Raw genomic sequence first — 57,671 nt, 5'->3', positions numbered from 1 at the left:
GACGAGCGTGCCGACGTCGAGGTGGACCCGGAGCACGGACCGCCGTGGCATCTCGGAGTCCAGCCGCTGGTCGGCGGCGGTTCCATCGTTTCGCTCGTGGTGTCGCACACCGTGGCCGACGCCGGCGCGCTGATCGAGTCGATCACCCACGCCGTCGCAGGCACCGGCCGCGACCTGCGCTATCCCGCGGCACGGTCCCGCACTCGCAAGCAGGCGCTGAGGCAGGACCTGCGCATCTTGGCGCGCGCCATCGCGGAGATACCGGCTGCCGTCGTCGGCGCGGCCCAGCTCGCGCGTGCAGAGTCGGCGGACCTCGCCGCATCGGCCAAGGCAGCGCCGGTGTCGCTCGGTGTTCGGTCCGAGCTGCCGGTGCATCTGCCGACGGTCGCTGCGCGCGTCGACCAAGGGGAATGGGACGACCGGGCCCGCGCACTTGGCGGGAGCAGCAACGTCTTGCTTGCCGGGATCGCGAGCCGCATCGGCGCCCACCTCGGCCGTGTCGACACCGACGGCAAGGTGCTGTTGTCGATCCCGGTCAGTGAGCGGGTGGAAGGTGACACCCGCGGCAACGCGCTGAATGCCATCACCGTGACCGTCGATCCGGAGCACGTGGCGGCCGACCTCGGTGGACTCCGGGGTGATGTGAAGGTCGCGTTCGCCGAGATGACCGCGAAGCGGGACCTGCTGATGGCGCCGCTGCCGCTGACGCCGTACACCCCAAAATTCCTGGTTCGCCGCCTGGAAAAGATGGTCATGCGGATCGGCAAGCCGATCGGCTCGTCCAACGTCGGTGTGCTCCCGGAAGCGATCAACTGCCCGGACGGCACACCCGCGGACTACTTCATGTCGCGCTCGCCCGAGCCCGGGGTCACCGGCTCCGACCTGGACCGCATGGACGGGCGTCTGATGCTGGCCGCCGGCACGATGGCAGGCGCGGTGTGGATATCGGTGGCGTCCTGGGAGGTCGGCTCGGAGAACACCCGCGACCAACTCATGCAAGCGGTCAAGGAAGCGTTCTGTGACTTCGACCTCGCGGTGGAGCTCACGTAGCTCCTCCATCCTGCGACCCGCCAGTTGTTGTGGTGGGATCGGCTATGGCAATAAAGGTGGCGCTGGAGCATCGCACCAGCTACACGTTCGACAGGCTGGTCAAGGTGTACCCGCACGTGGTGCGGTTGCGCCCGGCCCCGCACTCGCGCACCCCGATCGAGGCGTACTCGCTGCAGGTCGAACCCGCCGATCACTTCATCAACTGGCAACAGGATGCCTTCGGTAACTTCGTGGGGCGCTTGGTCTTTCCGAACCGCGCCACCAGCCTGAGCATCACCGTCGGACTGATCGCCGACCTCAAGGTCATCAACCCCTTCGACTTCTTCATCGAGGAATGGGCCGAAACCGTCCCGTTCACCTATCCGGACAACCTGCTCGAGGATCTCAAGCCCTACCTGCGCCCGGTCGACGACGCCGACGAGTTGACGGCGGCCTGGGTCCGCGACTTCGAGGTGGTGCCGGGGACGGGCACCATCGACTTCCTGGTAGCGCTCAACCGGGCGGTCAATGCCGACGTCGGCTACAGCGTCCGGCTCGAACCTGGCGTCCAGGCACCGGATTTCACCCTGCGCACCGGCATCGGGTCCTGTCGGGATTCCGCCTGGCTCCTGGTGGCGATCCTGCGGCGGATGGGCTTCGCGGCCCGCTTCGTGTCCGGCTATCTGGTGCAGCTGAGCGCCGACATCGAGGCGCTGGACGGGCCGTCGGGACCGGTCGCCGACTTCACCGACCTACACGCCTGGACCGAGGTGTACATCCCGGGTGCCGGCTGGGTCGGCCTGGATCCGACGTCGGGCCTGCTGGCCGGCGAGGGCCACATTCCGCTGTCGGCCACCCCGCATCCGGAGTCGGCCGCGCCGATCACCGGTGCTGTCGAACCGTGCCAAACCACCTTGGACTTCGTCAATGTCGTGACCAGGGTGCACGAGGACCCGCGGGTGACCCTGCCGTACACCGCGTCGGCCTGGGAATCGATCCGGGCCCTCGGCGCGGTCATCGACAAACGGATGGCCGAGCGCGACGTGCGGCTGACCGTCGGCGGCGAACCCACCTTCGTCTCGATCGACAACCAGACCGACGCGGAATGGACCACGGCCGCCGACGGACCGCACAAGCGCACGCTCGCCTCCGCGCTCACCGCACAGCTCAAGGACGCGTGGGCCCCGGACGGGCTGGTGCACCGGAGCCAAGGCAAGTGGTATCCGGGAGAACCGTTGCCGCGCTGGCAGATCGGTCTGATGTGGCGCTCCGACGGGACACCGCTGTGGACCGATCCGGCGTTGCTGTCCGACCCGTGGTCCGGTGAAGCCCACACGGCGGCGCCGGATGTGGACCGCCGGCTGCTCACCGAGATCGCTGCCGGGCTCGGGTTGCCGGACAGCCAGGTGCGTCCGGCGTACGAGGATGCGCTCGCCCGGCTGGCCGATGCCGTGCGCCGGCCGGATGGCGATCCGGTCACCGAGGATCTGACCGACGACGCTGCGTCGCAGCGGAAAGCCTTGGTGGACAAGCTCGATGCCGCGGTGACCGAACCTGCCGCCCACGTCCTGCCGCTGCATCGCCGAGACGACGACACCGGCTGGGTGTCCGCCGACTGGCAACTGCGCCGCGGTCGCCTGGTGCTGACCGCGGGCGATTCGCCGGCCGGGCTGCGGTTGCCGCTGAGCTCGATCAGCTGGCATCCGCCGCAGCCGGTCCCGGACGCCGACCCGCTGGCGGGGGAGAGCGCCACGGTCCCGACCCGGCCCGCCGCGGTGGTCAGCGCCGACGGCGCACCACCCACCGCGCTGGTGGCCGAGGTGCGCGACGGTCTGCTGTACGTATTCCTGCCGCCCACAACGACATTCGACGACTTCACCGACCTGATCGGCCGCATCGAGCAGGCCGCCGCCCAGCTCGGCGTCCCCGTCGTGATCGAGGGATACGGGCCACCGTCCGACCCGCGACTGGAGCAGATGACCGTCACCCCCGACCCGGGTGTCATCGAGGTCAACGTGGCACCCACGGCCACCTTCGCCGAACAGGCCGCACAACTGGAGACCCTGTACGAGGCCGCCCGGCAGGCCCGCCTCGGCACCGAGGGCTTCGACGTCGACGGCACCCACGGCGGTACCGGCGGTGGCAACCACATCACCCTCGGCGGCATCACGCCCGCCGACTCACCGCTCCTGCGCCGGCCCGATCTGCTGGTGTCGATGCTGACGTACTGGCAACGCCACCCGGCGCTGTCCTACCTGTTCTCCGGCCGGTTCATCGGAACGACATCGCAAGCGCCGCGGGTCGACGAGGGTCGGATCGAGGCGCTGTACGAGCTGGAGATCGCGTTCGCCGAGATCGCGCGGGTTGCCGATGACGGCGAAAACCGCGCCTGGGTCACCGACCGCGCCCTCCGGCACCTGCTCACCGACATCACCGGCAACACGCACCGCGCCGAGTTCTGCATCGACAAGCTCTACAGCCCGGACAGTGCGCGCGGTCGCCTGGGCCTGCTGGAGCTGCGTGGTTTTGAGATGCCGCCGCATTTCCAGATGGCCATGGTGCAGTCGCTGCTGGTGCGGTCGCTGGTCGCCTGGTTCTGGGACGAGCCGCTGCGGGCCCCGTTGATCCGGCACGGCGAGAACCTGCACGGCCGATACCTGTTGCCGCACTTCATTGTTCAAGACATCGCCGAAGTGGCCGCCGACCTGCGGGCGCACGGCATCGCGTTCGACACCAGCTGGCTGGACCCGTTCACCGAATTCCGTTTTCCCCGGATCGGCAGCGTGATCGCGGGCGGCGTCGAGCTGGAGCTGCGCGGGGCCATCGAACCGTGGAACACGCTCGGTGAGGAATCCACCGGCACCGGGACCGCCCGCTACGTCGACTCCTCGGTGGAGCGGCTGCAGGTCCGGGTGATCGGCGCCGACCGGCACCGACACCTCGTCACGGTGAACGGCCACCCCGTCCCGCTGCTGGCCACCGACAACCCCGACGTCCAGGTCGGCGGGGTCCGGTACCGGGCCTGGCAGCCGCCGAGCGCCCTGCACCCCACGATCACCGTCGACGGCCCGCTGCGCTTCGAACTGGTCGACGGGTTCACCGGATTCTCGAAAGGCGGCTGCACCTACCACGTCTCGCACCCGGGCGGGCGTGCGTACGACACCCCGCCCGTCAATGCCGTCGAGGCCGAGTCCCGGCGCAGCCGGCGTTTCGAGGCCATCGGCTTCACCCCCGGCACGGTCGATCTGGCCGATCTTCGGGAGAAGCAGGCCCGCCAATCCACCGATGGCGGAGCGTCGGGCATCCTCGATCTGCGCCGGGTGCGTACCGTTCTGCGGTAATGGTTCTCCGTACACACAGTTCCCCAGGCCTGGCCGAGGATGCGGCGCCCGTCGGCGACCCCCTGGCCGGGTATCGGGCCGACCGCGCCCAGGAGCCCCTGTTCGACGTCCGTGACCTGGCCGCCAGTGCGGGCTACGACGAGCTGGTCGACGAGTCGGGCGCGATCCGGCCGGCCTGGCAGGAGCTGACCGACTGCGTTCGGGACCGCGGTCGGACCGGCCTCGATCAGCTGCGCGGGGTCGTGCGGGAACTCGTCGACAACGACGGCATCAGCTACGTGCAGGTCGACCGGGATGGCGCGGCCGTCATCGATGTCGACGGCACGCCGGTGGTGGACACCTGGCAGCTCGACGCCCTGCCCTTGGTGTTGTCCGCGGCGGACTGGTCCACCCTCGAATCCGGACTGGTGCAACGTTCCCGGCTGCTCGACGCGGTACTGACCGACCTGTACGGGGCCCGCCGCTCCATCACCTCCGGCGTGCTGCCGCCGGAGTTGTTGTACGGCCATCCCGGTTACGTGCGTGCGGCTCGCGGTATCGCGGTGCCGGGTCGGCACCAGCTGTTCCTGCATGGCTGCGACGTCAGCCGCCATCGCGACGGTGGCTTCGCGGTGAACGCCGACTGGACCCAGGCGCCTTCCGGGGCCGGGTACGCCCTGGCCGACCGTCGGGTCGTCGCGCACGCGGTGCCCGAGCTGTACGAGAAGGTGGCCCCGCGTCCGGCGTCGCCGTGGGCCCAGGCGCTGCGGCTGGCGCTGATCGATGCCGCGCCAGAGGCCGCGCGGGAACCCGTGGTGGTCGTGCTCAGCCCCGGCAGTCATTCTGAGACGGCGTTCGACCAGGCCTACCTGGCCAGCGTGTTGGGCTTCCCGTTGGTGGAGAGCGCCGACCTCGTGGTGCGCGACGGCAAGCTCTGGATGCGCTCGCTCGGCACCCTCAAGCGGGTCGACGTCGTACTGCGCCGCGTGGACGCCGAATATGCCGATCCGTTGGATCTGCGCCCGGACTCCCGCCTCGGCGTGGTGGGACTCGTCGAGGTACTGCGCCGCGGGGCGGTGACCGTGGTGAACACGCTGGGCAGTGGCATCCTCGAAAGCCCGGGCATCACCCGATTCCTGCCGGAACTGGCTGAGCTGCTCACCGGGGAGACCCCGGAACTGCCGAGCGCCCGATGTTTCTGGGGCGGCATCGACGCCGAGCGCTCGCATCTGTTGAGCAAGATGTCCACCCTGCTGATCCGGCCGGCGAACGGCGGCCCGGCGATCGTCGGCCCAGCGCTGACCGCGGCCAAGCGGTCCGAGCTGGCGGCCCGGATCGCCGCCGCCCCGTCGCAGTGGATGGGTCAGGAACTGCCCGAGTTCTCCACGGCGCCGATGGACCTGCTGCCCAGTGGATTGTCCGCGGGCAGCGTCGGGATGCGGCTGTTCACCGTCGCCCAGCGCGGCGGCTACGCGCCCATGATCGGCGGGCTGGGTTACGTGCTGGCGCGGGGACACGCCGCGTACGGCATGGAAACCATTGCGGCCAAGGATGTCTGGGTGCGATCGCCCGACCGGGCCGCGGTGGTGCAGGCACAGCCGGTCGACCTACCGGGCATGACTCCGAGCCCGACGCGCGCGGTGAGCTCGCCCCGGGTGCTCTCCGACCTGTTCTGGCTGGGCCGGTACGCCGAACGCGCCGAGTTCACGGCGCGACTGCTCACCGTCACCCGCGAGCGCTACCACGAATTCCGTTACCGGCGGGACCTCGCCGGCAGTGACTGCGTGCCGATACTGCTGACCGCACTCGGCCAGATCACCGGCACCGACACCGGAGCCGACGGAGACTACGCCGAACAGCTGGCCATCACGCCGACGACCTTGTGGGCGCTCACCGCCGACCGGCACCGCCCGGGTTCGCTGGCGCAATCCGTCGAACGGCTGGGCCTGGCCGCGCGCGCGGTCCGCGACCAGATGTCGAACGACACCTGGATGGTGCTCGCCGCCGTGGAACGTGCGGTGCTGCAGCCATCCGACCGAGCGCGGCAGCGCCAGGGCACGACACTGTCGCCCCCGAATTCGAAGACCAAGGGCGAGGCGTACCTGTCCACCGCGCCCAGCCAGACTCTGGCCGGGATGCTGGCCCTGTCCGGCGTGGCGGCCGAATCCATGGTCCGCGACGTGGGCTGGACCATGATGGACATCGGCAAGCGCATCGAGCGCGGCCTCGGCCTGACGGCGCTGCTGCGGGCCACCCTCACCACCGGCCACGGCGCCGAGACCGAACGGACCGTCAGCGAGTCCGTGCTCGTGGTGTGCGAATCGGCGGTGATGTACCGCAGGCGCATGCTGGGACAGGTGAGCGTGGCTGCCATCGCCGATCTGGTGTTGTTCGACGAGGAGAACCCGCGGTCGCTGGCGTTCCAGTTCGAGCGGCTGCGCGCCGACCTGCGGGCACTGCCGTCCTCGACCGGGTCCACCCGCCCGGAACGCATGATCGACGAGATCGCCGCCCGCCTGCGACGTCAGGATCCGGCCGACCTGGAGCACGTCACCGAGGAGGGGCGGCGCGCCGAACTGGCCGAGCTCCTCGACGGTATGCACGCCGATCTGCGGGAGTTGTCCGAGCTGATCCGGGCCGCGCACCTGGCCCTCCCGAGCGGCATGCAGCCGCTGTGGGGTCCTGACGAACGGCGGCAGATGCCATGACCCGCGAGTACCAGATCACCCATCGCACGCGGTACCGCTACTCCGACGTCGTCACGAGCTCGTACGGCCGCGGGTTTCTGACCCCACGCGACAGTGATCAGCAGCGTTGCCAGTCGTATCGGTTGAACATCGATCCCGAGCCGGCCGACCGCTCCACCAGTCGGGACGCCTACGGCAACATCAGCTCGTATTTTCATGTGACAGAACCACATCACGAACTCATCGTGACCGGGCGCAGCATCGTGGAGGTCGACCCGCCGCCGGTCGAGTGGTATGGGGCAGGGGCTGCCGTGGCGCCGTGGGAGCACGCCCGCCCGACCGGGCCCGACGGGGCGCTGGCGGCCGAGTTCGTGCTGGATCTGAAATCCGCCGAGATCACCGAGGCGGTAAAGGATTACGCCGCACCGAGTTTCGCTCCGGGGCGGCCGCTGATCGAGGTACTGCGCGACCTGAACTCGCGCATCTTCACCGACTTCACCTACCGGTCCGGGTCGACGACGGTGTCCACCCGGGTCTCGGAGGTGCTGGCTGCCCGCGAGGGGGTGTGCCAGGACTTCGCCCGCCTGGCCATCGCCTGCCTGCGCGCGAACGGCCTTGCCGCCAGCTATGTTTCGGGCTACCTGGCCACCGATCCGCCGCCCGGCAAGGAACGGATGGTGGGCATCGACGCCACCCATGCCTGGGCCTCGGTGTGGACACCGGGGAACCAGTGGCTGGGGCTGGATCCGACCAACGACCAGATGGTCGACGAGCGCTACATCGTGGTCGGGTTCGGCCGCGACTACGCCGACGTCCCGCCGCTCCGCGGCATCATCTACACCGACTCCGAGCGCAGCGTCATCGATGTCTCGGTGGACGTCGCACCGCTGGCCGGAGGCCCACTGCATGCGTGACTTCAACTGCCCCAACTGCGGTCAGCGGCTGGCGTTCGACAATTCGGTATGCCTGGGCTGCGGCAGCGCACTGGGCTTCTCGCTGGAGAACATGGCGCTGCTGGTGATCTCGCCCCCCGGCGGCACCGGCAACAGCGACCATGCCGGCTCGGTGGCCTCGACGGACTACCAGCTGTGCGCGAATCTGCATCTGGCCGAATGCAATTGGCTGGTTCGGGTCAGTCCGGTGCCGCAACTGTGCGTGTCGTGCGCACTGACCCGCACCCGTCCCGGTGACGATGACACCAAGGCCATGTCGGCGTTCGCCGATGCCGAGCAGGCCAAGCGCCGACTGATCGTGGAGCTGACCGAACTGGGCCTGTCGATGGACGGGCTCGGCTTCGACCTGTTGTCCAGCGAGCACCAAACGGTGCTCACCGGGCATCAGAACGGGATCATCACGCTGGACCTGGCCGAGGGTGATGACGTGCACCGCGAACAGCTGCGCGTCGCCATGGCCGAGCCGTACCGAACTCTGCTGGGCCACTTCCGTCATGAGATCGGGCACTACTACTTCTACCGGCTCGTGCAGCCGTCAGCAGAGGCGAGCGCACGCTTCACCGCGTTGTTCGGGGACCCCGACAGCGACTACCAGGCGGCGCTGGACCGGCACTACCGCGACGGCGCGCCCACCGGCTGGGAGCGGCAGTACGTGTCGTCCTACGCAACCATGCATCCGGCCGAGGACTGGGCCGAGACGTTCGCCCACTATCTGCACATCCGTGATGCCCTCGACACCGCGGCGGCCTTCGGTTTCGCGCCCGCCGGGGCCACCTTCGACCGGCGGGTGCTGGGGCCCAGCGGATTTGACACGCTGATCGAGCTCTGGCTACCGCTGGCCTGGGCGTTGAACATGGTCAACCGGTCGATGGGCAAGGATGACCTCTACCCGTTCGTGCTGCCGGCCGCGGTACTGGAGAAGATGCGGTTCATCCACGCGGCGGTGAACGAATCGGCCTGATCGCCGGCACAGTTCTGCGCGGCGCGTTGACGCGGCCCACAGCGATAGAGCACGATCGCGCCCATGATGTGCGTAAGGGTGGGGGCAGCGGTACTAATGGGTCTGGTGGCCCTCGCGCCGGCTGCATGTAGCTCGAAAACCACGGTCAAAGCGGACGACGCCGCCAAACAGGTGGTCAAACTGGTGTCCGACCAGAACAAGTTCACGCCCACCGACGTGAAGTGCCCGTCCGATGTGGTGGCCACCAAGGGCGGCCAGTTCGACTGCCACTTCACCGGACCGCGCAAGGTGCAGTACGTCGCGCACATGAAGATCGTGAAAGTCGACGGCGAGCGCATCACCTGCGACATCAAGGTCGAGAAGGCCCCGTAACCCGTCATTCGTAACCGGGCCGTGACGAAAACGCGGGTGGCGCAACCAGATCTGGCCCGCGCGGGTTTCTAGGATCGGTCCTGTGAGCGACCGATACGGATCCGATGTGCTGGCCCGCAACCCGAACGCCAAGAAGCGTTCGACCGAGCAGACCGCCGAGAAGGGGCTCGTGGTGGAGTGCGCCACGACCGGCTTCGTGGGCGCTGTGGTGCAGGTCGAGTACGGCCGGATGGTCCTCGAGGATTTCGACGGTTACCGCAAGCCGTTCCCGATCGGTCCGGGCTACCTGGTCGACGGCAACCCCGTCATCCTCACCGCGCCCAAGCGCACCGCACCCGCCGCCCCCACCCGCACCGCATCGGGTTCGGTTGCGGTGCAAGGACATCGAGCCCGCACCGCGCTGGCCAGCCGAATCTACGTGGAAGGCCGCCACGACGCCGAACTCGTCGAGCAGGTGTGGGGCCACGACCTGCGGGTCGAGGGCGTCGTGGTCGAGTACCTCGGCGGTGTCGACGATCTGGCCGCCATCGTGCGCGAATTCGAGCCAGGGCCGGGCCGCCGCCTCGGCGTGCTCGTCGACCACCTGGTGTCCGGGTCGAAGGAGGCGCGCATCGCCGAGCAGGTGCGGCGCGGCCCCGGCGGCGAGCACACGTTGGTGGTCGGCCACCCGTTCATCGATATCTGGCAGGCCGTGAAACCCGCCCGCATCGGGCGCGAGGCGTGGCCGGTGATCCCGCGCGGCATCGAGTGGAAGCATGGCGTCTGCGACGTGCTCGGCTGGCCGCACGCCGACCAGGCCGACATCGCCCAGGCGTGGCAGCGGATCCGCGGCCGGGTGCGGGACTGGAACGACCTGGAACCCCAGCTGATCGGACGGGTCGAGGAGCTGATCGACTTCGTCACCGCACCCGCCGATTGAGCCGGGCGCTCACTCCGACCGTGAGATCAGGATCGAGTTGGAGCTGACGGCCAGCATGGCGGCCCGGTCCAGCAGCGCCTCCTTCGTCATCCCGGCAGGGCGGTCGATGGCGATTCGCAGCGCGAGCTGGAGCATCATGCCCATTCCGAGATAGAGGATCTCGTCGACCGCGGTGTCGGGGAGATGCGGGTAATGGTGCAACAACGCCAGGCGCGCAATGTGATACAGGTGCTCCTCGATACCGGGCAGCACATTGCTCTGGCTGCCCAGCGGGAGGTCGTTGATCACGGCGCCCATCACGCCCCGGTGGTCTTCGAGGGCGTCGACCAGTGCCGAGAGCACATGGCGGGCGCCCGTCACCATGTCCAGCGACAGACCTTCGGCGAGCGCCGCGACCAAGCGGCGCATGATGTCGTCTTCGGTGCGCGCCCGCAGCGCGACGATGATCGCGTCCTTGTCGGCGAAGTACCGGTAGACGGTGCCGATGCTCACATGGGCGTTCTTCGCGATCTGGTTGGTGGACACAGCGTGATAACCATCTCGGTCCAAAAGCTGAGCTGTCGAATCAAGAATCTCGTTGATCGATTGCTGCGAGCGCTTCTGCACCGGCACACTGCGGCCTGAACTGGACATTTAGCGAACCTCTCAACCCATCCTGATGGATGAAAAAGTGAGTAGAAGACGAGTTCCGCTCGATTCTAGGCTGAATGTGATGGCGAACACAGCCACAGAGAGGTGGCCAGTCATGATGCTGCTCGACGACCTGATCCGCATGGTGGTGCCACTCGACGACGGGTCGGTGCCCGACCTGTCGCCGGTGTGGGCCGAACTGCGCAGGCGCCCGACAGCGCTGCTCAACCCCATGGATCTGTTCTTCGAGATCCAGCGGCCGGAGTACTTCAAGAAGGCGCGGTTCGACGGCCCGGCCGGCGACCCGGGGTGGTTCGGTCCGGACAGTGCCGCCTGGTACGTGCACACGCACACCCCGTCGGTGGTCGTCGGCATGGTCAACACCGCGATGATCGACATCCTGCATCAGGACATCCAGTACTCGGTGTATGACCACTCCAAGCTGGTCGGACGCCGTCCCGACGGCAGCGTGCGGTCCGGAACCTTTTCCAGCAGCGGGCTCATCGTCCGTGCCGGACATACCTTTTCGTTCTTCACCGGGGTCATCTACGGCTCCACCGACACCGCCGAGTCGCTGTGCCAGACCGTGAAGGCCATGCACCACCGGGTCAAAGGGACGCGGCCGGACGGCAAGGCGTACGACGCCGATGAACCGGAGTTCTTCCGGTGGACGTACGCCAGTGTGGTCGACGGCCTGGCCGGAGCGCACCGCCGATATCACCCGAAGCCGTTGCGCGGCAACGATCTGGACGACTTCTACCGCGACTACGCGCGGGTCGGGGAGGCCTTGGGCGGCACGGACCTGCCGCAGACCCGAGCCGAATGCCGCCGCGTGCTCACCGAATCCCCGTCGGCGGCCGAGGTGGGGCTCAACGCCGACAACATCAAATATCTTCAGCTGCTGAACCCGCCCGGCATCACGCCGCTGCGCCCGATCTACGACTTCGCGTACTGGGTGATCATGGACATGATGCCCGAACCGGTACAGCAGGCGGTCGGCTTCATGCAACCGAACCTGCTGGTGCGCAATGGATATCGGCAACTCGCTCGCACGCTGCTCAATGCCCCGCGGATGCTCGGTGAGATACGCGAGGTGGAAGCCGCGAACCGTCGGGTGCGATCCGTTCGCCCGGTCGAACGGATCGCGTCATGACCATCCCGGCGCAGCAGGACGTACACCCGTACGACTACTACTACCGGCCGGGTATGCCGATGCGGCCGGCGCCGCCGCGGCTGCGTCGCGACCCCGCCTGGGCGGACCGGCCCGTGTTCGACGAGTTCCGGCCGAGAACGCTGACCGACGCACAACGCGACCTGCTGGAGCTGTTCATCGACCACTACTGGCAGGGCGACCCGCTGATGGATGCCGTGGTGGAACGGTTCCGGGTGATCAGTGTCGCGCGCGGCCGCCGACTGCTGGAGCAGGCGCTCGATCACGGGATCGACAGCCTCGACGACCCGCCGAGTGAACTCGTGGATCTGTTTGCCAGCCTTGACAATCCACCGGACTGGCACGATCCGGTGGTGTGGGAGCGCGGTCGGCGGCTGTGGATCGACTGCTCGCTGGCCGGCAAGGTAGGGATGGGCATCCAGGACGCGATCGGTACCTTCGTCGGCGCCGAGGTGTTGTCGGCGACCGGCGCCACCAAACGCTTCGTCACCGCTCCGCTGGTGCGCAACCTGGAAACCGCCAAATGGTTCCACGACGCGACCAAACCGGGCTTCATCGACCGGTACAGCCCCGAGTTCAAGGAGACCGTGCGCGTCCGGCTCATGCATTCGCAGGTCCGCCTGGGGCTGCGCAGGTCCTGGGGCGACGACCATTTCGGCGTCCACGGCAACCCGATCTCGACCAGCACCACCATGGGTGCGGCGGTGACGTTCGGCTTGCTGCCGATGCTGACCGACCACAATCACGGCAGACGACGCTCGGTCGCCGAGTTCGATGCCGTCATGCGCTACTGGGCCTACATCGCGTACGTCTTCGGGGTCACCTCGGAGATCATCCCCACCACCGCGCAGGACGGAATCATGTTGGCGGACTACATGATCTCCACGGCCGGCGGTCCGACCGACTGGACCGCGCAGATGACGCAGGCGGCGGCCGACGGCATCGGCGGCATCGAGGGCCTGCCCGGCCTGCTGGCTCGCGCCGCCGTCGCGCCGGTGGTCGGGATGGTCGCCTACTACAGCGGTGATGCGTTGGCACGTGCGCTGGTGTCGGCGACGCCGTACCGGGATGTCGCCATCCAGCCGTGGAAAGCGCTGACCGGTGTGGCCGTGCACGCCGGCGTCAAGTCCCGCATGGTCCTGGACCGCGTTCCAGGTGCCGGGCTGCGGCGTGCGCTGCGGGCCCGCCACAGCGATCCGTGGTGGGCCGTCAATGTGCAGATCGCCACGATGCTGGCCCGGCGCGGCGGGATCACCGGCACGCCCTACCGGCACCACGACCGCACGCCCGACGTCCCGCGTGGTTGTCCGATGCACTGAACTCGCGACGTGGCACGCTGGACCCGTGTCTGACGGGCTGTTCGATGTAGGAGGCGATGCCGAGCCGGCGTCCGGTTCCGTCGTGGCCGCACCGCTGGCCGTGCGGATGCGGCCGGCCGGACTCGACGAGGTCGTCGGCCAGGATCACCTGCTCAAACCAGGGTCGCCGCTGCGCCGGCTGGTCGAAGGATCGGGCGCGGCCAGCGTCATCCTCTACGGGCCGCCCGGTACCGGCAAGACCACGCTGGCGTCCCTGATCTCCGGGGCCACGGGGCGTCGGTTCGAAGCGCTGTCGGCGCTGTCGGCGGGCGTCAAGGACGTCCGCGCCGTGATCGACGAGGCCCGGCGCGCCGCGATCCACGGCCGCCAGACCGTGCTGTTCATCGACGAGGTGCACCGCTTCTCCAAGACCCAGCAGGACGCGCTGCTGGCCGCGGTCGAGAACCGCGTGGTGCTACTGGTGGCGGCGACCACGGAGAACCCGTCGTTCTCGGTGGTGGCGCCGCTGCTGTCGCGGTCGCTGATCCTGCAACTGCAGCCGCTGACGGCCGACGCCGTGCGGGCCGTGGTGGAGCGGGCGATCGCCGACCCGCGCGGGTTGGGCGGCGCGGATGTCGACGACGACGCGGTGGAGCTGCTGGTCAAGCTCAGCGCCGGGGATGCCCGGCGGGCCCTGACGGCGCTGGAGGTCGCGGCGGAAACCGCGGGCGAAGAGCGCGTCACGGTCGAGGTGGTCGAGCAATCGCTGGATCAGGCCGCGGTGCGCTACGACCGCGACGGCGACCAGCACTACGACGTGGTCAGTGCGTTCATCAAGTCGGTGCGCGGCTCCGACGTCGACGCGGCACTGCATTACCTGGCGCGGATGCTGACCGCGGGGGAGGACCCGCGGTTCATCGCCCGCCGGCTGATGATCCTGGCCAGCGAGGACATCGGCATCGCCGATCCCACCGCGCTGCCGACGGCGGTGGCCGCCGCGCAGACCGTGCAGCTCATCGGGCTACCGGAGGCCCAGCTGACGCTGGCCCACGCGACGGTGCACCTGGCGACAGCGCCGAAATCCAACGCCGTGACCGTCGCCCTGGGCGCGGCGATGGCCGATATCAAGGCCGGCAAGGCCGGTCAGGTACCGACGCATCTGCGCGACGGGCACTACGCCGGAGCGGCCGCACTCGGCCACGCGCAGGGCTACAAATACGCACACGACCACCCGGGTGGTGTTGCGGCGCAACAGTATCCGCCCGATGAGCTGGTCGGCGTCGACTACTACCGGCCCACCCCGCACGGGGCGGAACGGGAGATCGGCGGCCGCCTGGAGAAGCTGCGCGCCATCATCCGGCGGCGTCGTTGATGGCTGCCCCGGGCCGGCGCTAGACGAGTTCGGGCACCCGCAGGTGCGCGATGGCCAGGTCGAACGCGCAGTCGGCGATCTCCGACGCGCCGGCGGCCTGCACCGATTCGATCTTCAGTGCCGTGGCCTGGTCCCAGTAGTCCTCCATCAATTCACGGGTGCGGAACGACGCCGACGACACCGCGCGGCCCGAGCCGCGGTCGACCAGCAGGCTGGCACTGCAGAACCCGGGCAAGTGCTCGATCTGCCGCAGCACGGTGTCGCGGAAGTAATCGATGCCGGCCTCCATCAGATCCGGCGGCACGGTGAGCCAGGTGGCCCGCACGCACGCGCCGTTGCCGCGTTCGCGGTGCAGGACGGCGATCTCCCATTCCTCGACCATCGGGGCGCCGGCGCCGAACCGTTCGGCGGCCAGGTTGCGGAGCCGTCGGCCCTCGCTGGCGCTGTAGTGCAGGGCGTCCTCGGACTCCCATGCGCTGGTGGCGATGCACCGGCCGGTTTCCCGGTCGAACATCAGAGACAGGCCGATGGAGCCGGGCAGTTCCTGCAGCACAGGCATGACCTCGTCGCGGATGTGGGCGATGCCGGCATCGATCTGGTCAGGGCGCGCCATCATCGTGGTAGAACGTGCGAACACGGTCCACCCCCTTGTTGTTCAGGGCGGCGCTCCGGTGGCGCCACCGGGATAAAGACAACTGTCCTCCCCGGCGGTACGACGCACAATGGATGTACGGGCTGGGGTCCAAGTAGTGAACCTGCAGACCGGTACTGTTATGCGGGCAACTACCCGGTCGATGAAGGACAGCAGCACGTGCAGACACACGAGATCAGGAAACGATTCCTCGATCATTTCGTGAAAGCGGGCCACACCGAGGTGCCGAGCGCATCGGTGATCCTGGACGATCCGAACCTGTTGTTCGTCAACGCCGGCATGGTGCAGTTCGTGCCCTATTTCCTGGGCGACCGCACCCCGCCCTACGACAAGGCGACCAGCGTGCAGAAGTGCATCCGCACGCCGGACATCGACGAGGTGGGCATCACCACCCGGCACAACACCTTCTTCCAGATGGCCGGCAACTTCTCGTTCGGCGACTACTTCAAGCGCGGCGCCATCGCGCTGGCCTGGGATCTGCTGACCAACTCGGTGTCCGAGGGCGGCTACGGCTTCGACCCCGAAAAGCTTTGGGCCACCGTCTATCTCGATGACGACGAGGCCATCGCGCTGTGGGAGGAGATCGCCGGACTGCCGCCGGAGCGCATCCAGCGCCGCGGCAAGGCCGACAACTACTGGTCCATGGGCATCCCCGGCCCGTGCGGCCCGTGTTCGGAGATCTACTACGACCGCGGCCCCGAGTACGGCATCGAAGGTGGCCCCGAGGCCAACGAGGACCGCTACATCGAAATCTGGAACCTCGTGTTCATGCAGAACGAGCGTGGCGAGGGCACCAGCAAGACCGACTTCGAAATCCTCGGCCCGCTGCCGCGGCAGAACATCGATACCGGCATGGGTGTCGAGCGCATCGCGTGCCTGCTGCAGGGCGTCGAAAACGTCTACGAGACCGACCTGGTCCGTCCGGTGATCGACATGGTCGCCTCGGTGGCGCCCCGGCACTATGGCGCCGGCAACCATGCCGACGACGTGCGCTACCGCGTCATCGCCGACCACAGCCGCACCGCCGCGATCATCATCGGCGACGGCGTCACCCCGGGTAACGAAGGCCGCGGCTACGTGCTGCGCCGCCTGCTGCGCCGCATCATCCGCGCCGCCAAGCTGCTCGGTGTCGAGCAGCCGATCATGTCCGAGCTGATGGCCACCGTGCGCGACACGATGGGTCCGTCGTACCCGGAGCTGGTCACGGACTTCGAGCGCATCAACCGCATCGCGGTCGCCGAGGAGGTCGCCTTCAACCGCACCCTCGCGGCGGGTTCGCGGCTGTTCGAGGATGCGGCCGCCGCCACCAGGGCCGCCGGCAAGACCGTCGTCTCCGGCAGTGACGCCTTCACGCTGCACGACACCTACGGCTTCCCGGTCGAGCTGACGCTCGAGATGGCGGCCGAAGCCGGCCTGTCCGTCGACGAAGAGGGCTTCCGCGGCCTGATGGCCGAGCAGCGGGCACGCGCCAAGGCCGACGCCGCCGCTCGCAAGCACGCGCACGCCGACCTGTCCGCCTTCCGTGACCTGGTCGACGCCGGCCCGACCGAGTTCACCGGCTTCGACGAATTGACTTCCGAGGCAAGGATTCTCGGCATCTTCGTGGACGGCAAGCGGGTGCCGGTGGTGACGCACGGCGGTGAAGAGGCGGTGGGGTCCGGCCGTATTGAACTCGTGCTGGATCGGACCCCGCTGTACGCCGAGTCGGGTGGCCAGATCGCCGACACCGGAACGATCACCGGCACTGGGTCTTCGGCCACGGCCAAGGCCGCGGTCACCGATGTGCAGAAGATCGCCAAGTCGCTATGGGTGCACACCATCAACGTCGAGTCCGGTGAGTTCGTCGAGGGCGACACCGTGACCGCCGCTGTCGACCCGACCTGGCGCCGCGGCGCCACCCAGGGTCACTCGGGCACGCACATGGTGCACGCGGCACTGCGACAGGTGTTGGGCCCCAACGCTGTTCAGGCCGGTTCGCTGAACCGTCCGGGTTACCTGCGGTTCGACTTCAACTACCAGGGCGCGTTGAGCGACGAGCAGCGCAGCCAGGTCGAGGAGGTCACCAACGAGGCGGTGCAGGCCGACTTCGAGGTGCACACCTTCAACGAGAAGCTGGACAAGGCCAAGGCGATGGGCGCCATGGCGATGTTCGGCGAGTCCTACCCGGACGAGGTCCGCGTGGTGGAGATCGGTGGACCGTTCTCCATGGAGCTGTGCGGTGGTACCCATGTCCAGCGTTCGGCGCAGATCGGCCCGGTGACCATCCTCGGCGAGTCTTCGGTGGGTTCGGGTGTGCGTCGCGTCGAGGCCTACGTCGGGCTGGACTCGTTCCGGCACCTGGCCAAGGAACGTGCGCTGATGGCAGGCCTGGCCTCGTCGCTGAAGGTGCCCTCGGAAGAGGTGCCCGCCCGCGTGGCCACCCTGGTCGAGAAGCTCAAGGCCGCCGAGAAGGAACTCGACAAGGTCCGGCTGGCCGGCGCCAAGGCCGCCGCCGCCAATGCTGCGGCAGGCGCCGAGGTCATCGGCAAGGTGCGCCTCGTCGCGCAGCGGATGGCCGGTGGCTTCTCCGGTGGTGACCTGCGCACCCTGGTCGGCGACATCAAGGGCAAGCTGGGCTCGGACCCGGCGGTGATCGCACTCATCGCCGATTCGGGCGACTCGGTGCCGTACGTGGTGGCCGTCAACGCCGCCGCGCAGGACCTGGGATTGAAGGCCAACGAACTGGTGCAGCAGCTGGGCACCGCAGTCGATGGTCGTGGTGGTGGAAAGGCCGATCTGGCACAGGGTTCCGGTAAGGGGGCAGCGGGTATCGACGCGGGTCTGGCCGCGCTACGCGCTGAACTGGGCCGGAGCTAGCTTTGGCCGATTCCGACCGCATGCCCGACCGCCCCGGGGCCGACGACCCAGGTCGCGGTCGCCGGCTCGGCATCGACGTCGGTACGGTGCGGATCGGCGTCGCGGTGTGCGACCCGGATGGCATCTTGGCGACGCCCTTGGAGACGGTGCGTCGCGACAAGACCGACAAGCACCTGGCTCGGTTGGTGAAACTGGCCGGTGAGCAGGACGCGGTGGAGATCGTGGTCGGACTGCCTCGCACACTCAAGGACAGGGCCAGCAGCTCGGCGCTGGATGCGATCGAGGTGGCCGACGCGCTGGCGCTCCGGGTTGCTCCGACCCCGGTGCGGATGGCCGACGAACGCTTGACGACGGTCACCGCGCAGCGCTCGCTGCGGGAGGCCGGTGTGCGCGCGAAGGGGCAACGTCAGATGATCGATCAGGTCGCAGCCGTCGGCATCCTGCAGAACTGGCTGGACATGCGCCGCACTGTGCTGGCCGCCGCGGCACGCAATGAGGCCGACGAATGAGCCCGGCCGAGGACATGATTCCCGACGCTCCCGATGACGACGACGAGTGGGGCAGCACCCGCATCAAGCCGGAATCGGTGGGCCGGCCCCGCCGCGGCATGAGCCGGGCCGAGCGGGCCCGCGCCGAGCGCAACCGCAAGCGCCGCCGTCGCCGCAGCATCGTGGCGCTGACGGTGTTCATCGTCGTCGTGGTCAGCGCGGTGTTCCTCGGATCCCGGCTGTGGCACGGCGTCTTCGGATCGGGCAACGACTACTCCGGTGACGGTGGCAGCGACCTCGTCATCGAGGTGCACAACGGCGACTCGACCACGGCCATCGCGCAGACCCTGCTCGATCACGGCGTCGTGGCGAACGTGAAGACGTTCGTCCAGGCTGCCGAGGGCAACAAGGCGATGACCGAGATTCAGCCCGGCTTCTACAAGATGCGGACCGAGATTTCGGCGGCCAACGCGGTGTCCCGGCTCACCGAGAAGAACAATCGGGTGGGCCGGCTGGTGATCCCGGAGGGCCGCCAGCTCGACGACACCACCGACGTCAAGACCAACAAGATCAACCAGGGCATCTTCAGCCTGATCTCGGCAGCCTCGTGCGTCGACCTCGACGGCAAGCACAAGTGCGTGCCCGCCGCGGAGCTGAAGAAGGCCGCCGGTGCCGCCGATGTCTCGGCATTGATGGTGCCGAGCTGGGCGGCCGGGCCGGTGAAGGCGTTGGGTGCCGACCACCGCAGGCTCGAGGGCCTCATCGCGCCGGGCACCTGGAACGTCGACCCGGCCGGCACGCCGGAGTCGATTCTGGCGGGCCTGATCAGCTCGAGCGGTCACCAGTACGAACAGGGCGGCCTGCTCGACGCCGGCGCGACCGCCAACATGACGCCGTACCAAATCCTGATCGTGGCGTCGCTGGTGCAGCGCGAGTCCAACCCGCAGGACTTCGCCAAGGTGGCCCGCGTCATCTACAACCGGCTGGCGACTCCTGACCATCGCAAGCTGCAGTTCGACTCGACGGTGAACTACCCGCTGGACCGGCAGGAGGTGGCCACCACCGATGCCGACCGCGAGCAGGCCACGCCGTGGAACACCTATGCGCGCGAAGGTCTTCCGGTCACGCCGATCTGTTCGCCCGGTCAGCCCGCCGTCGTCGCGGCGCAGGACCCGGCGCCGGGGGACTGGCTGTACTTCGTGACCATTGACCTGCAGGGCACGACGGTGTTCACCCGCGACTACCAGCAGCACCTCGCCAGCATCGAGCTCGCCAAGCGCAACGGCGTGCTCGACAGTGCCCGATGAGAGCTGCGGTACTGGGTTCGCCCATCGCACATTCGCGGTCCCCGCAGCTGCATCTGGCGGCCTACCGCGAGCTCGGTCTCACCGACTGGACCTACGACCGCATCGAGTGCACCGAGGCCCAATTGCCCGGCCTGGTAGGCGGTTTCGGCCCGGAATGGGTCGGTGTTTCGGTCACGATGCCCGGCAAGTTCGCGGCGCTGCGGTTCGCCACCGAACGCACCGGGCGGGCTGAGCTGGTCGGCTCGGCCAACACCCTGGTGCGCATCGACGGCGGCTGGCGGGCCGACAACACCGACGTCGACGGGGTCGTCGGCGCGCTGGGTGAGGTGTCGGGCGCCGCAGCAGTGTTGGGCTCCGGTGGCACGGCGCCCGCCGCGATGGTGGCCTTGGCTGCTCTGGGGATCGCCGAGATCGCCGTGGTGGCCCGCAATGCCGACAAGGCCGCGTCCCTGGTGGAACTGGGGGACAAGCTCGGGGTGCAGGCCCGGTGGGTGGCGCTGGGTGAACCGCTGAATTCCCTTGGCGTGGTGGTCAATACGTTGCCGGCCTCCGTGGCGGGCGAGTACTCGGGGACTGTCGCCGGCACCGCGGTGCTGCTGGATGCCATCTACGACCCGTGGCCGACGCCGCTGGCCGCCGCCGTTGCCGCGGCCGGTGGCCGCGTGGTCAGTGGCCTGCAGATGCTGCTGAACCAGGCCTTCGCCCAGGTGGAGCAGTTCACCGGGATGCCCGCGCCGCGCGAGGCCATGGCCGCGGCGCTCGCGGCGACGTGAGCGCCTCACCCCAAGGCATTTGATCCAGAGCTGTCACAAACCGTGACATTGTCATCATGTGCTGACAATGTCAGCCGAAGCTGACAGGTTCAGATCGCACATGTCCCAGGGAGAGCCGACACGCCCGGCGCCCTGTTTTGGTGTCGGGACGCCCCGCGTAACTCGCCTAGCCTCGAAAGATGGGGGCGGGCTTGATCGTTGGGGCCTGGATGGTCGCGCTGTGTGTCTACGACCTCCGGGAGCGACGCCTGCCCAATTGGCTGACGCTGCCCGGCGCCGCGCTGCTCGTCGGGGCTGGTGTGATCGCGGGCAAGGGGCCCGCCGCCGCTCTCGGCGCAGCGGCCCTGTTCGGCATCTACCTCCTGATCCATCTGTTGAGCCCCAAGGCCATGGGCGGCGGTGACGTCAAACTCGCGATCGGGCTGGGCGCGCTGACCGGGATGTTCGGCGCCGACGTGTGGGTGCTGGCGGCCATCGGGGCGCCGCTGCTCACCGCGGGCTATGCCGTGGTCGCTCTGGTGCGACGGGCGGGACGGACTGTGCCGCACGGCCCGTCGATGTGCCTGGCGAGTGCCACGGCCGTCGCGCTGGCGATTGGTTGAGTTAGCCTGTCCCGCATCATGAGTACCCGTGTTGCCACCACTGCTGACCTGTCTGCCATCGCCGACATCTACGCGCACTACGTAGTCAACAGCGTGGCGTCGTTCGAACTCGAAGCGCCGGCAGCTGATGAGTGGCAGACGCGGTTCGCGAAGGTCGCCGCCGCCGGCCTGCCCTTCCTCGTGGTCGAACGTGACGGCCGGGTCGCCGGGTACGCCTACTGCCTGCCCTGGAAAGCCCGGCCCGCCTATCAGGGCACGGTGGAGGACTCGATCTACCTGGCACCGTGGGCCACCGGACAGGGCGCGGGCTCGGAACTGCTGCGCGCGCTGCTGGAGGCGTCGCGCGCCGCGGGCGTGCGCGAGGTGATCGCCGTCATCGCCGACAGTGGCGATCCGTCGTCCATCGCGCTGCACAAGAAGCTCGGTTTCGACGATGCCGGCCGGCTGCGCAAGGTCGGCCACAAGCACGGCCGCGACATCGACACCGTGCTCCTGCAATGCAGCCTGCGCTGACGGATTTCAGCCGGTAAACCCCCTCATGGGACAATGGGACACGTGTTGCGATGGACCACAGCAGGTGAATCCCACGGCCGCGCCCTGGTGGCCATGCTCGAAGGCATGGTGGCCGGTCTTTCGGTGACCTCGGACGACATCGCCACGCAGTTGCAGCGGCGTCGTCTCGGCTACGGTCGCGGTGCCCGGATGAAGTTCGAAAAGGACGAAGTCACGCTGCTCGGCGGTGTTCGGCACGGCCAGACGCTGGGCGGCCCGATCGCCATCCAGATCGGCAACACCGAATGGCCCAAGTGGGAGACCGTGATGGCCTCCGACCCGGTCGACCCGGCCGCGCTGGCCAACACCGCGCGCAACGAGCCGCTGACCCGGCCCCGGCCCGGTCACGCCGACTACGCCGGCATGCTCAAGTACGGCTTCGACGACGCCCGCCCGGTCCTAGAGCGCGCCAGCGCCCGCGAGACCGCGGCCCGCGTCGCGGCCGGCACCATCGCCCGTGCGTTCCTCAAGCAGGCCCTCGGTGTGGACGTCGTCTCGCACGTCATCTCCATCGGCGCGTCCGAGCCCTACGACGGCCCGGTCCCGCAGCCGCAGGACCTCCAGACCATCGACGACAGCCCGGTGCGTGCCTTCGGCAAGGCCGCGGAAGAGTCCATGATCGCCGAGATCGAGGCCGCCAAGAAGGACGGCGACACTCTCGGTGGCGTGGTCGAGGTCGTGGTCAGCGGACTACCGATCGGCCTCGGCTCGTTCATCAGCGGCGACAACCGGCTGGATAGCCAACTGGCCGCGGCCGTGATGGGCATCCAGGCCATCAAGGGCGTCGAGATCGGTGACGGCTTCGAGACCGCGCGGCGCCGCGGCACCGTCGCCCATGACGAGATCTACCCGGGCCCCGACGGCATCACGCGCTCCACCAACCGCGCCGGCGGCCTGGAAGGCGGCATGACCAACGGCCAGCCGCTGCGGGTCCGCGCCGCGATGAAGCCGATCTCGACCGTGCCGCGCGCGCTGGCCACCGTCGACATGGCCACGGGCGAAGAGGCCGTCGCCATCCACCAGCGATCCGATGTGTGCGCCGTGCCCGCGGCCGGTGTGGTCGTCGAGGCCATGGTGGCGCTGGTCGTGGCCCGGGCCGCACTGGAGAAATTCGGTGGCGACTCGCTGACCGAGACCCGCGCCAACGTCGAGAACTACCTCCGTGCGGTGCATGAGCGCGAACCGCAGATGTCCGGATAAATCTATGACTCCCAAGGCTGTACTGGTCGGCATGCCCGGTTCGGGCAAGTCGACGATCGGTCGGCGGTTGGCGAAGGCGCTGCAGGTGCCGATGCTCGACACCGACGCCAAGATCGTCGAGACCACCGGTCGCAGCATCGCCGACATCTTTGCCGAAGGTGAACCGGTGTTCCGCAAGATCGAAGCCGACGTCATCCGCGATGCGCTCGCCGAACACGACGGCGTCGTCTCGCTGGGCGGTGGCGCGGTGACCACCCCGGAGGTGCGCGAAGCGCTCGTCGGCCACACCGTCGTCTACCTGGAAATCAGTGCGGCAGAAGGTGTTCGGCGTACCGCGGGCGGCGGCCGTCCGCTGCTCGCCGGCGACGACCCGGGCACCAAGTACCGCGAGCTGATGGCGCAGCGCGTGCCGCTGTTCCGGCAGGTCGCTACGCTCCGCGTGAACACCAACCGACGCAATCCCGGTGCCGTGGTACGCCACATCGTGCACCGGCTCGAGCAGCCGCGCTGCGACGAGCACTCCCGGCGCCGCCGTCGTTCGGCGTGGCGCCGGCTGCCCACGGTCCTGAACCCCGGACCGACCACCGAGGCCCCGCCGAGCCCTGCGGCACTGGCCAAACGTTTGAAAGGCTCGCAATGACTGAACCCGTCGTCGTCGAGGTGAACGTCGACCGGCCCTATCCGGTGATCATCGGAACCGGGCTGCTCGGTGACCTCGGCCGGGTCCTGCAGGGACGGCACCGCGTCGCGATCCTGCACCAGCCGGTACTGACCCAGACCGCCGAAGCGATTCGTAGTTACCTGGCGGACAACGGAATCGACGCGCACCGCATCGAGATCCCGGACGCCGAGGCGGGCAAGGAACTGCCCGTCGTCGGCTTCATCTGGGAAGTGTTGGGGCGCATCGGAATCGACCGCAAGGACGCCGTCGTCAGCCTGGGCGGCGGCGCGGCCACCGACGTCGCCGGGTTCGCCGCGGCGACCTGGCTGCGGGGCGTGGACATCGTGCACGTGCCGACGACGCTGCTCGGCATGGTCGACGCCGCGGTCGGCGGCAAGACCGGTATCAACACCGACGCCGGCAAGAACCTCGTCGGCGCCTTCCACCAGCCACTGGCGGTGCTGGTCGACCTCGCGACGCTGGAATCGTTGCCGCGCAACGAGATCATCGCCGGCATGGCCGAGGTCGTGAAGGCCGGCTTCATCGCCGACCCGGTGATCCTGGACATGATCGAGGCCGATCCGGAGGCCGCTCTGGATCCGACCGGTACGGTGCTGCCCGAACTCATCCGCCGGGCCATCGCCGTCAAGGCCGAGGTGGTCGCCGCCGACGAGAAGGAATCGGCACTGCGCGAAATCCTCAACTACGGCCACACCCTGGCGCACGCCATCGAACGGCGCGAGCGCTACCAGTGGCGCCACGGCGCCGCGGTGTCGGTGGGCCTGGTGTTCGCCGCCGAGCTCGGCCGGCTCGCCGGTCGCCTCGACGACGACACCGCTGATCGCCACCGCCGGGTGCTCACCGCGCTGGGCCTGCCGGTCAGCTACGACGGCGACGCCTTCCCGCAGCTGCTCGAGTCGATGGCGGGGGACAAGAAGACCCGTTCGGGCGTCCTGCGTTTCGTGGTGCTCGACGGGCTGGCCAAGCCGGGCCGGCTCGAGGGGCCGGACCCGTCGCTGTTGGCGGCGGCCTATTCAGTGGTGGCGAAGGACTGATCTGGTTCCTGAACGCCAACTGGCATGGTGGTCGCGAGTTGTTCCGGACCACCATGCCGACGGCGTTCAGTAGACGGGATTGAAAAAGTCGGTACCGCCGACCGGGCATTCAACCTTGGCTTTCCACGTCGTGCCCGTCTGAACGCCCGGGAACCACAGGTCGTGGCTTTGATTTGCCTGGAGCTGGAACGGAACCTTGTACACCGGCAACGGCTTGACCACCTTCCAGCCGAACCACGGTTCGGCGGAGTAGAAGCACAGGCCTTCACTTCCGGTCGAGGTGATGTGGACCGTGACACCCGCTGCGTCACTTGCCGTATCGAGCACAGACAGGGCCTGCGCGGTTCCTGTGCCGAGGAACATCACTGCCGGGGCGGCCAGGGCGGCGGCTGCCGCGCCAAGGGTGGCGGTGACGGACTTCGTGCGATTGCTCTTGGTGTTCATGGTGTGCTCGTCTTTCCAGGTTTGCGGCTCTGGTTGAGCCGCTCTCACCGGTAAGAGGAGTTACGCCGCGCGAGTCTGACACTTTTCCGCGAAGGACTTGCCGCAGAGCAGACCAGCAAAAAAACGCGGCCAGTCGAGATGACCGGCCGCGATTATTGTGTGGGTGCCTAGGACTGCTCGTCGTTCTTGTCGGCGGCGACAGCGGCGAAGACGTCGGTGTCGGCGCGCTCACCCTCACCGGCGTGGTCGTGCTTCGGCGGCGGCGGGGCGTGGCGGTCGACCAAGTAGCGGCCGAGCGATACGCCGCAGACGCCACCCACGAAGACGATCAGCGCGGTGAACGCGGCGAACGTGGTGACCTCGGCGGCCAGCGCGTCGACGTAGATGTTGTCGTAGACCTGTCCGATGAGCCAGGCGACGAAGCCGCTCACGACGCCGGCGAACAGGCCGCCGACCAGCCATGCCATGGCCAGGTCCTCGCGGCGGTCGGGGTCGGGCTGCGCCTTCGCGTCGTTCTGTCCGTCGAACACGCCCCAGGCGAATGCGGCGATGACGTACAGCACGACCAGCGTGATGCTGATCATCAGAGACTGTTTTTCCCAGGCCCCGATCATCGCGCCTTGCAGCAATCGGACGATCACCATCAACGCCGCAAAGACGATTCCGCGCAGCAACCACTTACTCATGAGCAGACAGCGTAGCGAGTAGCGTCACATATCGTGACAATTTCCCACCGGCGCCACATTCTGCGTCGCCAGCTGGCGGCCGCCGAGCTGGATGCGATCCTGGTAACCGACCTGGTCAACGTGCGTTATCTGTCCGGATTCACCGGATCCAACGCAGCCCTGCTGATTCCCATTGACCAGGACAAAGACGGGGACACCTTTGTCCTCGCCACCGACGGGCGGTACCGGACGCAGGCCGCACAGCAGGCCCCCGACGCGCAGATCGTCATCGAGCGGGCGTGCGCACCGCAATTGGTGCGCGCCGCCGAAGCCGCCGGCGTGAAGCGGCTCGGCTTCGAAAGCCACGTCATGACGGTCGACGCCCATGCGGCACTGCAACGCGTCAGCGGGGACATCGAGCTGGTCCGCGCGCCCGGCATGGTCGAGTCACTGCGAGAGGTCAAGGACGCCGGCGAGATCGCGATTCTGCGGCTGGCCTGCGAGGCCGCCGACGCCGCGCTCAAGGACCTGATCGAATCCGGCGGGCTGCGGGCCGGCCGCACCGAGAAGGAGGTCGGCCGCGAGCTGGAAGCGCGGATGCTCGACCACGGTGCCGACGGGCCGTCGTTCGAGACCATCGTCGCGACGGGCGCCAACTCGGCGATCCCGCACCACCGCCCTACCGACGCGGTGCTGGCGGCCGGCGACTTCGTGAAGATCGACTTCGGCGCGCTGGTCGAGGGCTACCACTCGGACATGACCCGCACCTTCGTGCTGGCGCCCGTGGCGCAGTGGCAGCGCGACATCTACGACCTGGTCGCGACGTCGCAGCGCGCGGGCCGGGAGGCGCTGGTGCCAGGTACCACGTTGTCGGCCGTGGATCGGGCGTCGCGGCAGGTCATCACCGATGCCGGCTACGGCGAGCAGTTCTCCCACGGGCTCGGGCACGGGGTCGGGCTGCAGATTCACGAAGCGCCGGGAATCAACTCCGCCGCCGCCGGTACACTGCTTGCTGGCTCTGTGGTAACCGTGGAGCCCGGTGTCTACCTGCCCGGCCGGGGCGGCGTCCGGATCGAGGACACGCTGGTCGTGGGCAGCGATACGACACACACACCTGAGTTGCTTACCCGGTTCCCCAAGGAACTGGCCATCCTCTGACGACAGAGAGCTAGGAGCAGTACCGACCGTGGCATCTACCGCCGACTTCAAGAATGGTCTTGTCCTCAACATCGAGGGCCAGCTGTGGCAGATCACCGAGTTCCAGCACGTCAAGCCCGGCAAGGGCCCGGCCTTCGTGCGCACCAAGCTCAAGAATGTGCTGACGGGCAAGGTCGTCGACAAGACGTTCAACGCCGGCGTGAAGGTGGAGACCGCGACCGTCGACCGTCGTGACGCCACCTACCTGTACCGCGACGGCAGCGACTTCGTCTTCATGGATGCCGAGGACTTCGAGCAGCACCCGCTGTCGGAGGCCCTGGTGGGCAACGCCGCCGGCTTCCTGCTGGAGAACCTGCAGGTGCAGATCGCGTTCCACAACGGCGCACCGCTGTACCTGGAACTGCCCGTCAGCATCGACATCGTCGTCGCACACACCGAGCCGGGCCTGCAGGGCGACCGCTCGAACGCCGGCACCAAGCCGGCCACCCTGGAGACCGGCGCCGAGATCCAGGTCCCGCTGTTCATCAACATCGGCGACAAGCTGAAGGTGGACACCCGCGACAGCAGCTACATCAGTCGGGTCAATGCCTGACCGTCGTTCCGACAAGGGTCGGCACCAGGCGCGCAAGCGCGCCGTCGACCTGCTGTTCGAGGCCGAGGCCCGCGGGATCACCGCGGCCGAGGGTGCGAAGCTGCGCAACACCATCGCCGCGAGCGACCCCGAGGTCTCCGCGCTGAACCCGTACACGGTGACCGTTGCCGACGGTGTCACCGAGCACGCGGCGCACATCGACGACCTGATCTCCGCGCACCTGCAGGGCTGGACGCTCGAGCGGCTGCCCGCGGTGGACCGGGCGATCCTGCGCGTCGCGGTGTGGGAGCTGCTGCACGCGACGGACGTGCCCGAGCCGGTGGCCGTCGACGAGGCGGTCGAGCTGGCGAAGACGCTGTCCACCGATGAGTCACCCGGTTTCGTCAACGGTGTGCTCGGCCAGGTGATGCTGGTGACGCCGCAGATTCGGGCGGCGGCCGCGGCAGTGCGGGGCGAGTAGCAGTGGACGAACCGCAGGATTGGGCGCCGTACTCGAGTGTCGAGGACGCGGCGAAGGTCTACCTGCGGGATCCGGAGCTGGCGCTCGAACAGCTCCGCTCTGTGGTCGATTTCCGGTCGATCAAGTCCTTCATCATGTCGCGCGGCGCGTCCGAGGAGTCCTGGGGCGACGCCGTGTGGCAGGAGGTCGTCCTCACCGACGGTGAGCGGCTGATCATGTGGCGGGCCGACGACGACGCCAGCGGCGAGGACGAACACCTGCGCCGGACGTTGGACACCTCGGTGCGGACCATCCTGCTGTCCACCATCACCGACCACATCCTGACCACCCAGTTCGAAGTGCTGGCCGACGGCACGCGGCGACTGGCCGAGGTCCGGCTGCGGATGTACACGCAGCTGATCACCCGCAGCCGGGAGAAGTCCGCGATCGACACCGATTTCTTCTGCGAGTCGTTCCGGTACACGAAGTCCGTCGACGACGGCGGCCTGGCCCAGATGCAGCGGTTGCTGCAGTTCGGCCGGGAGCTTTCACACGCGCTCTAGCCCGGCCGGAAGTGGTCGCGTGCCTGTTGGGTCTGATCACTACTCATCGAGCGTGGGGGATGACGTGACAATTCTGCGAATTTTCCTCGTCAACCCACACGCTCGGCGTAGCAGTCGCTCTCCCGGACACTGGGACCATTCGTGACCTACGTCTCAGTAACACCGTTACAGTCGAAACATGGGAACCCGGCCGAGAGTGATCGCCGAAGTCGGCGAAGACGGACTGCACCTGCACGCCTGCTGCCTGTGTGAAGCCATGTGCGGCTTGGAGATTCAGGTGGCCGACGGCAAGGTCGCCGGCATTCGGCCGAACAAGGCCGACGAGTGGAGCGCGGGACATATCTGCCCCAAGGGCGCCTCCCTGGGTGCGCTGCACGAGGACCCGGACCGGATTCGCCGGCCGATGATCAAGGTCGACGGCCAGTGGCACGAAGTCGACTGGGACACCGCGTTCCGCCGCTGCACCGAACTGCTGGCGCCGGTCATCGAGAAGCACGGCATCGGCGCGGTCGCCGCGTACACGGGAAACCCACTGGCGCACTCGTTTTCGCTGTCGCGGTACGCCGCGATCCTGCTCGGCCTGTCCGGCATGCCGATCACCTATTCGCCCGGCACCATCGACCAGTGGCCGAAGAACCTGTCGTCGCACCTGATGTACGGCAGCTGGTGGGCCTTCCCGACCCCGGACCTGCAGCGCACCGACCTACTCGTGGTGATGGGCGCCAACCCCGCGGCCTCGCAGGGATCGCTGTTGGCCGCTCCCGACATCATGGGCATCATCGGCGGAATCCGGAAGCGCGGCAAGGTGATCGTCATCGACCCCGTCCGCACGCAGACCGCCGCCAAGGCCGACGAGTGGCTACCGATCACCCCGGGCACCGACGCGGCACTGCTGCTGGGCGTCATCCACGCGGTGTTCGACGAAGGGCTGGTGAACCTCGGCCAACTCGAGCAGCACCTCGACGGGGTACCCGAACTGCAGCGGGCCGTGGCCGACTGGTCGCCCGAAAGAGTCTCTGCCGCAACAGGTATCGAGGCAGCACGAATTCGGGAACTGGCACGCGAGCTGGCCGGCACGCCCCGCGCGGTCGTCTACGGCCGGATCGGCACCTGCAACCAGGAATTCGGCAGCCTCGCCAGCTGGCTGATCGACGTCGTCAACATCGTCACCGGACACTTCGACGTTCCCGGCGGCGCGATGTTCGCCACCCCGACCGCCTGGACCGTCACCAGCCAGACCATCCCGGGCCTGGAGGACGGGGCCGCCAACTTCGGCCGCTACCAGACCCGGGTCCGCGGCGCCAAGGAAGTGCTGGGCCAGGTACCGGTCTCGTGCATGCTCGAAGAGATCACCACACCGGGCGAGGGTCAGCTCAAGGCCCTGATCACGGTGGCGGGCAACCCCGTGCTGTCGACGCCGGGCGGCGACAAACTCGACGAGGCGCTGTCGCAGCTGGACGCGATGATCTCGGTGGACCTGTGGCTCAACGAGACCACCCGGCATGCCGACGTGATCCTGCCCGGCCCGTCGGCACTCGAGCAGGCGCACTCCGCGGACCTGCTGCTGGGCGCGGCCATCAACAGCTTCGCCCGGTACTCGCCGCCGGTGTTCCATCGCGAGGACCCCGATGCGCCGGAGGAGTGGGAGATTCTGATCCGGCTCACCGGGCTGTGCACCGGCACCCCGGCCGAAGACGTCGACATCGCCGCGCTGGACGACGGCTGGTTCGACTACCTGTGCTTCACCCAGGGGCTCGACGGCGCCGAGATCCGCAAGAAGTACGACCGCGGCGGCCCGGAGCGCATGCTCGACCTGACTCTGCGGACCGCCGCGTTCGGCGACCGGTACGGCGAGAACCCCGACGGGCTGACGCTCGAGAAGCTCAAGGCCCACCCGGACGGCATCAACTACGGCCCGATGGTGCCGCGGGTGCCCGAGGTGCTGGGTACCGCCGACCAGAAGATCCGGCTCGCGCCGCAGTATCTGCTCGACGACCTGCCGCGGCTGGCCGCGCGGCTCGAGCGTGCCGACGACGAGCTGGTCCTGGTGAGCCGGCGGCATCTGCGGTCCAACAACTCCTGGCTGCACAACGTCGGTGCGCTGATGAAGGGCCGCGACCGCTGCACGCTGCTGATGCACAGCCGCGACGCCGCCGAGCGGGGCATCGTCGACGGTGACGACGCCGAAGTCGCCTCTGGTGCCGGGAAGATCGTCGTGCCCGTCGAGGTGACCGACGCGATCAAGCCGGGTGTGGTGTCCATGCCGCACGGCTGGGGGCACGGACAGCCGGGCACTCGGCTGGGTATCGCCAACGCGTCGCCCGGCGTGAACACCAACATCCTGTCGCTGCCGGACTTCATCGACGAGCCGTCGGGTAACGGTGCGCTCAACGGGATTCCGGTGACGGTGAGCCGTACCTGATGTCCGCGAGATAGGCGAAATGCCGTCAATTGGTCAGGTCGACGCGGATCGTGAGCAGGTTCGTCCCGAACGTGCGCACCCCGGCGCTGTTGAACTGTGGCAGCTCGTGCAATCGGGCGCGAGGATCGTCGTCGGGCATCAGGTGCGCTGTCCCGCTGTGCCATCGGCCGCGCAGCCGCACCCGAACAGCAGGCAGCGCCTGGATGTTCTTGACGTATTGGGACTTTTCGCCGAACTCCGAGACAAACCAGAATTGATCGCCGATCAGGCTGCCGCCCAGGGGAGTACGGCGGGGCTGACCAGACTTGCGTCCGGTCGTCTCCAGCAGTGTTTGGCTCGGTAGGCGTTTCATTATCGGGTTCCCCACCCGTCGCTGAAATGACTTGGTGATGCGGTCACGTACGACGCTGGCCATCGATTTCCTTTCACGCTGAATGGGCGTTGTCACAAGCTCATTGAATTTTCCGATGACACGAGTTGCAGCCGTGCCAACGTTTTTCACGTGGAGAGGCCGGCCGCAGCCCTCCTGCTGCCCAGTCGTGCTGGCAGTCGGGTGAATCCGTGCAGATTGACCAGACCGCGCCGTTGCGGCGGTGCGGTTAGCTGCAGGTCTGGGAAGGCTTCGAATAGTGCGCGGAGGGCGGTCGCGCCTTCGATTCGTGCCAGCGCCGCGCCGAGGCAGGCATGTATGCCAGATGCGAACGCCAGGTGGTCGCGTGCGTTCGGGCGTGTGATGTCGAAGCTGTCGGGGTTCGGGAAGACGTTTGGGTCCCGGTTCGCGCCGCCGATGAGCAATGCGACCATGTCGCCGGCAGCAATATGCTGTCCACCGATTTCGACGTCGCAGTTGGCGGTGCGTGAGGTCATCTGGACGGGGCTGTCGATTCGAAGTATCTCCTCGACGGCGGAGGGCCAGAGGTCGGGGTTGTCGCGCAATAGTGCCAGCTGATCGGGGTGTTGGAGCAGCAAGACGATGCCGTTTCCGATCAGGTTGACCGTGGTTTCAAAACCTGCACCGATGATGAGCGCAGCGTTGGCGGTGAGCTCGCGATCGGTCAGAGAGCCGTCCGAGGCCAGTCGGCTGAACGGGTTGTTGCTCGGTTCATCGGCGCGCAGTTGGCGGAAGTGCTCACGAAGATAGGGCTCGACGTCGCGCAAGCCGTCGATGGCGCCCCGGTAGGTGTGCCATGCGATTCCGATATCCAAGAGCGGAGCGCCGCTGCGGCCCCAGCCCAACATGAGTGAATGGGTGTCGGAGGGCAGATCGAGGATCTCGGCGATGATCGCGACCGGCAGCTGCGCGGCGAAATCGGCGATGAGATCGGGGCAGGGGATGCCGGAGATCTGGTCTATCAGTTCTTGAGTCACCTCGCCGACCCGTGCGGAGAGCGTGTCGATCGCGCGGGGAGTGAAACTGTGGGTCACCAGCTGTCGATAGCGAGTGTGATCGGGTGGATCTACGATCACCATCGCCGGGGGTTCTACGGGATTGGCCACTCTGGGGTCGGTTCTGGAAAGCAGTGAGCGCAGTGGTCCCGGGAAGTCGACTTCGGTGGTTGCCGATACGCCGAACCGCCTGTCGCGCAGCGTTTCTCGGCACACAGCATGATCGGCACTCACCCACACGAATGGCGTGCGCACCAGCGGTCCCTGCGTCCTGATCGCTTCGATCAACGCATAGCGGCTGCCACCATCGCGATTGCCGAGCAAGCGGGCCAGGGGCTCGCCGCGGCGAGCCTGAACCGCGAAGAATGCCCGCGGCAAACCGTGCATCGCTACCCACCGCGCCCACAGACCGAAACCCATGAGAATCCCCTTCATCGAACGATAATTCCGCTAACATGAGGCGGCTGAGACAATGAGACGAAAATCGTCTCGCTAGTTTCGAGGGCAACGGTACGACGGCTGAGGCCGAGAGGCAAGGGAGATTTCAATGGCGCTGTCTCGGGCGGCGGAATTCATCCGGCGAATTGCGGCACCCGACCCGGCTACTGTGGCGCAGCTCGACAACCCGGACGAGATCACCACGCGCATCCTGCACGCCGGGCTTGAACAGGCAGAATTGGTCGGGTTGCGGCGCACCACCATGGACGACGTCGCCCGCCGTAGTGGTGTCGGCCGCGCAACCCTCTATCGGCGCTTCCCGACCAAAGCGGCCCTGACCGACGCCATAGTGCTGGCCGAAGCGCGGCGCTTCCTGGAGGGCAGCGCACTGGCCCGTTCGAACGCGAGCACGCTCGAAGACCACGTGGTCTACGGCACCCTGTTCACGGTGACATTCCTGCGCGAACATCGGCTACTCAGGCAGCTACTGCGCACTGAGCCCGAAACGCTTCTGGAGAGTCTGACCATCGACGCCGGCGCCATCATTGATTTCGCTGTCGAATACTCCATTGAGTGGATGCGGCCAGAACTCTACGGCGAGAAGAAGACGACGCCTGCACAGGAGCGCCACCTACGAACAGTCGCAGAGCTGCAGACACGCCTCACGTTGTCTTTCATGGTGACCCCCCACACCAGCATCGACCTCGCCACCGCCGACGACACGCGAACGTACGTACGCAACTACCTCCTGCCGATGATGACAGCGCCCAACTAGCTGGCTGACACTGCGGAATGCGAGTCACGGTGCGACCGGGTTTCGATTCATCGAGATTCGAACTGCCGCAGGTTTTCGAGGTGGCGCAATGGTCGTTGAGGCCCCGATTTGTGCAGGTCATGGGCGTACCGGGGCGGCGCAATGCGGGTACCGTCGAGCCACCCTATTCGCGGGGGCAGACCTGACACCTGCAGGTCCCTACGGTCAACCGCATGCCCACGTCGTCCCCGTCGCTTTGCTCGCCCCAGCCGACCGATCCGACCCCGCTGCGCCGGCGCGCCGACCGCGCCCGGCAGGTGGCCGACGTGCTGCGACATCAGGTGCGCGACGGGGTCTACTCGGACGGTCTGCCCGGCGAGGCCGAGCTGGTCGCCGAGTTCTCGGTATCCCGCAACACGGTGCGCGAAGCCCTGGCGATCCTCAAGGCCGAAGGGCTGATCGACCGGGGGCCGCGAGTCGGCACCCACGTGGCCCAGCGCAAGTACGATCACGGGCTGCACGCGCTGGTCGGTCTGAAGGAGACCTTCAAGGACTTCGGCGAGGTCCGCAACGAGGTCCGCGCCGCGACGCAGCTGCCGGCGCCCGCGGCGGTGGCGCGCCGGCTGCAGCTGGGTCCCGGTGAGCCCGTCGTCTTCATCGAGCGACTGCGCTACCTGGGCGACCTGCCGCTGAGCCTGGATCTGACATACCTGGCGCCCGACATCGGCGCCGCGGTGCTCGAGCACTCGCTGGAGACCAACGACGTGTTCGCGTTGATCGAGCAGGTCACCGCACAGCGGCTGGGCACGGCGGACATTGCGCTGGAAGCAGTTTCGGCCGATCCACACACCGCGGCCACCCTGGACATCCCGGCCGGGGGAGCGATTCTGATGCTCGAACGGCTCACCACGCTCGACGACGGGCGCCCCGTCGACCTCGAATACATCCGACTGCGTGGTGACCGAATCACCATGCGCGGCAACCTGTTACGGAGTGAATCATGACGCTGGTCAATAACCAACGAGTCGATGTCCCGGTGACGATCGACGAGTCGCTCTGCATCGAGGGCTGCACCCTGTGCGTCGACATCTGCCCGCTGGATTCGCTGGCCATCAACCCCGACAACGGTAAGGCCTACATGCACGTCGACGAGTGTTGGTACTGCGGGCCGTGCGCCGCACGCTGCCCAACCGGCGCTGTCTCCGTCAACATGCCCTACCTCATCCGCTAAGGACTCCAGCCCAATGACAAGCAAGCATCTCGCCCGGTTTTCCGCCCTGGCCGCCAGCGTCGTGCTGGCCGCCACCGGCTGCTCGGTCGATTCGGCCGGCAAGGACGACAACGTCGTCAATGTGGTCGTCGGCTACCAGTCCAAGACCATCAACACCGTCACCGCAGGGACATTGCTTCGTGCGCAAGGCTATTTGGAACATCGGCTCAGTGACATTTCTGCCAAGACCGGCAAGAAGTACCACGTCGAATGGCAGGACTACGACACCGGCGCACCGATCACCGCCCAGATGGTCGCCGAGAAGATCGACATCGGATCGATGGGCGACTACCCGATGCTGATCAACGGGTCCAAGACCCAGAGCAACGAACGCGCCAAGACCGAGCTGGTGTCGGTGACCGGGTCCAGCCCCACCGGATCGCTGAACATGGTTGTGGTGTCCCCGGATTCGCCGGTGCAGTCGCTGAATGAGCTGGCCGGCCAGAAGGTCTCGGCCAGCGTCGGCTCGGCCGGTCACGGCACGCTGGTCCGGGCGCTGTCGAAGATCGGCATCGACCCGAAGACCGGCGTCGAGGTGCTCAACCAGCAGCCGCAGATCGGCGCGTCGGCACTGGAATCCGGCCAGGTCAAGGCCCTTTCGCAGTTCGTCGCCTGGCCGGGACTGCTGGTCTTCCAGAACAAGGCGCGGCTGCTGTACGACGGGGCCGAGCTGAACTACCCGACCTGGCACGGCGTCGTGGTGCGACGGGCCTACGCCGGCGCGCATCCCGAGGTGCTCGACGCCTTCCTGCAGGCGCAGCTCGACGCCACCGACTTCCTCAACACCAAACCGCTCGAGGCCTCGCGCATCGTCGCGCAGGGCAGCGGCTTGCCACAGGAAGTCGTGTATCTGTACAACGGCCCCGGCGGCACCCGGTTCGACACCACGCTGAAGCCATCGCTCGTGGATGCGCTGAAAGGCGATGTGCCGTACCTGAAGTCGATCGGTGACTTCGCCGACCTGGACGTCGCCAAGTTCGTCGAGGACGGACCCTTGCGCAAGGCGCTGTCCGAGCGGGGCCGCGACTACAACGCCGAGGTCGCCCGCACCGCGAATCCGTCGGTGGTGCACGGTACCGACCCGGTGTGCAACATCGCGGCCGACAACCCGGCACTGGCCGGTGAGCTGTGGCTGGACGGTTCGGACACCACGCAGCCGGCGGCCAACCCGACCTGCTTGCTGAAGGCGATCCGTGCGGCCGAGGCCAAGGGCGCCAAGGTGCGTGCCGCCTACGTGCCGGACGCCGAATTCGGAACCCGTTGGCTGGCAGACAAACCCGTGTGGGTGCAGCAGGGTGCGGAGTTCGTCCCGTTCGACACCGCCGCCGGCGCGCACCGCTACCAGGCGGCCCATCCCGGTTCGTCGGTGGTGACGTACCAGCAGGCTCTGGTCGGTGCGGCATGACGGCGATAGCCGGCGGCGTCGAAGCGGCGGTGTCATTGCCTGCCCGCACTGCCGAGGCTGAGGTGGCGCGGCGGCGGGTTCCGGCCACCTGGCGCAGTTACGCCATCAAGGCGCTGTCGGTCGCTGTGGCCGTGGGCATCTGGCAGCTGCTCACCGCGGGCCACGTCCGGTTCTGGCTGCGGTTCGACAACCTGCCGACCGTGACTCAGATCGCCGCCAAGTTCGTCGCGTCCGTGGGCACCGGCCAGTACTGGCTGGACCTGACTCAGTCGGTGATCCGGATCGTCAGCGGCTTCGGACTGGCCGCGGTGGTCGGCGCCGGGGTCGGGATCGCGCTCGGCCGGTCTCGGCTGTTCGCCGACATCGTCGGACCATTGACCGAGCTGGCCCGGCCGATCCCGGCCATCGCGCTGGTCCCGGTGGCCATCCTGCTGTTCCCGACCGACGAGGCCGGCATCGTATTCATCACGTTCCTGGCGGCGTTCTTCCCGATCATGGTGAGCACCCGGCACGCGGTGCGAGCATTGCCGACGCTGTGGGAGGACTCGGTGCGCACCCTCGGCGGTTCGCGCTGGGATGTGTTGCGGCAGGTCGTGTTTCCGGGTGTGCTGCCCGGGCTGTTCGGCGGATTGTCGGTCGGTATGGGTGTGGCCTGGATCTGCGTGGTGTCCGCGGAGATGATCTCCGGCCGGCTCGGTGTCGGCTACCGCACCTGGCAGGCCTACACCGTGCTGGATTACCCGAGCGTCTTCGTCGGAATCATCACCATCGGAGCCCTGGGCTTCGGCACGTCGGCCGCGGTGGAACTGATCGGCCGGCGGCTGACGCGCTGGCTGCCGCGTGGTGAGGAGAACGCGCGATGACCGCCGTGGTGACCGAGCCCAGGATTGCGGGCCTGCGCCTCGAACTCGACCGAATCCGACTGTCCTACACCGGCGAGCCGGTCGTGGACGGGCTGAGCCTGACGGTGCAGCCGGGAGAGATCCTGGTGCTGACCGGGCCGTCGGGCTGCGGCAAGTCGACGGTGTTGCGGGCGCTGGCCGGGCTGCTGAAGCCCGATGCGGGGCGGGTCCTCGCGGACGGCGCGCTCGTGACCACCACGTCGCGGGACCGCGGCATGGTGTTCCAGGACAGTGCGTTGTTGCCTTGGCGCACAGTGCGATCCAACATCGAGCTGGCGCTGCAGCTGCGCGGTGTGCCGCGTACCGGCCGCCGCGAACGTGCCGAACGCTGGATCGACGAGGTCGGGCTCACCGGGTTCGCCGACTTCCTGCCGAAGAGCCTGTCCGGCGGCATGCGCCAGCGGGTCCAGCTGGCCCGTGGACTGGCCGGGGCGCCGCGAGCCGTCCTGATGGACGAGCCGTTCGGTGCGCTCGACGCCAAGACCCGGAATGCCATGCAGCACCTGCTGATCGACACCTGGCAGGCCCATCCGACCACCGTCGTATTCGTCACGCATGACGTCGATGAAGCCCTCGCCCTGGGTGACCGGGTGGCTGTCCTCGGCCGCGCCGGGCAGCCGCTGCGCGCGCTGCTCGACGTTCCCAGTCCCCGTGATGCCGATGTTGCCCGCACCGAGCTGCGGGCCGAAATCCTTGGAGCACTACACCAATGAGCACCCTCGAGGTCCCCGACCTCGCCACTCCCGTCCGCCTGGACTGTGACGTTCTGGTGATCGGCGGCGGCACCGCCGGCACCATGGCCGCGCTGACCGCCGCCGAGAACGGCGCCCAGGTGCTGCTGCTGGAGAAGGCCCACGTACGGCACTCCGGTGCACTGGCCATGGGCATGGACGGCGTCAACAACGCCGTCGTCCCGGGCAAGGCCACCCCGGAGGATTACGTCGCCGAGATCACCCGGGCCAACGACGGAATCGTCAACCAGCGCACCATCTATCAGACCGCGACCCGCGGCTTCGCCATGGTGCAGCGGCTGGAACGCTACGGCGTCAAGTTCGAGAAGGACGAGCACGGCGAGTACGCGGTGCGCCGGGTGCACCGCTCGGGTTCGTACGTGCTGCCGATGCCCGAGGGCAAGGACGTCAAGAAGGCGCTGTACCGCGTGCTGCGGCAGCGGTCGATGCGCGAGAAGATCCAGATCGAGAACCGGCTGATGCCGGTGCGCGTACTGGTGCAGGACGGCAGGGCGGTCGGGGCTGCTGCTCTCAACACGCGCACAGGCGAATTCGTGACGGTCGGGGCCAAGGCCGTCATCCTCGCGACCGGAGCCAGCGGCCGGTTGGGCCTGCCGGCCTCGGGATATCTGTACGGCACCTACGAAAACCCCTGCAACGCCGGTGACGGCTACTCGATGGCTTATCACGCCGGGGCGGAACTGTCGGGCATCGAGTGCTTCCAGGTGAACCCGCTGATCAAGGACTACAACGGACCCGCCTGCGCTTACGTCGCCAATCCTTTTGGCGGATACCAGGTGAACGCGCTGGGGGAGCGGTTCGTCGACTCCGACTACTGGTCGGGCCAGATGATGTCCGAGGTCAAGAGCGAGATCGAATCGGCCCGCGGTCCGATCTATCTCAAGGTCACCCACCTGCCGGACGAGACCATCACCGCGATGGAGAACATCCTGCACACCACCGAACGCCCGACGCGCGGCACGTTCCACGCCAACCGCGGCCACGACTACCGCACCCACGACATCGAGATGCACATCTCCGAGATCGGTTTGTGCAGTGGGCATTCGGCGTCCGGGGTGTGGGTCGACGAGCACGCCCGTACCACCGTGCCGGGGCTCTACGCGGCCGGTGACATGGCGTGCGTCCCGCACAATTACATGATCGGAGCGTTCGTCTACGGTGACCTGGCCGGGGAGCACGCCGCGTCCACGCTCGCGGACGTCGACGCACCCGTGGAGCTTCCGCAGGATCAGCTGGCCGAGGCGCATGAGCTGATCTACCGTCCGCTGCGGCATCCGGACGGCCCGCCGCAGCCGCAGGTCGAGTACAAGCTGCGCCGCTTCGTCAACGACTATGTGGCCCCGCCCAAGACGGCGACCAAGTTGTCCATCGCCGTGCGCACGTTCGAGCGGATGGCCGAGGAGATCGAGCAGATGGGCGCCCGCACCCCGCACGAGCTGATGCGGACGGTCGAGGTGTCGTTCATCCGGGACTGCGCCGAGATGGCGGCCCGGTCGTCGTTGACGCGCACCGAATCGCGGTGGGGTCTGTACCACGATCGCGCAGACATCCCCGAGCGCGACGACGAGCAGTGGCGTTATCACCTGAACCTGCGCAAGGACGCGAACGGGGAGATGGAGTTCCTGAAGCGGCCGGTGGCACCGTATTTCGTGCCGGTGCCCGATCTGGACCACCTGCCGTCGGACCACGCGGTGCAGCACGTGCACCAGCCGGACCTGGTCGGCGGCAAGGCGCCGGCGACCGCCGGATCGCGCCTGCGGCCCACTGAACCGGCGACGCCGCCGTCGCCGCGGATCGCACAGGTGATCGCGCTGGAGGAACCGGCGCTCGACGATCTGGCGGGGTTCCTGCAGGACACCGACGCGGGTGTTCGCCGAGCCGCTGTCGCGGTGCTGGTGGAAAACCTGCCGGACGGCTACCAGCCGCCGCTCGTCGCTGCCCTCGGCGACGACGACGGCGCGGTGCGGGCCACCGCGGCCGGTGCCTTGCGAGAACTGGTCGAGATGGTGCCCGACCCGGCGGCAATTGCCCCGTACCTGGCCTCCGCTGACCCGGTGGTGCGGGCGGTGACGCTGTACGTGCTGAGTTCGCGCCGCGCTGGTGCGGCCCCCGATTACCGTGCCGCCGTGACGGATTCGGACCATCGCGTGCGCATCGAAGCGGTGCGGGCGGTGGTCTCGGTCGATGACGTCGACGGAGTCGCCGCGGCTGCGGCCGACGACAACCGTGAGGTGCGGATCGCCGCGGGCAACGGGCTGGCGACGCTGCGGTCCGGCGCCGACACCGTGCGGGAGTTGCTGGCCGACCGGGACCCGCTGGTGCGTGCGGCAGCGCTCGCCGCCCTGGCCGCCGTCGGCTGCGCCGAGCAGGATGTGCCGGAAGTGCAACGCGCCCTGCGGGAATCAGCGTGGCAGATTCGTCAGGGCGCGGTGCGGGCACTGTCCGGCGCGGCGCCGGCGGTCGCGGTCGAACCGCTGTCGCAGGCGCTGCACGACCCACACTTGGACGTGCGCAAGGCCGCGGTGCTCAGCCTGACTCGGTGGGCCGACTCCGAGGAGGCTGCCCGGACCGCGCTCGGTATCGCGCTGGAAGACGGCGATGCCGACGTGCGGGCCTACGCCCGGCACGCGCTGGCGAGCTCCTGAATCCGGGCGAACGGCCGCTCGGCCTCCAGCAGGAAGGCCAGCTCGAGCAGGGTGCGCTCATCCCCGTAGGCGCCGGACAGCTGGACGCCGACGGGTAGGCCGTCGGGGGACCGGTGCAGCGGCAGCGAGATCGCCGGGGTGCCCGCGATGTTGTTGAGCGGGGTGTACGCGACATACCGGCGCAGTCGGTCGATGAGCTCGGGGAAGTCCACCGTCGGCGCGAGGTGGCCGATGCGGGGCGTGGTGTGCGAAAGCACCGGCGAGAGCACGACTTCGTGCCGCGCGAACATCCGCGCGTACTGGTCGGCGATGCCGCGCAGCCGCAGCAGCGCGCCCGGGGTGCGGTGCAGATTCCGGCGGTGATGCGCGCGCAGCCCCAGGCTCAGGCCGTCGGCCTTGGCAGCGTCGAAGGACCGGTCCAGGATCAACCGGCCGGTGCCGACCGCGAGATCGGCCAACAGTGCCCAGTATTGGACGAAGTCGTCGGCGAACTGGGCGGTGACGGGCAGCGAGATCGGCTCGACGACGTGGCCGGCGGCCTCCAGCAGCGCCGCGGTGTCTTCGACGGCTGCGCGGGTGGCGTCGTCGACCGATTCGCCGGTGACGCTGTCGAACAGCACGCCGACGCGAAGGGTGCGCTGTGCCGGTCCGCTCACCCGGCCGATCGGCGCCAGTTTCGGGTTGCGCCAATGGTTCTCGCAGGCGGCGAGGTACGCCGCGGTGTCGCGGACGCTGCGGGTCAGGACACCCTCGGAGATCATGTTGATCGGCAGGTGGCCGGCCTGCTCACCGTCGCGGTGCCGGCCCCGGCTCGGCTTGAGCCCGACCAGGCCCGCGCAGGCGGCGGGAATGCGGATGGAACCGCCGCCGTCATTGGCGTGCGCGATGGGCACGACGCCCGCGGCGACCAGGGCAGCCGAGCCGCCCGACGAGGCACCGACGGAGTATTCGGTGTGCCACGGGTTCCGGACGGGCTTCTCGGTCATGTATTCCGTGGTGGCGTTGAAACCGAATTCGGGCATTCGGGTCTTGCCCATCAGCGTCATGCCGGTGCTGAGCAACTGTGTCGTGTAGGCGCCGTCCTTCTTCGCGGGCCGGGCCGTGAACGCCTCCGAGCCGTGCGTGGTCGGCAGGCCGGCGACGTCGGTGTTGTCTTTGATGAACGTTGGGACACCGAAGAATTCGGCGTTCGGGTCGGTGCTGTGCCGCGGCGGCGTCTCGCACGCCACGGCCTGCAGTTCGGGGTTGACGAGCCGGGCGCGGGCCGTGGCGGCGGCGGCCAGTTCATCCGGGCTGACCTGCATGCCGCGAACCAACTGGGCCAGGGCGACGGCGTCGTGGTCGCCGAGCGCGTCATCACCGAAGGCGTGGATCGTTGTCATGGGTGGTCTCACTCTCCGAGTACTTGTTGTAGGTAGTCGTTGGCGAAAGTCCGGCTGGGATCGAGCTTTTCGCGGACCGCGAGGAAGTCGTCGAACCGGGGATAGCTGTCTCGCAGGTCCGCCGCGGTGCGGCCATGCATCTTGCCCCAGTGCGGTCGCCCGTCGTAGCGGCGCATGATCTGCTCGACGGCGGCGAAGTACTCGGTCGGGTCGTCACGTACGTAGCGGTGCACCGCGAGGTACGCACTGCGGCGCCCATACGCGGTGGACAACCAGTTCTCGTCGGCGGCGGCTGCCCGGACCTCGATGGGAAAGCCGATGCGCCAGCCCCGTTCGGCGATCAGGCTGCGCACCTCGTCGAACGCGGCGCCCACCGACTCATAGGGGACGGCGTACTCCATCTCGCGGAACCGCACCCGCCGCGGTGAGGTGAAGACGCGGTCGGAGCGCTGCGTGTGCTCACGGTCGGACAGGAACCGGGTGACGGTGCGGTTCAGCATGGGCACGGCGGCCGGCAGTGCGCTGCCCACCGCGCAGATCGCACCCAGCACACCGTTCTCCACCACTTCCTCCTCGATCCACTGCGAGACCCGGTTGGTGGGCTCGAGCTGGGTGTAGGCGGGCAGCCGGATGTTGGCCTTGGTGAACGCGACGTCGGTGTGCGGGAACCAGAAGAATTCGAAATGGTCTGTCTGCGTGCAGCGTTCATCGAACGCGGCGACGACGTCATCGACCGGTTCGACGCGTTCGATGGCGTGGATCGCAAAACCGGGGACGCACTGCAGCGTCACCTCGACGATGATCCCCAGCGCGCCCAGGCCGACCCGGGCGGCCGGCAGCAATTCGCTGCCCTGCTCCTGATCGATCCGGACCAGCTCGCCGGTGCCCGAGACCAGGGTCAGCCCCACCACCTGGGTTGCCAGGCCACCGAAGGTCAGACCGGTGCCGTGGGTGCCGGTCGAGATGGCTCCCGAGATGGTCTGGCGGTCGATATCGCCCATGTTCTCGAGTGCGAGTCCATGCGTCGCCAGCAGTTGCGTCAGCTGCCACAGCGGTGTCCCGCCGCCGACGGTGACCTGCTTGCGGTCCCGGTCGACGCCGATGACACCGGCCAGAGCGCCCAGGTCCATTTGAATATCGGGCGCGACGGCGATGCCGGTGAAGCTGTGCCCGGAGCCGACCACCTTGACCCGGCGGCCGGCCGCGCCGGCGCGGGTGACGGCGTCGCACACCTCCGTGGCGGTGGTGGGCCGCAGCACCTCCGTCGGCTGCGCGGTCTCGCACCGACCCCAGTTCGTCCACTGCTGCCCGCTCATAGGAACGTCTGCCCTTCGCCTCGGTAGGTGAGCGCCGCGCCGACGGTTTCTCCGTTGTCGACCAACAAGAATCGGTCGACGTGCTCGCTGAGCTCACCGGCCTTGCAGTGCCGGAACCACACGCGGTCGCCGACTTTCAGTGCGGCGGCGGCCTTTCCGGTGACCGGCGTCTGCACCTCCCCGGCCATCTCGGCCGGCAGCAGACTCAGCCCGCGCGGCCAGACCGGCAGCGGTACCCGATCCCGGGCCGGCGGTCCGGACGCGATCCAGCCGCCGCCGAGCACCGTCGCAATCTGCGGTGTCGGCTTGCGCACCACGGACAGCGCGAACGCGGCAGCCGGCGCGGGTGTGAACCCGCGGTACGTGTCGAACAGGTGTGGGCCGAAAAGACCACTGCCGGCCGCGATTTCGGTGACCGCGGGATCCGAGGCGGTGAACTCGATCGATCCGGTACCGCCGCCGTTGACGAACTCCAGATCCGTCACCTGCCGGACCGCGGCCACTGCCAGACCGCGACGTTCGAGCAGTTCGTCCTTGGAACGTCGCTGCATCCAGCGGACCAACTGCGACCGTGCGGCCTGGCCCCGGACATCGTCACCGACCCCGGCGATCTGAGCTTCGTAGGACATGAGGCCGACCAGCGAGAAGCCCGGGCGGGCCGCGATGGCCGCGGCCAGGGTGCGGGCCTGAGCGGCGGTGTGGACGGGGGAGCGGCGCACCCCGAGATGCCCGAGCGCGGGTGCCTGCCATGAGGCGTCCAGATCCAGGCAGACCCGCAGCGCGGGCCGCGCCGCCGGTGCGGCGACGTCGTCGATCAGATCGAGTTGGGCCGGGTCGTCGACCATGAGTGTCACCCGTGCCGCCAACTCCGGCGACGACGCCAAGCGGGCGATCGCGGCGCGGTCAGCAGTCGGGTAGCCGACGACGACGTCGTCGTGCTGCGGGTGCTCGTCGTCGCCCTGGGCCAGCCACAGCGCTTCGGGCAACGTGAAGGCCAGCACGCCCGCATAGCCGTCGAGGGCTGTGACGGCGTCCAGGATCGCCCGCGACCGAACTGATTTGGACGCCACCCGGATCGGTGTCCCCGCCGCGCGGCGGCGCAGGTCGTGGACGTTGTGGTGCAGCGCACCGAGATCGATGGCCGCGAGCGGCGGGTCCAGATGTGCAGTCGCCGCCGTCAATGCCGGCCAATACGTGTCGGAACGCGCCCACGACCCCTCGACAGAGGGCGGCTTCGACAGATCGACCGGCAGTGACGTGACCATGGATCGGGAGCTAACCGCATGTCGGTGGGTGCGCACGAGGGCATCGGTGACCACAATGGGGGGAAAACCGGACACGTGTAGGAGGTGAGGTGGGTCAGGAAAGCGCGGCGTTGATCCCGACGTCGGTGCTCGTCAACGTCGTCGACGTCGCCGACCGGGCGGGCCTGCCCACCGACCGGTGGCTCGCGACGACCGGCCTGTCCGCAGAGACGCTCAATGCCCCCGATGCCCGGGTCTCCTTCCGGCAGGCGGCGCACGTCCTGCGTCATGCGGTGCGTGCCATGCCGGACCGGGGTCTCGGGATCGAGGTGGGGTCGCGGGACATGTTCTTGTCGTTCGGGGTGCTGGGCCTGGCCATTCGCTCCGCGGAGAACCTCCGCGCCGCAATGGAAGTCGGCGTCGAACTGCAACTGGCCGCCGGCGGCCTGATGGACGTTGCCGCCGAACGGGTCGGTGAGACCTTCGCGCTGCGGGCCTATGAGCGCCATCCGGAACCGGAGCTGCTGCCCTTCCTGTGCGAGGAGCTGTTCTGCAGCGTCGTGGTGACCGTCAGGACCGTGCTGGAGTTGCCACGGCTGGCGCCCGCGTACGTCCAGGTCAGTTACCCGCCGCCCGCGTACGCGCAGCGGTACCGCGAATTCTTCGGTTGCCCCGTCCTGTTCAACGCCGATGCCAACCGGGTGGCGCTCCCGGACGCACTCTGGACCCGACGTCTACCCCGCGCTGATCCGGCGACGCACGCGGTCGCGGTGGCCGCCTGCCGGGACATGGTGGCCGGGGGTGAGCAGCCCAATGACGTGGTGCAGACGGTCGAAACGATGTTGCGCGACAGCGTGCGCGATCCGCTGACCATGGCTCAGGTCGCCAAGCGGCTGGGCGTCACGGAACGCACCCTGCGCCGTCGCCTGAGCGCCGGCGGGCAGCAGTTCATCGCGTTGCGCGACAAGGTGCGCAGTGAACGGGCGCGCTACCTGGTCCGGGAGACGTCGATGCCCATTCACGCCATCGCCACCGAAGTCGGGTTCACCGACCCGCGGGAATTCCGCCGGGCGTACATCAAATGGACCGGGCATCCGCCGACGCACGACCGGACGACCACCTAGGCCGGTTGATAATCCGGCAGGTCGATCGACTCGGCAGTGGAGAACCACTTGCGGCCGGCGTACAGGCGCAGCGGCCAGCGCTGCACCCATTTCATGGCGGACGCGGCCCCGGCGATCTGGCGTTCGGACATCGGCGCGTACCCGTCGAGTCCGCCGGGCAGGGCCTGGCACCGGTCGACGTACGGTCGCATGACCGTCTCGTATCGCCGCAGCGCCGCCTCGATGCCGGCTGCGTCGAGCGTCGCGGCCGGCCCGAGTTCTCCGGCCAGCACGTAGGCGCCAACGAGGGCCAGGCTCGTGCCCATGCCGGACAGTGGCGACGCGCAGTAGCCGGCGTCACCGCACAGCGTGACCGGGCCCGCCGACCAGGTGTCCATGTGCACCTGGACGAAATCGTCGAAATAGAAATCTTCGGATTGCTCTGCGGCCCTGAGTAATTCGTCGCAGTACCAGCCGGCGTCGCGGAACCGTTCGGTCAGCAGTGCACGCTGCGCGTCCGGGTCTCGGCGGTCGTATTCGAGTGGTTCGGACCGGAACGCCAAGCCGGCCTTGGCTGTCGCCGCGTCATGCGCCGGCCGCAGTGACGCGTTGAGCCCGCCGGCGGCCTGGAACATCAGGAACCAGCCATCCAGGCCGATCATGTCCGGTGCGGTGAACCAGGCGTTGTAGCCGCCCAACCGCCGGATGAACTGCTCTTCCGGTCCGAATGCCAACTGCCGCACCGCGGAATGCGGGCCGTCGGCCCCGACGACCAGGTCGGCCCGGATCACGTCGCCATCGGTCAGCGTGGCCCGGACACCGTCGTCGTCCTGTTCGATCGCGGAAATCCGCGTGCCGAATCGATACTCCGCCGACTCGCGGGTGGCCTGGTAGAGCACATCGGTGAGGTCGCCGCGCAGGATCTCGAGTGCGGAGACGATGCCATTGCCGTCGAAGGCCTCGACCGGCATCTCCGCGCGCCGAGTGCCGTCGGAACGCACCCAGGCGATGCCGCGCTGAAACAGGCAGCGTTCGGTCATCGCCGTCAACAGGCCCATCCGGGCGACGACGTCACGGCCGGCGCCCCGCAGGTCGACCGTCTGCCCGCCCGGGCGGATGGCCGGAGCCGCCTCGACGATCACCACCCGGTAGCCGTTGCCGGCCAGCCAGTGGGCCAGTGCAGGGCCGGCGATCCCGGCGCCGCTGATCAGTACGGTCGGCTGGGTCACAGCGAAAGCCTATGGCATGTGGCCCATCCCGGCATTCACAGCACGCTCTAATCGATGACTCTTAGGCTGGCCCCATGGCGGACATCGACCGGCGCACAGTTCTCAAGGGCACAGCGGCGGCAGCGGGGGTGGCCGCGGCGGGAGTGGGCGGCTACCAGCTGTTGTCCCGCGCGGGCCGCGAGCATTCGGCGGGCAGGCCCAACATCCTGGTGGTCATCGTGGACCAGATGCGCGCGCCCCAATGGTTTCCCGATGCGAAACGGCTCGGCGAACTGCTGCCCAACCTGGACCGGCTCCGGCAGCGCAGCGTGTCCTTCGAGCGGCACTACTCGGCATCCAACATGTGCACGCCGTCGCGCGGCGTCCTGACCACGGGGCTCTACTCGCACCAGACGGGGTGCCTGTACACCGGTGAGGGACCCACCGAGTCCACGTTGGCGCCCCGCTTCCCGACCTGGGGCACCATGCTGCGCGAGCAGGGTTACCGGACGTGGTGGTGGGGCAAGTGGCACCTGGGTCACGTTTCCGACACCACCCCGGACGGCCTTGACGCACACGGTTTTTCGGGTGGCACGTATCCGTCGCCCAACGGTGGCCCGAACCAGGGCCTGCAGGTCGACCACACCATCGTCGACCAGTTCGACGGCTGGTTCGCCGACCACGCCGGCAGCGGCCCGTGGTGCACCACGGTGTCCCTGGTGAATCCGCACGACATCTGCTGGTGGCCGAGAAACCCACTGCCGGACGATGTTCCGCACGTGTTCTCCGGGATGCCGGTCAACTTCGAGACGCCCGAGGACATGCGCCGCCGCGGTAAGCCGCAGTTGCAGATCGACTACATGAACTTCATGTCGCCGCTGATGACCGGCCCGGTGCCGTATTCGGGTCCGGAGATGGCGGCGCAGTGGACCCGGTGCCTCGACAACTATCTGTGGCTGCATCAGCAGGTGGATGTCCAGATCGGCCGGGTGCTGGACACCCTGGCGTCGCGCCCCGACGTGGAGCGCGACACCGTGGTGGTGTTCACCTCGGACCACGGCGAGTACGCCGGCTCGCACGGCCTGCGCGGCAAGGGCGCGGCGATCTACGAAGAGTCGATCCGGGTGCCGCTGTACGTGCACGACCCCGCCGGCCACCTGACCCCCAAACCAGGGGAGCGCCGCGGCCAGCTGACCTCCAGTGTGGACATCGCTCCGCTGCTGCTGACCGTCGCCACCGGCGGCAACGGCTGGCGTTCGGACAGCCGCTTCAGCTACCTGCAGGCGCGGAGTGACATCGCCGCCATCGCCGCGAATCCCGGTGCGGCGGGCCGCCGTTGGGTCGCGCACGCCACCGACGACATGTCCGTGGAAGAAATGGCGGCACTGATGAAATCGCCTGCGGTGCAGAAGATGATGGGTGGCGGGCCGATATCGACTGAGATTCCGACGTCGGCGCCCAGCCACATCGTCGCGGTCCGGACGCCCGACGCGAAGTTCGGCCGCTACTCGTACTGGCAGCCCGGCGGCATGGAGACCGATCGCACCCGCAAGATCGACTACGAGCTCTACGACTACGAGTCACCCTCGGGCGCGCAGGAACTCGACAACCAGGCGGGTCGCAGCGGCAAGCAGGCCAAGCTGCAGGGGCTGCTCGACAACGAGGTGCTGCCCGAGCTGCGGGCACCGCTGCCGGCCTGGATGCACGATGCCCAGGAGCAGGGCATGGCCGACATGCACCGGCTCACCGTCGCCCGGGCGGGCTGACCTACAAGCCCAGCGCCTGGTACGTCCGCTTCACGAATTTCGGTCGCGCCGAACGGAGTTTGGCCTGCGAGGCGTTGCCGGCGACCGCGGCGGCGGCATCCACACTGAGTTCCGGCTGATTCTGGATCAGGTAGATCAGGATCAGGTTCGCGCTCGGGTCGGCCTGCCACCAGGTGCCGAACGCGCCCGGCCAGCTGAACGTGCCCGGGCCGCCCGGACCGAAGAACGGCGTGGCCTTGGCCTCGTCGGTGACCAGAGACAGGTTCAACCCGAAGCCGCGGCCGATCCAGAACGGCGCGCCCAGGAACTGTTGGTGCTTCTGCTCGGCGGTGAGCCGGTCCGTGCGCATCGACGCCACCGATTCCTCCGACAGCACCCGAACCCCGTCGACCTCGCCGCCGGCCAGCAGCATCCGCGCGAACGTCAGATAGTCGTCGACGGTCGACCACAGTCCGCCGCCGCCGGCGCAGAACGTCGGCGGCATCACCTGGGGCGGCCCCATTTTTCCGGGCTGGAGCGTCAGCGTGTCCCCGTTGGGGGCCAGCTGGTACATCGTCGCGGCTCGCCGCCGGCCCGAGTGTGTCACCGCGAAACCGGTGTCCACCATGTTGAGCGGCTTGAAGATGCGCTCCGTCAACACATCTGGCAGCGGCTTGCCCTCGAGGCGGGACAGGATGAAGCCCAGCACGTCGGTCGATTGGCTGTAGGTCAGCGCGTCACCGGGCTGATGGGCCAGCGGCAGTTGGCCGAGCTCGGCCAGCCAGCGGTCCGGATCCTGCAGCGACTGCAACTTGTTGTAGGCCTTGCCCAGTGGCGGCGGCACCGTGAACCCGTAGGCCAGGCCGCCGCGGTGGGTCATCAGATCCTCGATGGTGATGGGCCGTCGCGCAGGCACAGAGCGGTCCAGCGGCCCGTCGAGGCTCGTCATCACGCGCGGGTTGGCCAGCTCGGGCACCCAGTTCGCGATGGGATCGGTCAGCGCCAGCCGGCCTTCGTCGACCAGCGTCATCGCGGCGGCGACGGTGACGGGCTTGGACATCGACGCGATACGGAAGACGGTGTCGCGCTCCATCGGCAGCTTGGCGTCCACGTCACGGTGACCGAGGGTGTTGACCTGCCGGACCGCGCCGTCCTGCCACACCAGCGTGACCGCCCCGGCCAGCAGGCCGGTGTCGATCGCCGCGCTGACCGATTCGGTGTTCGCGTCGAGATTCACCCCGGTCACGTTAGCCGGTGACAGCGGGGCGCTCGCGGCGCCATCCGAGCCATCGGGAAGTAAATCGATCAGCAGCAGACTGGCGGTAGGCAATACTGCCTGACGTGGCTGCAGACCCGTCGACCCCGCACACTCCGATGAACAAGGTGGCGTTCGCCAGTTTCATCGGCACCGCGATCGAGTTCTACGACTTCTACATCTACGGGACCGCCGCGGCGCTGATCTTCCCGCAGGTGTTCTTCCCGAACCTGCCGCCCGCCATGGCGACCATCTCGTCGCTGGCCACCTTCGCGGTCGCGTTCCTGGCCCGCCCGATCGGCGCGGCAGTCTTCGGGCATTTCGGAGATCGCCTGGGCCGCAAGAAGACTCTCGTCGCGACACTGCTCATCATGGGCCTGTCCACCGTCGGTGTCGGCCTGGTGCCCAGCTCGGCGTCGATCGGCATCGCCGCGCCGATCATCCTGCTGACGCTGCGCGTGTTCCAGGGCTTCGCGGTGGGCGGGGAATGGGCCGGTTCGGCACTGCTGTCCGCCGAATACGCCCCGGCCGGAAAACGCGGCATGTACGGGATGTTCACCCAACTGGGCGCGGGCGCCGGCCTGGCGGTCAGCAACCTGGTGGTGCTGATCGCCAATGTGACGATCGGGGAGAAGAGCCCGGTGTTCCTGGACTGGGGCTGGCGGCTGCCGTTCCTGTTCAGCGCGGTGCTGCTGGCCGTGGCGCTGTACGTCCGGTTGAGCATCGACGAGACCCCGGTGTTCGTGGCGGAGCAGAAGCGGGGCACGGTGCCCCGCGCGCCGCTGTCGGAACTGATGCGCCGGCAGAGCAAGCAGGTGTTGCTCGGTGCCGGCTGCATGGTCGGCATCTTCACCATGAGCTTCCTCGGCGGTACCTACCTGATGAGCTACGCCAGCACCCGCATCCACCATCCGCGGACCCTGATCCTCGCCGTCGGTGTGCTCGCGGGCGTATCGCTCATGGTGTTCTCGGCGATCTCGGCCGTGCTGTGCGACCGGTACGGCCGGCGCCGCATCATCCTGGTCGGCTTCGGGCTGGCGCTGCCGTGGGCATTCCTCGTCATGCCGCTGATCGACTCCGGGTCCCCGGTGGCCTTCGCGGTGGCGATCGCCGGCATCTTCTGCATCTTCGGGCTCGCCTACGGACCGATCGGGGCGTTCCTGCCTGAGACGTTCGCCACCCGCTACCGCTACACCGGTGCCGGCATGGCCTTCAACCTCGCCGGGATCGTCGGCGGTGCGTTGCCGCCGCTGGTCGCCGGGCCGCTGGTGGCCGCGCTCGGGAGCTGGGCCGTTGGCCTGATGATCGCCGTCTTCGTGCTGGTCAGCATCGTCTGCACGCTGGTGCTGCCGGAAACCCGGGGGGCGGTGCTCGACGAAGCGCAGGACACCATGCCTGACGGCAACGCGGTGGCGGCCTGCTAAGCTACGCGGCTAGTTAGACGTCCTTTAACGATCCGTCCAGAGAGGCGGAGAAGGAGGTCAGGTACTCGTGGCTGCTCACGAAACTGGCGTGTCCGGTGACCCCACCGACCGGGAATTGCTGTCCGCCGCCGACGTCGGCCGGACCATCTCGCGCATCGCGCACCAGATCATCGAAAAGACCGCGCTCGACGCGCCCGACGCACCGCGCGTCGTGCTCCTCGGCATCCCGACCCGCGGCGTCACCCTGGCCGCCCGGATCGCCGAGAAGGTGAAGGAATTCTCCGGTACCGAATTGCCCACCGGAGCGCTCGACATCACGCTGTACCGCGACGACCTCAACTTCAAGCCGCCGCGGGCGCTGGCCTCGACCTCGATTCCGGAGGGCGGCATCGACGACGCGACGGTGATCCTCGTCGACGACGTCCTCTACTCCGGCCGCTCCGTCCGCTCGGCCCTGGACGCGCTGCGCGACATCGGCCGCCCCCGCATGGTGCAGTTGGCCGTCCTCGTCGACCGCGGCCACCGCGAACTGCCCATCCGGGCCGACTACGTCGGCAAGAACGTCCCGACGTCGCGCAGCGAGAACGTCAAGGTGCGCCTGTCTGAAACCGACGGCGGAGACGACCACGTCTCCATTGCCCCTTACGGAGGACCCACCAGGTGAAGCATCTGCTGTCCGCCTCGGACCTGAGTCGCGAACAGGCCACGGCCATCCTCGACGACGCCGACAGGTTCCGCGAAGCGCTGCTGGGCCGCGACGTCAAGAAGCTGCCGACGTTGCGCGGCCGCACCGTGATCACCATGTTCTACGAGAACTCCACCCGCACCCGGGTGTCGTTCGAGGTCGCCGGTAAGTGGATGAGCGCCGACGTCATCAACGTCAGCGCCTCCGGATCCTCGGTGGCCAAGGGGGAGTCGCTGCGGGACACCGCGCTGACCCTGCGCGCCGCCGGAGCCGACGCGCTGATCATCCGGCACCCGGCTTCCGGTGCGGCACAACAACTTGCGGCCTGGACGCTTGACGAGCACGGTGGTCCGTCTGTGATCAATGCCGGCGACGGCACCCACGAACACCCGACGCAGGCCCTGCTGGATGCGCTGACCATCCGCCAGCGCCTCGGCGGTATCGAGGGCCGGCGGGTGGTGATCGTCGGCGACATCCTGCACAGCCGGGTGGCGCGCTCGAATGTCTCGCTGCTGTCGACACTCGGCGCCGAGGTGGTGCTGGTGGCGCCGCCGACGCTGCTGCCGGTCGGCGTCGGGGACTGGCCGGTGACCGTCTCGAATGACCTGGACGCCGAACTGCCGGCCGCCGATGCGGTGCTGATGCTGCGCGTGCAGGCCGAGCGGATGAACGGCGCGTTCTTCCCGTCGGCGCGCGAGTACTCGGTGCGCTTCGGCCTGTCGGAGAAGCGCCTGGCCGGCTTGAGCGAGGACACGGTGGTGCTGCACCCCGGTCCGATGCTGCGCGGCATGGAGATCGCGTCGTCGGTCGCGGATTCGTCGCAATCAGCTGTACTGCAACAGGTTTCGAATGGGGTGCATGTGCGCATGGCAGTGCTGTTCCAGCTTCTCGTGGGCGCCGGCCGGGAGGTGATCGCATGAGTGTCTTGATTCGTGGCGTTCGCCTCTACGGCGAGGGCGATCCGGTCGACGTGCTGATCGCCGATGGGCAGATCGCCGAAATCGGGACCGGCCTGACCGGTGACGAGGTCATCGAGGCCGCGGGCCAGGTCATGCTGCCCGGCTTCGTGGACCTGCACACCCACCTGCGCGAGCCCGGCCGCGAATACGCCGAGGACATCGAAACCGGTTCGGCGGCAGCCGCTCTCGGTGGCTACACCGCGGTGTTCGCCATGGCCAACACCGATCCGGTCGCCGACACCGTCGTCGTCACCGACCACGTCTGGCACCGCGGGCAGCAGGTCGGCCTGGTCGACGTGCACCCGGTCGGCGCGGTCACCGTCGGACTCGACGGCAAGCAGCTCACCGAGATGGGCCTGATGGCCGCCGGCGCCGGGCAGGTCCGGATGTTCTCCGACGACGGCATCTGCGTCGACGACCCGCTGGTGATGCGCCGGGCCCTGGAATACGCAGCGGGACTCGGGGTCCTGATCGCCCAGCACGCCGAGGAACCGCGCCTGACCGTCGACGCCGTCGCGCACGAAGGCCCGAACGCCGCCCGGCTGGGATTGGCCGGCTGGCCGCGCTCGGCCGAAGAGTCCATCGTGGCCCGCGACGCGATCCTGGCCCGCGACGCCGGTGCCCGGGTGCACATCTGCCACGCCTCCACCGCGGGCACCGTCGAGCTGATCAAGTGGGCCAAGGCCCAGGGCATTTCGATCACCGCCGAGGTCACCCCGCACCACCTGTTGCTGGACGACTCGCGCTTGACTGATTACGACGGCCGCAACCGGGTCAACCCGCCGCTGCGCGAGGCCAGCGACGCCGAGGCGCTGCGCCAAGCCCTGGCCGACGGGGTGATCGACTGCGTCGCAACCGATCACGCCCCGCACGCCGAACACGAGAAGATGTGCGAGTTCGCCCACGCCCGGCCCGGCATGCTCGGCCTGCAGACCGCACTGTCGGTCGTCGTCGAAACCATGGTGGCGCCCGGCCTGCTCAGCTGGCGCGACGTCGCCCGCGTGATGAGCGAGGCCCCGGCCGCCATCGTCGGCCTGCCCGACCAGGGCCGCCCGCTGGCGGTCGGCGAACCCGCCAACCTGACCGTGGTGAATCCCGACGCCACCTGGACGGTGCAGGGCACCGGCCTGGCCAGCCGTTCGGACAACACGCCGTACGAGTCGATGACGCTGCCCGCCACCGTCACCCTGACGATGCTGCGCGGCAAGGTGACTGCGCAGGACGGGCGGTCGCCGGCGTGAATACCGGCACTTTGATCACCTACCTGGTGCTGGCCGCCGTCTTGCTGGTGCTGCTCGGGTTCGCGATCCGGCAGATGCTCAAGGGCTGGATGCACCGGGTGCAGCGCCAGGCCGGCGCCGTCGGGCTGCTGCCCGCGCTGCCCGACACCGTGGGGCCGGCGACGGTCTCGGCCACCAAGGGCATGTACATCGGCAGCACCTTCACGCCGAGCTGGCAGGACCGAATTGCCGTGGGCTCCCTCGGCTTTCGTAGCAAGGCCGTACTGACGCGCTACCCCGAAGGCATCATGCTGCAGCTCACCGGCGGCAGCCCGATCTGGATTCCCGAGGAATCCATCACCGCGATCCGCACCGAGCGGGCCATCGCCGGCAAGGTGCTCACCTACGACGGGATTCTCGCCATCCGGTGGCAACTCCCGTCGGGCACCGAAATCGATACCGGATTCCGCAGCGACGACCGTCGCGAACTGGCCAAATGGGTTGAGGAGGACAGTAAGTGACGAGTGACCAGACCGCCGTGCTGGTGCTGGAGGACGGCCGGGTGTTCACCGGAACACCGTTCGGCGCCGTGGGCCAGACCCTGGGAGAGGCGGTGTTCTCCACCGGCATGTCCGGCTACCAGGAGACCCTGACCGACCCGAGCTACCACCGGCAGATCGTGGTGGCCACCGCCCCGCAGATCGGCAACACCGGCTGGAACGGCGAGGACAACGAGAGCCGCGACGACAAGATCTGGGTCGCGGGCTACGTGGTCCGGGACCCGTCGCCGCGCGCCTCGAACTGGCGGGCCACCGGCACCCTCGACGACGAACTCGTGCGTCAGGGCATCGTCGGCGTCGCCGGCGTCGACACCCGCGCCATCGTGCGCCACCTGCGCAACTTCGGGTCGATGAAGGCCGGCGTGTTCTCCGGAGCCGCTTTGGCGGCGACATCAGGCGCGGGTCCGGCGTCCGTCGATGAGCTGGTGGACCGCGTGCGCAACCAGCCGTCGATGCTCGGCGCGGACCTGGCCGGCGAGGTCAGCACCGATGGCGGATATGTGGTGGAACCCAATGGGGCGCACCGCTTTTCCATCGCGGCCATCGACCTCGGCATCAAGACCAACACCCCGCGCAACTTCGCGGCCCGCGGCATCCGCAGCCACGTGCTGCCGTCGTCGGTGACGTTCGACGAGATCGCCGACCTCAAGGTCGACGGGGTGTTCCTGTCCAACGGCCCGGGTGACCCGGCGACCGCCGACCACATGGTCGAGTTCACCAAGCAGGTGCTGTCGGCCGGAATTCCGTTGTTCGGCATCTGCTTCGGCAACCAGATTCTGGGCCGCGCCTTCGGCCGGTCCACCTACAAGATGACCTTCGGCCACCGCGGCATCAACATCCCGGTGGTGGAAAAGGCCACCGGCCGTATCGCGATCACCGCGCAGAACCACGGCTTCGCGCTGGAAGGTGAAGCCGGGGAAGAGTTCGACACCCCGTTCGGTCGCGCGGTGGTCAGCCACACCTGCGCCAACGACGGTGTGGTGGAGGGTGTTTCGCTACTCGACGGTCGCGCCTTCTCGGTGCAGTACCACCCGGAGGCGGCGGCCGGCCCACACGACGCCGAGTACCTGTTCGACAAGTTCGCCGATCTCATGGCAGGGGACAAGTAATGCCGCGCCGTACAGACCTCAACCACATCCTGGTCATCGGGTCCGGCCCGATCGTCATCGGCCAGGCCTGTGAGTTCGACTACTCGGGCACCCAGGCCTGCCGCGTGCTGCGCGCCGAGGGGCTGCAGGTCAGCCTGATCAACTCCAACCCGGCCACGATCATGACCGACCCGGAGTACGCCGACAACACGTACGTCGAGCCCATCACCGCGGCCTTCGTCGAGAAGATTTTTGCGCAACAGGCCGAGCGCGGCAACAAGATCGACGCGGTATTGGCCACCCTCGGCGGGCAGACGGCGCTCAACACCGCGGTCGCGCTGCACGAGAACGGTGTGCTGGAGAAGTACGGCGTCGAGATGATCGGCGCGGACTTCGACGCCATCCAGCGCGGCGAGGACCGGCAGAAGTTCAAGGACATCGTCGCCAAGGTGGGCGGCGAATCGGCCCGCAGCCGGGTCTGTTTCACCATGGACGAGGTCCGCGACACCGTCGCCGACCTGGGTCTGCCGGTGGTGGTTCGGCCGTCCTTCACCATGGGCGGTCTGGGCTCGGGGATGGCCTACACCAACGAGGACGTGGAGCGGATGGCCGGCGAGGGCCTGGCCGCATCGCCTTCTGCCAATGTGCTGATCGAGGAATCGATCTACGGCTGGAAGGAATACGAGCTCGAGCTGATGCGCGACCATCACGACAACGTGGTGATCGTCTGCTCGATCGAGAACTTCGATCCGATGGGTGTGCACACGGGTGACTCGGTGACCGTCGCGCCCGCCATGACCCTGACCGACCGCGAATACCAGAAGATGCGTGACCTGGGCATCGCGATCCTGCGCGAGGTCGGCGTCGACACCGGTGGCTGCAACATCCAGTTCGCCATCAACCCGGCCGACGGCCGCCTGATCGTCATCGAGATGAACCCGCGGGTGTCGCGGTCGAGTGCATTGGCTTCCAAGGCAACGGGTTTCCCGATCGCCAAGATCGCCGCCAAGCTGGCCATCGGCTACACCCTCGACGAGATCGTCAACGACATCACCAAGGAAACGCCGGCCTGTTTCGAGCCAACCCTCGACTACGTCGTGGTCAAGGCGCCGCGGTTCGCGTTCGAGAAGTTCCCCGGCGCTGACCAGACCCTGACCACCACCATGAAGTCGGTGGGCGAGGCGATGTCGTTGGGCCGCAACTTCATCGAGGCGCTCGGCAAGGTGATGCGGTCGCTGGAGACCAAGCGGGCCGGCTTCTGGACCGGTCTTGATGTCGACAAGACCCTCGACGAGCTGCTCGACGGACTGCGCACCGCGACCGACGGCCGGCTCTATGACATCGAACAGGCGCTGCGCCTTGGTGGTTCGGTCGAGGCCGTGGCCGAGGCATCCGGGGTGGACCCGTGGTTCATCGACCAGATCGCCACCCTGGTGGCGCTGCGCGGCGAACTCGTCGACGCCCCGGTGCTCAATGAGCGCCTGCTGCGTCGGGCCAAGCACAGCGGCCTGTCCGACCGCCAGATCGCCGCGCTGCGGCCGGAATTGGCGGGCGAGACCGGCGTGCGCGCGCTGCGCGAGCGGCTCGGCATCCGGCCGGTGTACAAGACCGTCGACACCTGTGCCGCTGAGTTCGACGCCAAGACGCCGTACCACTACAGCAGCTACGAGCTGGACCCCGCGGCCGAGACCGAGGTGGCCCCGCAGACCGAGAAGCCCAAGGTGCTGATCCTGGGCTCCGGCCCGAACCGCATCGGGCAGGGCATCGAGTTCGACTACAGCTGCGTGCA

51 protein-coding genes (2 of these 51 running past the window's edge) are annotated in these 57,671 nt (G+C 68.3%); 40 read left to right on the top strand and 11 right to left on the bottom strand.

Annotated features, from left to right (window positions below):
* The 7 genes from A7G45_RS18150 to A7G45_RS18120 form a co-directional block, all read left to right on the top strand.
* On the top strand, positions 1 to 1,050 hold the 3' portion of the coding sequence (locus tag A7G45_RS18150) for a hypothetical protein (protein ID WP_260939169.1). Its footprint begins 288 nt before the window's first position; 1,050 of the gene's 1,338 nt are visible here — the last part of the coding sequence; its start codon lies beyond the left edge, outside the window; it ends in the stop codon at positions 1,048 to 1,050.
* Between the two features lie 44 nt (positions 1,051 to 1,094).
* The gene (locus tag A7G45_RS18145; protein ID WP_260939167.1) at positions 1,095 to 4,370 is read left to right on the top strand and encodes a transglutaminase family protein; all 3,276 of its coding nucleotides are present in this window, start codon (positions 1,095 to 1,097) and stop codon (positions 4,368 to 4,370) included.
* Positions 4,370 to 7,057, top strand: coding sequence for a circularly permuted type 2 ATP-grasp protein (locus A7G45_RS18140; RefSeq protein WP_260939165.1), 2,688 nt, complete (start codon positions 4,370 to 4,372; stop codon positions 7,055 to 7,057). Before A7G45_RS18145 ends, A7G45_RS18140 begins: the two co-directional genes overlap by 1 nt.
* Complete coding sequence (locus A7G45_RS18135; protein WP_260939163.1) at positions 7,054 to 7,950, top strand: transglutaminase family protein; 897 nt, start codon at positions 7,054 to 7,056, stop codon at positions 7,948 to 7,950. The genes A7G45_RS18140 and A7G45_RS18135 overlap by 4 nt, the downstream gene beginning before the upstream one ends.
* Complete coding sequence (locus A7G45_RS18130) at positions 7,943 to 8,950, top strand: zinc-binding metallopeptidase family protein (protein ID WP_260939160.1); 1,008 nt, start codon at positions 7,943 to 7,945, stop codon at positions 8,948 to 8,950. The genes A7G45_RS18135 and A7G45_RS18130 overlap by 8 nt, the downstream gene beginning before the upstream one ends.
* Positions 8,951 to 9,013: 63 nt before the next feature.
* On the top strand, positions 9,014 to 9,322 hold the full coding sequence (locus A7G45_RS18125; protein ID WP_260939157.1) for a DUF4333 domain-containing protein: 309 nt from the start codon (positions 9,014 to 9,016) through the stop codon (positions 9,320 to 9,322).
* 82 nt (positions 9,323 to 9,404) lie between these two features.
* A complete protein-coding gene (locus A7G45_RS18120; RefSeq protein ID WP_260939156.1) occupies positions 9,405 to 10,241 on the top strand; it encodes a DUF3097 domain-containing protein in 837 nt (278 codons plus the stop codon).
* A 9-nt stretch (positions 10,242 to 10,250) separates the two neighbouring features.
* Here A7G45_RS18120 and A7G45_RS18115 read toward each other — a convergent pair whose 3' ends face one another.
* Positions 10,251 to 10,874, bottom strand: a complete 624-nt coding sequence (locus tag A7G45_RS18115) for a TetR/AcrR family transcriptional regulator (protein WP_260939154.1) — start codon at positions 10,872 to 10,874, stop codon at positions 10,251 to 10,253.
* A 112-nt stretch (positions 10,875 to 10,986) separates the two neighbouring features.
* Between A7G45_RS18115 and A7G45_RS18110 the strand changes: the two genes are divergently transcribed.
* Genes A7G45_RS18110 through A7G45_RS18100 form a run of 3 tightly spaced genes read left to right on the top strand, consistent with a single transcriptional unit; the run spans position 10,987 to position 14,712 of the window.
* Positions 10,987 to 12,024, top strand: a complete 1,038-nt coding sequence (locus A7G45_RS18110) for an oxygenase MpaB family protein (RefSeq protein WP_260939152.1) — start codon at positions 10,987 to 10,989, stop codon at positions 12,022 to 12,024.
* Entirely contained in the window at positions 12,021 to 13,361 is a 1,341-nt protein-coding gene (locus tag A7G45_RS18105; protein WP_260939150.1) for an oxygenase MpaB family protein, read from the top strand. Before A7G45_RS18110 ends, A7G45_RS18105 begins: the two co-directional genes overlap by 4 nt.
* Positions 13,362 to 13,386: 25 nt before the next feature.
* Positions 13,387 to 14,712: a replication-associated recombination protein A gene (locus A7G45_RS18100; protein ID WP_260939149.1), complete on the top strand. Its 1,326-nt coding sequence runs from the start codon at positions 13,387 to 13,389 to the stop codon at positions 14,710 to 14,712.
* A 19-nt stretch (positions 14,713 to 14,731) separates the two neighbouring features.
* On the opposite strand, the gene A7G45_RS18095 is transcribed toward A7G45_RS18100, so the two are convergent.
* Positions 14,732 to 15,349, bottom strand: coding sequence for an antibiotic biosynthesis monooxygenase (locus A7G45_RS18095; RefSeq protein ID WP_260939147.1), 618 nt, complete (start codon positions 15,347 to 15,349; stop codon positions 14,732 to 14,734).
* A 174-nt stretch (positions 15,350 to 15,523) separates the two neighbouring features.
* On the opposite strand from A7G45_RS18095, the gene alaS reads away from it, so the two are divergent.
* The 9 genes from alaS to aroB all read left to right on the top strand — a co-directional run bounded on the left by alaS (position 15,524) and on the right by aroB (position 24,858).
* A complete protein-coding gene (gene alaS / locus A7G45_RS18090; RefSeq protein WP_260939146.1) occupies positions 15,524 to 18,220 on the top strand; it encodes an alanine--tRNA ligase in 2,697 nt (898 codons plus the stop codon).
* Between the two features lie 2 nt (positions 18,221 to 18,222).
* Positions 18,223 to 18,729 (top strand): Holliday junction resolvase RuvX, encoded by a 507-nt coding sequence (gene ruvX / locus A7G45_RS18085; protein ID WP_260939145.1) that lies wholly within the window; start codon positions 18,223 to 18,225, stop codon positions 18,727 to 18,729.
* The gene (locus A7G45_RS18080) at positions 18,726 to 20,015 is read left to right on the top strand and encodes an endolytic transglycosylase MltG (protein ID WP_260939144.1); all 1,290 of its coding nucleotides are present in this window, start codon (positions 18,726 to 18,728) and stop codon (positions 20,013 to 20,015) included. The genes ruvX and A7G45_RS18080 overlap by 4 nt, the downstream gene beginning before the upstream one ends.
* Positions 20,012 to 20,788: a shikimate dehydrogenase gene (locus A7G45_RS18075; protein ID WP_260939143.1), complete on the top strand. Its 777-nt coding sequence runs from the start codon at positions 20,012 to 20,014 to the stop codon at positions 20,786 to 20,788. Before A7G45_RS18080 ends, A7G45_RS18075 begins: the two co-directional genes overlap by 4 nt.
* Before the next feature lie 179 nt (positions 20,789 to 20,967).
* Complete coding sequence (locus tag A7G45_RS18070; protein ID WP_260939142.1) at positions 20,968 to 21,390, top strand: prepilin peptidase; 423 nt, start codon at positions 20,968 to 20,970, stop codon at positions 21,388 to 21,390.
* An 18-nt stretch (positions 21,391 to 21,408) separates the two neighbouring features.
* Positions 21,409 to 21,903 (top strand): GNAT family N-acetyltransferase, encoded by a 495-nt coding sequence (locus A7G45_RS18065; RefSeq protein WP_071287299.1) that lies wholly within the window; start codon positions 21,409 to 21,411, stop codon positions 21,901 to 21,903.
* A gap of 42 nt (positions 21,904 to 21,945) precedes the next feature.
* Positions 21,946 to 23,142, top strand: coding sequence for a chorismate synthase (gene aroC / locus A7G45_RS18060; protein WP_260939141.1), 1,197 nt, complete (start codon positions 21,946 to 21,948; stop codon positions 23,140 to 23,142).
* 4 nt (positions 23,143 to 23,146) lie between these two features.
* Positions 23,147 to 23,782 carry a shikimate kinase gene (locus tag A7G45_RS18055; protein ID WP_260939140.1) on the top strand — a complete coding sequence of 212 codons (636 nt, stop codon included), beginning with the start codon at positions 23,147 to 23,149 and terminating at the stop codon, positions 23,780 to 23,782.
* Positions 23,779 to 24,858 carry a 3-dehydroquinate synthase gene (aroB, locus tag A7G45_RS18050; protein WP_260939137.1) on the top strand — a complete coding sequence of 360 codons (1,080 nt, stop codon included), beginning with the start codon at positions 23,779 to 23,781 and terminating at the stop codon, positions 24,856 to 24,858. Before A7G45_RS18055 ends, aroB begins: the two co-directional genes overlap by 4 nt.
* Before the next feature lie 66 nt (positions 24,859 to 24,924).
* Here aroB and A7G45_RS18045 read toward each other — a convergent pair whose 3' ends face one another.
* Positions 24,925 to 25,302, bottom strand: a complete 378-nt coding sequence (locus tag A7G45_RS18045) for a hypothetical protein (protein ID WP_260939134.1) — start codon at positions 25,300 to 25,302, stop codon at positions 24,925 to 24,927.
* Between the two features lie 167 nt (positions 25,303 to 25,469).
* Positions 25,470 to 25,988: a B-4DMT family transporter gene (locus A7G45_RS18040; protein WP_071287303.1), complete on the bottom strand. Its 519-nt coding sequence runs from the start codon at positions 25,986 to 25,988 to the stop codon at positions 25,470 to 25,472.
* Between the two features lie 33 nt (positions 25,989 to 26,021).
* On the opposite strand from A7G45_RS18040, the gene A7G45_RS18035 reads away from it, so the two are divergent.
* From A7G45_RS18035 to A7G45_RS18015, 5 genes are all read left to right on the top strand, one after another.
* The gene (locus tag A7G45_RS18035) at positions 26,022 to 27,125 is read left to right on the top strand and encodes a M24 family metallopeptidase (RefSeq protein WP_071287304.1); all 1,104 of its coding nucleotides are present in this window, start codon (positions 26,022 to 26,024) and stop codon (positions 27,123 to 27,125) included.
* 28 nt (positions 27,126 to 27,153) lie between these two features.
* Positions 27,154 to 27,717: an elongation factor P gene (gene efp, locus A7G45_RS18030; RefSeq protein WP_071287305.1), complete on the top strand. Its 564-nt coding sequence runs from the start codon at positions 27,154 to 27,156 to the stop codon at positions 27,715 to 27,717.
* A complete protein-coding gene (nusB, locus tag A7G45_RS18025) occupies positions 27,710 to 28,177 on the top strand; it encodes a transcription antitermination factor NusB (RefSeq protein WP_260939131.1) in 468 nt (155 codons plus the stop codon). Before efp ends, nusB begins: the two co-directional genes overlap by 8 nt.
* 2 nt (positions 28,178 to 28,179) lie before the next feature.
* Positions 28,180 to 28,719 (top strand): hypothetical protein, encoded by a 540-nt coding sequence (locus A7G45_RS18020; protein WP_260939129.1) that lies wholly within the window; start codon positions 28,180 to 28,182, stop codon positions 28,717 to 28,719.
* Positions 28,720 to 28,897: 178 nt separating this feature from the next.
* The gene (locus tag A7G45_RS18015) at positions 28,898 to 31,141 is read left to right on the top strand and encodes a molybdopterin-dependent oxidoreductase (RefSeq protein WP_260939125.1); all 2,244 of its coding nucleotides are present in this window, start codon (positions 28,898 to 28,900) and stop codon (positions 31,139 to 31,141) included.
* A gap of 25 nt (positions 31,142 to 31,166) precedes the next feature.
* Here the strand turns inward: A7G45_RS18015 and A7G45_RS18010 are convergent, their stop codons facing one another.
* Complete coding sequence (locus tag A7G45_RS18010; RefSeq protein WP_260939123.1) at positions 31,167 to 31,556, bottom strand: nitroreductase/quinone reductase family protein; 390 nt, start codon at positions 31,554 to 31,556, stop codon at positions 31,167 to 31,169.
* A gap of 83 nt (positions 31,557 to 31,639) precedes the next feature.
* Complete coding sequence (locus A7G45_RS18005) at positions 31,640 to 32,947, bottom strand: cytochrome P450 (RefSeq protein WP_260939787.1); 1,308 nt, start codon at positions 32,945 to 32,947, stop codon at positions 31,640 to 31,642.
* A gap of 127 nt (positions 32,948 to 33,074) precedes the next feature.
* Here A7G45_RS18005 and A7G45_RS18000 point away from each other — a divergent pair, with 127 nt between their 5' ends.
* The 7 genes from A7G45_RS18000 to A7G45_RS17970 all read left to right on the top strand — a co-directional run bounded on the left by A7G45_RS18000 (position 33,075) and on the right by A7G45_RS17970 (position 40,693).
* Complete coding sequence (locus A7G45_RS18000; RefSeq protein ID WP_276555267.1) at positions 33,075 to 33,740, top strand: TetR/AcrR family transcriptional regulator; 666 nt, start codon at positions 33,075 to 33,077, stop codon at positions 33,738 to 33,740.
* A 212-nt stretch (positions 33,741 to 33,952) separates the two neighbouring features.
* Positions 33,953 to 34,723, top strand: a complete 771-nt coding sequence (locus tag A7G45_RS17995) for a GntR family transcriptional regulator (RefSeq protein ID WP_260939118.1) — start codon at positions 33,953 to 33,955, stop codon at positions 34,721 to 34,723.
* Positions 34,720 to 34,950, top strand: a complete 231-nt coding sequence (locus tag A7G45_RS17990) for a 4Fe-4S dicluster domain-containing protein (RefSeq protein WP_260939115.1) — start codon at positions 34,720 to 34,722, stop codon at positions 34,948 to 34,950. Before A7G45_RS17995 ends, A7G45_RS17990 begins: the two co-directional genes overlap by 4 nt.
* Before the next feature lie 13 nt (positions 34,951 to 34,963).
* Positions 34,964 to 36,394 (top strand): ABC transporter substrate-binding protein, encoded by a 1,431-nt coding sequence (locus tag A7G45_RS17985; RefSeq protein ID WP_260939113.1) that lies wholly within the window; start codon positions 34,964 to 34,966, stop codon positions 36,392 to 36,394.
* Positions 36,391 to 37,257: an ABC transporter permease gene (locus tag A7G45_RS17980; protein WP_260939111.1), complete on the top strand. Its 867-nt coding sequence runs from the start codon at positions 36,391 to 36,393 to the stop codon at positions 37,255 to 37,257. The genes A7G45_RS17985 and A7G45_RS17980 overlap by 4 nt, the downstream gene beginning before the upstream one ends.
* Positions 37,254 to 38,009, top strand: a complete 756-nt coding sequence (locus A7G45_RS17975) for an ABC transporter ATP-binding protein (protein WP_260939108.1) — start codon at positions 37,254 to 37,256, stop codon at positions 38,007 to 38,009. Before A7G45_RS17980 ends, A7G45_RS17975 begins: the two co-directional genes overlap by 4 nt.
* Positions 38,006 to 40,693: a fumarate reductase/succinate dehydrogenase flavoprotein subunit gene (locus A7G45_RS17970; protein ID WP_260939106.1), complete on the top strand. Its 2,688-nt coding sequence runs from the start codon at positions 38,006 to 38,008 to the stop codon at positions 40,691 to 40,693. The genes A7G45_RS17975 and A7G45_RS17970 overlap by 4 nt, the downstream gene beginning before the upstream one ends.
* Here the strand turns inward: A7G45_RS17970 and A7G45_RS17965 are convergent.
* The 3 genes from A7G45_RS17965 to A7G45_RS17955 are packed head-to-tail and all read right to left on the bottom strand — an operon-like array spanning position 40,663 to position 44,656.
* A complete protein-coding gene (locus A7G45_RS17965) occupies positions 40,663 to 42,075 on the bottom strand; it encodes an amidase (RefSeq protein WP_260939104.1) in 1,413 nt (470 codons plus the stop codon). The genes A7G45_RS17970 and A7G45_RS17965 overlap by 31 nt on opposite strands.
* Before the next feature lie 8 nt (positions 42,076 to 42,083).
* Positions 42,084 to 43,391 (bottom strand): FAD-linked oxidoreductase, L-gulonolactone oxidase family, encoded by a 1,308-nt coding sequence (locus tag A7G45_RS17960; RefSeq protein ID WP_260939101.1) that lies wholly within the window; start codon positions 43,389 to 43,391, stop codon positions 42,084 to 42,086.
* On the bottom strand, positions 43,388 to 44,656 hold the full coding sequence (locus tag A7G45_RS17955) for an alanine racemase (RefSeq protein WP_260939098.1): 1,269 nt from the start codon (positions 44,654 to 44,656) through the stop codon (positions 43,388 to 43,390). The genes A7G45_RS17960 and A7G45_RS17955 overlap by 4 nt, the downstream gene beginning before the upstream one ends.
* 89 nt (positions 44,657 to 44,745) lie before the next feature.
* On the opposite strand from A7G45_RS17955, the gene A7G45_RS17950 reads away from it, so the two are divergent.
* The gene (locus A7G45_RS17950) at positions 44,746 to 45,759 is read left to right on the top strand and encodes an AraC family transcriptional regulator (protein ID WP_260939096.1); all 1,014 of its coding nucleotides are present in this window, start codon (positions 44,746 to 44,748) and stop codon (positions 45,757 to 45,759) included.
* Here A7G45_RS17950 and A7G45_RS17945 read toward each other — a convergent pair.
* Entirely contained in the window at positions 45,756 to 46,967 is a 1,212-nt protein-coding gene (locus A7G45_RS17945; protein ID WP_260939094.1) for an FAD-dependent monooxygenase, read from the bottom strand. The genes A7G45_RS17950 and A7G45_RS17945 overlap by 4 nt on opposite strands.
* 74 nt (positions 46,968 to 47,041) lie before the next feature.
* Here A7G45_RS17945 and A7G45_RS17940 point away from each other — a divergent pair, with 74 nt between their 5' ends.
* Entirely contained in the window at positions 47,042 to 48,712 is a 1,671-nt protein-coding gene (locus A7G45_RS17940; protein ID WP_260939093.1) for a sulfatase-like hydrolase/transferase, read from the top strand.
* 1 nt (position 48,713) lies between these two features.
* On the opposite strand, the gene A7G45_RS17935 is transcribed toward A7G45_RS17940, so the two are convergent.
* Entirely contained in the window at positions 48,714 to 49,928 is a 1,215-nt protein-coding gene (locus A7G45_RS17935; protein ID WP_260939092.1) for a serine hydrolase domain-containing protein, read from the bottom strand.
* A gap of 137 nt (positions 49,929 to 50,065) precedes the next feature.
* Between A7G45_RS17935 and A7G45_RS17930 the strand changes: the two genes are divergently transcribed.
* The 7 genes from A7G45_RS17930 to carB all read left to right on the top strand — a co-directional run.
* Complete coding sequence (locus A7G45_RS17930; RefSeq protein WP_260939786.1) at positions 50,066 to 51,370, top strand: MFS transporter; 1,305 nt, start codon at positions 50,066 to 50,068, stop codon at positions 51,368 to 51,370.
* A 67-nt stretch (positions 51,371 to 51,437) separates the two neighbouring features.
* Positions 51,438 to 52,034 carry a bifunctional pyr operon transcriptional regulator/uracil phosphoribosyltransferase PyrR gene (pyrR, locus tag A7G45_RS17925; RefSeq protein WP_276525135.1) on the top strand — a complete coding sequence of 199 codons (597 nt, stop codon included), beginning with the start codon at positions 51,438 to 51,440 and terminating at the stop codon, positions 52,032 to 52,034.
* Positions 52,031 to 52,975: an aspartate carbamoyltransferase catalytic subunit gene (locus A7G45_RS17920; protein ID WP_260939091.1), complete on the top strand. Its 945-nt coding sequence runs from the start codon at positions 52,031 to 52,033 to the stop codon at positions 52,973 to 52,975. The genes pyrR and A7G45_RS17920 overlap by 4 nt, the downstream gene beginning before the upstream one ends.
* Complete coding sequence (locus A7G45_RS17915; protein WP_260939089.1) at positions 52,972 to 54,255, top strand: dihydroorotase; 1,284 nt, start codon at positions 52,972 to 52,974, stop codon at positions 54,253 to 54,255. Before A7G45_RS17920 ends, A7G45_RS17915 begins: the two co-directional genes overlap by 4 nt.
* Positions 54,252 to 54,755, top strand: coding sequence for a PH-like domain-containing protein (locus tag A7G45_RS17910; protein WP_260939087.1), 504 nt, complete (start codon positions 54,252 to 54,254; stop codon positions 54,753 to 54,755). The genes A7G45_RS17915 and A7G45_RS17910 overlap by 4 nt, the downstream gene beginning before the upstream one ends.
* Positions 54,752 to 55,903 (top strand): glutamine-hydrolyzing carbamoyl-phosphate synthase small subunit, encoded by a 1,152-nt coding sequence (carA, locus tag A7G45_RS17905; RefSeq protein ID WP_260939084.1) that lies wholly within the window; start codon positions 54,752 to 54,754, stop codon positions 55,901 to 55,903. The genes A7G45_RS17910 and carA overlap by 4 nt, the downstream gene beginning before the upstream one ends.
* Positions 55,903 to 57,671, top strand: the 5' portion of a protein-coding gene (gene carB, locus A7G45_RS17900; protein ID WP_260939082.1) for a carbamoyl-phosphate synthase large subunit. 1,573 nt of this gene lie beyond the right edge of the window; only the first 1,769 of its 3,342 coding nucleotides appear in the window; the start codon lies at positions 55,903 to 55,905; its stop codon lies off the right edge, out of view. Before carA ends, carB begins: the two co-directional genes overlap by 1 nt.

The organism is Mycolicibacterium llatzerense (assembly GCF_025331195.1).
In the GTDB taxonomy this organism is placed as follows: domain Bacteria; phylum Actinomycetota; class Actinomycetes; order Mycobacteriales; family Mycobacteriaceae; genus Mycobacterium; species Mycobacterium llatzerense.
This window is presented reverse-complemented; position numbering and strand designations above follow the sequence as displayed.

Coding starts and splice junctions, on each gene's coding strand:
- A7G45_RS17985 (WP_260939113.1), top strand. CDS start 34,964: ATGACAAGCAAGCATCTCGCCCGGTTTTCCGCCCTGGCCGCCAGCGTC.
- A7G45_RS18105 (WP_260939150.1), top strand. CDS start 12,021: ATGACCATCCCGGCGCAGCAGGACGTACACCCGTACGACTACTACTAC.
- A7G45_RS17965 (WP_260939104.1), bottom strand. CDS start 42,075: ATGACAACGATCCACGCCTTCGGTGATGACGCGCTCGGCGACCACGAC.
- A7G45_RS17995 (WP_260939118.1), top strand. CDS start 33,953: ATGCCCACGTCGTCCCCGTCGCTTTGCTCGCCCCAGCCGACCGATCCG.
- A7G45_RS18145 (WP_260939167.1), top strand. CDS start 1,095: ATGGCAATAAAGGTGGCGCTGGAGCATCGCACCAGCTACACGTTCGAC.
- nusB (WP_260939131.1), top strand. CDS start 27,710: ATGCCTGACCGTCGTTCCGACAAGGGTCGGCACCAGGCGCGCAAGCGC.
- A7G45_RS18140 (WP_260939165.1), top strand. CDS start 4,370: ATGGTTCTCCGTACACACAGTTCCCCAGGCCTGGCCGAGGATGCGGCG.
- A7G45_RS18130 (WP_260939160.1), top strand. CDS start 7,943: ATGCGTGACTTCAACTGCCCCAACTGCGGTCAGCGGCTGGCGTTCGAC.
- A7G45_RS17970 (WP_260939106.1), top strand. CDS start 38,006: ATGAGCACCCTCGAGGTCCCCGACCTCGCCACTCCCGTCCGCCTGGAC.
- A7G45_RS18065 (WP_071287299.1), top strand. CDS start 21,409: ATGAGTACCCGTGTTGCCACCACTGCTGACCTGTCTGCCATCGCCGAC.
- A7G45_RS17990 (WP_260939115.1), top strand. CDS start 34,720: ATGACGCTGGTCAATAACCAACGAGTCGATGTCCCGGTGACGATCGAC.
- A7G45_RS17960 (WP_260939101.1), bottom strand. CDS start 43,391: ATGAGCGGGCAGCAGTGGACGAACTGGGGTCGGTGCGAGACCGCGCAG.
- A7G45_RS17955 (WP_260939098.1), bottom strand. CDS start 44,656: ATGGTCACGTCACTGCCGGTCGATCTGTCGAAGCCGCCCTCTGTCGAG.
- A7G45_RS18055 (WP_260939140.1), top strand. CDS start 23,147: ATGACTCCCAAGGCTGTACTGGTCGGCATGCCCGGTTCGGGCAAGTCG.
- A7G45_RS17930 (WP_260939786.1), top strand. CDS start 50,066: ATGAACAAGGTGGCGTTCGCCAGTTTCATCGGCACCGCGATCGAGTTC.
- A7G45_RS18125 (WP_260939157.1), top strand. CDS start 9,014: ATGATGTGCGTAAGGGTGGGGGCAGCGGTACTAATGGGTCTGGTGGCC.
- A7G45_RS18000 (WP_276555267.1), top strand. CDS start 33,075: ATGGCGCTGTCTCGGGCGGCGGAATTCATCCGGCGAATTGCGGCACCC.
- A7G45_RS18005 (WP_260939787.1), bottom strand. CDS start 32,947: ATGGGTTTCGGTCTGTGGGCGCGGTGGGTAGCGATGCACGGTTTGCCG.
- A7G45_RS17975 (WP_260939108.1), top strand. CDS start 37,254: ATGACCGCCGTGGTGACCGAGCCCAGGATTGCGGGCCTGCGCCTCGAA.
- A7G45_RS17980 (WP_260939111.1), top strand. CDS start 36,391: ATGACGGCGATAGCCGGCGGCGTCGAAGCGGCGGTGTCATTGCCTGCC.
- A7G45_RS18015 (WP_260939125.1), top strand. CDS start 28,898: ATGGGAACCCGGCCGAGAGTGATCGCCGAAGTCGGCGAAGACGGACTG.
- A7G45_RS18070 (WP_260939142.1), top strand. CDS start 20,968: ATGGGGGCGGGCTTGATCGTTGGGGCCTGGATGGTCGCGCTGTGTGTC.
- A7G45_RS18075 (WP_260939143.1), top strand. CDS start 20,012: ATGAGAGCTGCGGTACTGGGTTCGCCCATCGCACATTCGCGGTCCCCG.
- A7G45_RS18080 (WP_260939144.1), top strand. CDS start 18,726: ATGAGCCCGGCCGAGGACATGATTCCCGACGCTCCCGATGACGACGAC.
- A7G45_RS18110 (WP_260939152.1), top strand. CDS start 10,987: ATGATGCTGCTCGACGACCTGATCCGCATGGTGGTGCCACTCGACGAC.
- aroB (WP_260939137.1), top strand. CDS start 23,779: ATGACTGAACCCGTCGTCGTCGAGGTGAACGTCGACCGGCCCTATCCG.
- A7G45_RS18040 (WP_071287303.1), bottom strand. CDS start 25,988: ATGAGTAAGTGGTTGCTGCGCGGAATCGTCTTTGCGGCGTTGATGGTG.
- A7G45_RS17915 (WP_260939089.1), top strand. CDS start 52,972: ATGAGTGTCTTGATTCGTGGCGTTCGCCTCTACGGCGAGGGCGATCCG.
- A7G45_RS18010 (WP_260939123.1), bottom strand. CDS start 31,556: ATGGCCAGCGTCGTACGTGACCGCATCACCAAGTCATTTCAGCGACGG.
- A7G45_RS17940 (WP_260939093.1), top strand. CDS start 47,042: ATGGCGGACATCGACCGGCGCACAGTTCTCAAGGGCACAGCGGCGGCA.
- A7G45_RS18135 (WP_260939163.1), top strand. CDS start 7,054: ATGACCCGCGAGTACCAGATCACCCATCGCACGCGGTACCGCTACTCC.
- A7G45_RS18045 (WP_260939134.1), bottom strand. CDS start 25,302: ATGAACACCAAGAGCAATCGCACGAAGTCCGTCACCGCCACCCTTGGC.
- A7G45_RS18115 (WP_260939154.1), bottom strand. CDS start 10,874: ATGTCCAGTTCAGGCCGCAGTGTGCCGGTGCAGAAGCGCTCGCAGCAA.